Below are 57671 nucleotides of genomic sequence, written 5' to 3' on the forward strand. Positions count from 1 at the left end.
GCGGGAACAGCTGGATCGGACAGAGGCGTGCGTGCAGGCACAATGGGAACACTTTGGGCAGCAGCTTGCTTGCGTGGAAATGGACGCCTACTGGTTTGAAGGCATCGTGTTCACCGTCGATGAAGACAGTCTTGCCGCTTTGCATGGCCTTTATGAAGCGATCATGAAGCACCGATCCATGACGGCCTCCTGAGAAAAAGAAAAAACGTGACCGCTGAGAGGGGCGGTCACGTTCACTTTTGGCGTCTTTTAAAAGGTTCCAGGGAATATCGAGCCGATGTGCGGAGCAGGTTGACCCGAGTTGAGTGCGCGGACTTCAGCCGTGTTGGTTCCAGCGAAGTTAGGCTGGTAGACAGCGTTTACGCCGCCCGCCATCGGACTGGCGTACTGTTGCGTAGTGAACGGTTGAGCAGCGTATTGCGGTTGAGCAGCGTATTGCGGTTGAGCAGTGTGTTGCAGTTGAGCAGTGTATTGCGGTTGAGCCTGCATGCCGTAGGCGGTGCCTGCCATTGCAGGTGAAGGGTAGCCTGCATTCAGTTGACGCACTTCCTGCGGATTGGTACCGGCAAAGCCAGGAGAGAAGATGCTGCCAGTCATTCCCGTACTCATCCCCGCAGTCATGCCGCCGCTGTAACCGGTGTAGGTTCCGCTGTTGCGAGCACGAACCTCTTCCACATTGGTTCCGGCAAAACCTGGGGAGAAGACGGATTGTGCCGGAGCGCCATACGTTTGTACTTGATATGGAGCTGGAGTGTGCATACCAAAAACACTGCCCGCCGCCGCAGGAGAAGGATAGCTTGCATTCAGTTGACGCACTTCCTGTACGTTGGTTCCGGCAAAGCCAGGCTGGTAGATGGAGTTGAGGCCACCCATTCCGGCTGTAGCCTGCATGGGTGCACCGTATGTACCGGATCCTGCAGGGGCGAATCCGCCTTGGTTCAGAGCACGCACCTCTTGAACATTGGTTCCGGCAAAACCAGGCTGGAATACAGAGGACTGAGGACTCGTTACGGTAGCATAAGGTTGATACTGTTGTGATTGCATTAAATGTGTCATATTTGAACACCTCCTGATTTCATTTTTTACCATGACTTGGCGGTCAATTCATCCCGAAGAAAATAAGAGTATTCGTGCAAAAAAGAAAAAGCCCCTGTTCGGGGAGAGCACTGCAAAACGCTTCCGTTATATGGAAAACGGAGGCGATTCTTTGCTTCGCTTCGTTGCCAGCCCACTATGGGGCTTATCTGTCCGCTCCGAGACGATCCACGGGGCGGGGGCTCAACATCTGGGCTTCACAAGGTAGTGAGACTAACGCCCCCTAGTATCCCCGTGTCTACGTCTCTACGCTGGCAGGCTGGCAAAGGCGCTCCGCAAATGAATACCGCCCCCCATCCAAACCAAGAGAGTACTTTTGCAGTGCTCCCCTGTCCGTGGCTTAGCGCCAGCAGGTCGGAGCGGACCACAAGAAAGCGTGCCGGATTTTCACCCGACACGCTCTCCCTTCGAACACCCTCTTGACATTCAAACGACTGCCGAATCTCTGCCTTCATGAATTCGCGAAACGAATTGGGCGTATCGGATCAGATTGGACAGCGACGACCTCCGAATGGCAGGCTCGTCGAACTTCTCCGGTTTGGCATTCGCCTCAAAGAACCACAGCTCTCCGTCCCTGGTCAGGCCCAAGTCCATGGACATTTCGGCCAGGCTGTCAATTTCTTCGTTTAGCGTGCGGGCGATGGTCAGCGCGGTTCGTCTAATATTCTCCTCAATTGTGTACGCCTCTTCCTTGAACAGAGTTGTCAGCACTTTTGACAGGGATTGTATGGAGCCGCCGCGCGGAACGTGTGTGGTGATGCTCTGCGCCCCGGCGCGGCGGATGCCAATTCCGGTGACGCCCCATTCGCCCCTGCCGTTTTTCTGCACCAGCACGCGGACGTCAAACGGTCTTCCCCTGTAATAAGCCAACTGGATGCCTTGCTGGATGATGTATTTTTTCCTGTGAATCAATTGCCGGATGTATTTCCAGACGCCCTCCAGCGTGGAGAAGCGGCGGGTGATTACCTTTTGCTCATGTACCCGCTGCAAGCACCAGTAATGGTCTGTGTATTCCAGCCGCATAATGCCCTGGCCCGCTTTGCCGAGAACCGGTTTCAGATAGACGAAGGGATAAGTGGCACAAAACGCTCTCAGTCGTGCCAGGGTATCCAGTTTTCTGGTCTCCGGTAGATAGCTTGCCACTTCACGCCGTCCCTCCAACATGTAGAACAGCGACTGTTTATCAAAGAAATGGCGGTTAAACAGCGTCACATTTTTTAACCGGGCAATCCGATTAAGCGTTTCGTCCACTTCGGAACTGCTCTCCGCTTTTCGTGAGGGGACGCGATTGTAGACTACGTGCGGAAACGGCAAAACAGACTCGATCCATTCGTTCTGCTGGTCATCGTACAGGTAGCCGCGGACAATTTTCCCCTCCCAGTTGATTCCATCCGGGGTAAAGACGTAAACCAGGGCGCCCAGTTTTTTTCCGAAAAGGGAGATGTCCTTAAAGTTCTCTTTGTTTCCAAGAAATGACAATCCGTCACCGATGGTCAAGATGCCAAGGATGGGCCCGAGCTTCAGGTACTCGTTAACGAATCTCCAGTGAACCTTTGTGCGGATGCGTCCCGGCTGGATAGACGGCAATCCGCGAAACAGGCGCTTTTTCTTGGAAAAAGGACCCAGGCTGGCTATCAGCTGCTTGCGTGGGCGCAGCATTACCGAGGGCCGCGAAGCCTGAAAAAACCATCTGCCACTGGGAGTAATGGTGAGCCACCCGGAGCGGGGTTTCGGCATGGAAGTTCCTCCTTCCTTAGTAAAACGGTTATGCGAAGTTCGCCAGGTAGCAGCTGTAATCGACAATCAGCCCACGGGACTCATAATCTGCCTGCTTTAAGCGAGCGTGTTTGAAAATGGAGCGGCCTGGCTTGGAGTTGGCCTCAAACATCCACACGTGACCATGCGTGTCGATTCCCATATCCAGCCCCAGTTCTCCCAGATCGATACCTTTTGCCTGTTCAATCGCAGTCGCCAAACGAATGGCGGCTTGACCGATCCGTTCTTTCATGACGATTTTTTGTTTGCCAAACAGGTGGGCGAGAAGTTCGTCCCCGGGGATGACCGTTCCACCCGTGCGTACATGAGTGGTAACGCTGCCAGTGCCGGCCACTTTTGCCGCCATGCAGGAAACGACCCACTCGTTTTGCTGGTTTTTGTGCAAATGGACCCGAAAGTCAAACGGCCGATTATGGTACGTTGTCAGATCAATCCCCTGCTGGGCCAGGTAATTGCTTACCCTGCGCCCGCGGAAGATATGGTAGTAAAGCGAATCCAGCTTTTGAAAGTGACGCTTTACGTTTCCGCTGCCATTATGGTAGGAGACATCGAACCCCTTGCCCGGCGCGTGCACGATTTTTACGATGCCGTAACCCAGGCTGCCGTTTTTCGGCTTCAAATATACGATGCGGTACTTGCGCAGCAGATTGCGAACGGTCTTCAGAGAGGGTGACGTATAGGTTTCGGGGATGTGCTCGTTTACTTCGGGATTGGGGTAAAGAAGCTGATGGACACCCCATTTGTTGAAAAAGCCCTGATTAAACATAGGCAGATTGGAGTAGTTGGCCAGCCTGTGTTTGAATTCCTGCACGGTGTCATGCTTTTCCGCCGAGCGGGATGGAATGCGGTCGTAGATGACGTCAGGCAGGGCGGTCACCATCTTTCGCCACACGTAGCTGCCGTGTTTCGTGGGGCGAAGAAACCAGGCTTCCACCCGTTTTTCGCTCCAGTCGACGTCGCCGGGGGCGAAGATGAAGTAGAACACGCCTTTTCCTTCCTGGGCCTGCAGCAGGTTATGGAAAAAGGATGTACGCCCGCCGATGGGCTGTCTGTAATTGTTTCGCAAACCGGTGGTAACGATACCGATGGATGGGCCTATGCGAAGAGTCTCCCCTTCGCGTTTTAGCTGAATCAGACCGCCGTGGGGAATACTCAGTTGAGACTTGAGCAGACTGGTAATCTTCACGACGTTGCTGTCAGGATTTCGTCTGTCTTGATAGACAGTGGCAACGACTTCTCTTTTTCCCAGGGTGAGGGTGATTTTCTGACGGGAACGGAGCTGCAGTTTATTACAGAGATAGAGCGGCAAGACAATTCCGGCGACATGGGGATAAGAAAGGAAGCGGAGTCGCACTCTGATCGATTCCATGCTTAGTAACCTCCTACACGCTCATTCATGAGATAGTGGGCATAACGCAACGGCTGTGAAACAGCATTCAGGCGTGCTTTCGGGTCGTTGATTTGGGCGAAAACAGCACGGCCCGGGCGACTATTCACTTCAATGATCCAGACGTTGCCCGCCGTATCGATGCCGACGTCGATGCCCAACTCAACAAGTCGGCCGTGGTATTCTTCAAGAAAGGGGGGAAGCTCCAAAACCAGTTGTTGGAGCTGTTCCTCAATTTGCGCATTTACTTCCGGTCGGAATTGGCTCGACAAAAAGGTGGAGAGCGGAACGGCCTTGCCGCCGCCGTGCAAATTGGAGGTGATGCTTTTTTTGTCTCCGACGCGTACGGCCATTCCCGTCGTCTGCCACTCCCCGTGACCGTTTTTCTGCACAAGGATGCGCACGTCATAAGGAACCCCGTCTGGCGTGTGCAGGGAGAGATAGGGCTGTACGAGAAACTTGCGTCCGGCCGTAAAATGGGCGATGAATCTGTGCAGGCCTTCCGTCGTCTTTAGTTCGCGCTGAAACGGCTTGTTCTCCCTGTTTCTGCCCGTGATGACGTACTTGTTGCCCGCCTTTACGATGCGCACCACGTTGACCCCGTGGGTTCCCGCCATCGGCTTGATGATGGCAGCGCCGGTTTTTTTGATGGTGGCATGCAGATTTCTGTAGGAGAGAATCTGTGTGTCCGGCAGCCATCTGGCCAGAACTGGAGATTTGGAGAGGATTTGGTGCACCTGCCATTTTCCTGACAATCCATGCCCCAAAAACGTGATTCCAGGGTCATTTTGCAACTGCTCAATATATGGTTTATAGTGGCGGTAGGACGCACTGATAAAACAGCGGTCGTAGATGTAGGACGGAAGCGGGAAGGTTCCCCTGCGCCAGGCCCCGTTCCGGTACTCGAATCCGATTACGGTGCGGGTCTCGAAGTCTACGTCCCGGGGTGAAAAGACGAAGACGCGGATGCCGGCTCTGCGGCCGAACTGCGTCAGCTTTTTATAGTACCCTTTTTCCATGAAATGGGAGCCGTGGCACCGGGTGATGATGCCGAGGCTTCTGTTTTTTGCTGTCATACAAAGTCACCTGCGGCTTTTTTTCTTGGCTGGCTTGCCTTTTCTCTTGTTTTTGCCAATGATCCTGCTGTGCTTCGGTTTGGGTGTATAGGGATACCCGCTTACATGGGTCGCATAGTCATGCAGGCGGAGAACGGATGGGCGGATGCGTTTCAGTGGCGACTCCGTTCCGGCAGCCCCCGGGACGGTGTTGACCTGTTTGGAAGGCTTGCTGTTTACCTCCAGAAGCCAGATGCGTCCTTGTACGTCGACGCCCAGATCGATGCCCAATTCAGCGTATTGGCCGGCCAGCGACTGTTCCAACAGGTGGGATAACTTCAGGGCGACGCTTCGCAGTGTTTGGGCACTGGGGCGAATGCTGCTCATCCACGGACCGCACACGTTTAACGCCTGCACCGGGCTCATCATCGATCCTCCGCGGGCGATGTTGGAGACAATCCGGTTTTGCCCGACGCGGGCGACCATGGAGGTGACGGCCCATTCGCCCTGGCGGTTTTTTTGCACGAGCACGCGGAAATCGGCAGGCCGTTGCGAGATGCCGATCAAAGGCAAAGCCTGCTGCAGCAGATAGGAGGTGCTTTTGGTCCGCTTGTTCAGGAACTGGTGCAGGCTGCCCAAGCTGCCAAACAGCCTGGTGCCGGCGCCGGCATTGGTTACCAGATAGCCTTCCGCCGAGCGGCGAATCCGGTAAATTCCCCGTCCCATGCTGCCGTTTGTCGGCTTCACGTAAAGGGTTCGAAACTCGGAAAGCATCGATTGCAATTCATGAAGGCCGAGATAGCGTACGGTTTTGGGCAAATAGGATGCTGCCTGGGCTTCTTTTGCCAAAGCCGTGTGCACGTGCCACTTGTTTAGGAAACGTTCGTTAAAAAACGGGATCTGAAGGTCCTTGCACCGCTGGATCCATGCACCTACGTTATCGCTCTTTTCCGTCTGTCTGGAGGTGAGACGGTTGTAGATGCACTGAGGCAGCGGCAAAGTAACAAGTCTCCATGCGCCATTCCTCCTGACCAGGCCGCGCAGGGTACGCGTTTCCCAATTGACATCCTTTAGGCGAAAGGCACAAACGATTCCGCCGCGCTGTCGATAGGTATCGGCCACCTCGTTGTAAAACGCCGTGAGCAGGCCAAAAGGGCTGGAGGGGAACTGAGCGTTGTAGGACGAGACCAAAATGCCCAGATACGGGCCAAAAACAAGACACTGCTGGTTCGCTTGATAACGTACCAGCAGGGGATAACCCGTCGGCAGAAAGAGCGCCCGGGCCAGGGAAGGGCGGATGAAGGCGGGCCCGGTTCGTTCCATTCCGCTCACTCTTGCTTGGACCGTCTGGCTGCCAAATTGAACGGTGAGAGTGCACGGTGTGAGATTCAGCTTACGCATATGCTGCTGGGAGAGATACAGATCGATCTCCGCCTCGTTCGGCTCGACCGCTTGCACAATGGTTGGAACGTAAGACATGGCGATCCCCTTCCCACAGGCATAAAGTTAGTCTATTTTATGAGAAGGGATTTACTTTGGTTCCATGGCAAAAGAGGGGTTGTTTGAGAGATGAATCCGTGGTTACTGGTATTGTTAAACATGTCAATAGGCTCTGTCATCGGGGGTGTGACCAACGAATTGGCCATCCGCATGCTGTTCCGCCCTTATCAACCATGGCGTATTGGCGGTATTCGCGTGCCGTTTACCCCGGGGCTGATCCCGCGCAGACGGGATGAAATCGCCGGGCAAATGGGACGGCTGGTGGAAGAGCATCTGCTCACGACAGAGGGGATAAAACGGGCGCTGGCCCAGGGGGATCTGGAGCATACACTGCGACGCTGGCTGACCGGATACGCCCAGGAATGGATGAGCGACGAACGTACGCTTCGTCACCTCCTGTCGCAGATGGCACCGCAGCTGTTTGCGGATGACGGCACGTGGAGCGATGCGGTACGGGAGCCGATGAAGCGGCGTTGGCGGTCATTCGCAGGACGCCTGATCAGCCAGTATGAAGAGAAGCGGCTGCGGGAGGTCATCCCGGCTGCCGGATTGGACAAGCTGGAGGCAATGCTGGCTGCGTTTAGTCGTCAGTTGGTCGACCGGCTCCGGCAGTACCTTCATTCCGCAGAGGGGCAGCAGACGATTCAAAGCATGCTGCGCGGCTTGTTGGGGGGCGGAGGCGGCATGTTCAGCGGGCTTGTGGGAATGTTTTTGTCCGACGACAAGGTGATCGGCAAACTGCTCCCCTATGTGGACGAACTGCTGCAAAATCAGGAGCTTTCGAGCAAATTGCAACATGTTTTGCAACAGGAAGCGGACAGGCTGCTCGACAAGCAGGTGAAGGAGGTCATGGCGTGGATCGGCGAAGGGCAGCTGGAGGAGTGGTCCATGGTTCTGTTTGACAAGCTGGAGGAACAAACCTTGGCTGTAGTGGACATGCCGCTTGCCCGTCTGTTGGGCGGTTTTCGTCAGACGATCGAGTACGACCTGATTCCACGCCTCGCGGAATGGGCGGTACACACGCTTAAGCAAAACGTGGAGCGCGTTTTCCGTAACCTGTCCATTAAGGAGATCGTTGCACGCCAGGTGGAAAGCTTCCCGATTGAGCGAATCGAAGAGATGATCGTCGGCATCTCCGGCCGCGAGTTTCGGATGATTACGGTGCTTGGTTTTGTTCTCGGCGGGGTGATCGGGCTCGTGCAGGGACTGCTTTCGCTGTGGTTTTCAAAATGAAACGAAACTGTAATTTCGTTGTAATCTGCCTGTAATATTTCCGGGATAAGATAAAGGCACGATGAAAACCCCCTTAATGTTATATACTTCTGTTGGAGTAGCCGAAAAGCTACCCTTTTTTTTTGCCCATCCTTCGGGTATATTGGTCGAAGGAGGGGAAAGAAACGGATGAAACGCTTTTTACTGGTTTTCCTCCTCGCTGTGCTGGTTCGTTTCTACGCGGGAGAAGAATCGATCAGCTTTTTATGGTTTCTCATTCTTTACCTGCCAATGATCAACTGGACCGTTTACTGGATCTTCTTCAGTGTCCGGGTAGCGCTTAACCGTCTGCGCGGGATCGAGTGGATCAGCGTTCCGCAAATCCGGAAGATCTACGTGTGGTACCTGAACATTCCAGGCTCTCTTGTCCTGGCGGAAGTGGTCTACCAGGGCTTTTTGTACAATCAATGAACAGAGGGCGGACAGGACTATAGGGAAGGTGTGCAGTACGATGGCAACCAAACATGAACAAATTTTGCAATACATTGACCGCCTTCCGATCGGCACGAAGATTTCCGTGCGCCAAATCGCCAAGGATTTGGATGTGAGCGAGGGAACTGCCTATCGTGCGATCAAAGAGGCAGAGACACAAGGATACGTCAGTACCATTGAACGTGTCGGAACGGTGCGCATCGAGAAAAAGCAGAAGGAAAATATCGAGCGGCTCACTTTTGCGGAAGTGGTCAACATCGTGGACGGACACGTACTCGGCGGCAAAGAGGGGCTGCATAAAACCCTGAACAAATTTGTCATCGGCGCCATGCAGCTGGAGGCGATGATGCGCTACGTCGATGCGGGAAGCCTGTTGATTGTAGGGAACCGCTATCAGGCGCACAAACTGTCACTGCAGCAGGGAGCGGCGGTGCTGATCACCGGTGGTTTTGACACGAGCGAAGAGGTGAAGCAGCTCGCAGATGAGCTGGATCTGCCGATTATTTCCTCCAGCTATGACACGTTTACTGTCGCCTCTCTGATCAACCGGGCCATTTACGATCGCCTGATCAAAAAAGAGATCGTCATGGTGGAGGACATCCTCAAACCGCTGTCGGAGACCCCGATTCTGTTCACCTCCGATACGGTAAAAAAGTGGCACCACTACACCGAAGTGTATAACGACACGCGCTTCCCCGTCGTCGATGATCAGATGCGACTGGTCGGCATCGTAACCTCCAAGGACATCATCGGTCACGACGAGTCGGCCACCATCGACAAGGTGATGACGAAAAACCCGATCACCACTTCGCCGCGGGTCTCTGTCGCCTCGTCCGCCCACCTGATGGTGTGGGAAGGCATCGAACTCCTGCCTGTTGTGGACAATCACCGCAAACTAGTCGGCGTGTTAAGCCGGCAGGACGTACTCAAAGCATTGCAGTACACGCAAAAACAGCCGCAAATGGGAGAGACGTTCCCCAACCTGATCATGTCCCATTTCCGCGAAGACCGCCATTCTGACGAACTTACCTATTACGGGGACGTATCGCCCCAAATGACCAACCATCTCGGGACGATCGCCAGCGGGATCATGACCACGGTCATGGTAGAGACGGCATGCAACCTTCTGCGGCTGCATCGTCGGGGGGACATGGTTCCGGAGAACATCACCGTTTACTTTCTCAAGCCGGTGCAGATGGAAAGCAGCATCGAGGTAAAGCCGCGTCTGTTGGACATCAGCCGCCGTTTCGGAAAGGTAGAGGTATCCGTCTATCACGGCGAACAGCTGGTCGGACAGGCGATGGTGACGGCGCAAATCATTGATAGATAAAACAAGAAGGGCCGACGACAGTCGGCCTTTGTTCATTCTGTCATCTCCACGCGACAGAATTATTCAGCAATTCATTATAGAGAAAATGAAATCGAAATACGTCTAATTTAAAATATTTCGATTTATTATTGACGAATTAGTATAAATTAACTATATTTAAACTAAACAACTGGTATACCACACACCACATACCAGTGGATAGTAGAGCAAGGAGATTTATTATGGCTTTTTTTTCAAAAATTGAACAAGGGCAATCTTTGAAAGAAACAGTTTATGAAGAAATTAAAAATGCCATCATCAATCATTCGATTCCTCCTGGAGCTCCCTTATACGAAAGGTATTTAAGCGAGAGCCTGGGGGTTAGTCGGACCCCGGTTCGAGAAGCCATTCAGCTGTTGGAAAGGGAGGGCTGGGTTTACTCCGTTCCCAGAAAAGGGACTTTTGTATGCAACATATCCCTGCAGAATGCCGAAGAGGTTCTTCAGCTGCGTAAAGCTATCGAATCCTTGACGATGGAACTTCTCATCCCGATCATCACGGATGAGCAAATCGAGAAATTGGAGCAAATCTACGGATTGCAGTCTAGCAAAAAGGAAAACAACAAGGAATTCATCTCGATTGACAAGGATTTCCATCACGCTTTGGCTGAACTAAGCGGAAATCGCCGGCTTGTACAGCTTATGCAAACGCTGAGCGACCAAATGCGGTGGATCGGGATCCGGGCTGTCTTGCTTCCCGGCCGAACGGAACAAACCTTGCAGGAACACCTTGCCATTTTGGAAGGGTTGAAACGCCGTGATTTAGAACAAGCCAAGCAAGCTGTATTAGCACATATCGAGCACACAAGAAATGCCGTGATTACAAGTTTGCAATAGAGCAGGAGGATACCGGATGAGAGAGATGCACCTGATCATTGAAGAGCTCAACGGAAAAAGAGAAAAGACAGCAGAGGTCGAAAAAGTCCTGGTTGTAGGGTATGGCGGAAGAAATCTGGAGAAAGTCTTGGAACACATCCATGAATTGGAGGAGATCGGGGTTGCGCCGCCTCCAACCATCCCAACCATCTATCCCCAGGAGACATCCAGTTTAACGACGGAGAACTTCATCACGGTTCAAGGGAAGGAAACGTCCGGAGAAGCGGAATATGTCCTCTATCACGATGGAGAGGAATGGCTGGTCACCGTTGGAAGCGATCACACGGATCGTCTGTTGGAAACGCAGGATATCCAGAAATCCAAAGAGGCCTGTCCGAAGCCGCTGGCCACAACCTTTTGGCGCTTGAAAGATTTGGAAGATCATTGGGATGAATTGATTTTGCGTTCTTGGGTAAGCGATTTCAAAGGAAGAAGGCTGTATCAGGAACATAATTTGACGGCTTTGCTGCCCGTTTCCCAACTTCTTGACAAACTCGCGGAATTTGGGTATGACCAGCTTTCCAAGACCGTGATCTTCTCTGGAACCGTTCCTACGCTGGAGGGATTTGTTTATGGAGAGAAGTTTGAGCTTGAACTGGAGGACCCGGTGTTGAAGAGATCCATTACGTGCGAATATTCCGTTCGTGTAAAGGAGTGAGCATGAAGATGAAAGTGGCTTTGCTGCAAATGGACATCAAAATTGGCGAGCCGGATACGAATTTCGAGCATGCCGAGTCCCTCATGGAACAAGCCGTAATCAACAAGCCGGATATGATCATTCTTCCGGAAATGTGGAATACGGGCTACGCATTGGAAAAAGCAGGCGAAATCGCTGATGTGGATGGTGTGAGAGCCAGAAAGCTATTTTCCAGCTTTGCTGAAAAACACCAGGTTATGATCGTCGGTGGAAGCGTTCTCTATCGAGATTCCGCCACGGGGGATATTACCAACACCATGTTGGTCTTCAATGAAGAGGGAAAAGAGATTCTTCGCTACGATAAAATGCACCTCTTCCGCTTAATGGATGAAGATCAATATCTGAAAGCGGGAAATTCGTTCGGATTGTTCTCTTATCAGGGGACAACGTTTGGAACGATGATCTGCTATGATTTGAGATTCCCGCAGCTATCCAGAAAACTGGTGCGAGAAGGAGCCAAGGTCTTAATCAATACGGCCCAATGGCCTACTCCCCGGGTCGATCACTGGAGAACGCTTCTGCAGGCACGAGCCATCGAGAACCAGTCCTATGTAATCGCTGTCAACCGCTGTGGAGAAAGCAGAAACACGCCATTCCCGGGAAGCTCGATGGTCATCGATCCATGGGGGGAAGTCCTTCTTTCCGGTGATTCAGAAGAGCGAGTCTACCATGTGGAAATGGATTTGAATAAGGTTGATGAAATCCGCAGGAAGATTCCGGTGTTTGAAGACCAGCGATTGGATTTATATTAAATTTCTTCTTTAGATAAAATTCAAAAAAGATGAAGTGGAGGTCTTTCTTATGTTGAAGAAAAAAATGGTTATGGGCATGATGAGCACACTCCTGCTCGCAGGCACTCTTGTGGGATGCTCCAGCAGTAATGAAAAGGCTGGCGGGCAAAATCCGGCATCCGAGCCGAAAACGATCAAGTTGGCGCACACAGGATCAGAGACGCATCAATATCATATTGCTTCCGAGATTTTCAAAAAAGAACTGGAAGCGAAGAGTAACAACACGTTGAAAGTTGAAATTTTCCCCAACGCGAAATTAGGAAGCGAAAAGGATGCCGTCGAAGGCGTCATGAATGGCACGATCGATATGTCCGTATTGTCTGCTGACAGTTCCATGGCGAATGTCGTCCCTGAGATGAATGTATTCGGTATTCCTTTCTTGTTCGAAAATGAAGAGCACGTTTATAAAGTACTGGATGGCGAAATCGGGAAAGGATTGCTCAAGAAGGCTGATGAAAAAGGAATGAAAGGGTTAGGATTCTGGGAAATCGGCTTTCGAAATATGACTACGAAAGAAAAGGCGATCAATACCCCGCAAGATATGGCAGGCTTGAAAATGCGTGTGCAGCCTGCTCCCGTATGGCAAGAATTCATGAAATCTCTCGGTGCCAACCCAACTCCGGTTCCTTTCAATGAGCTTTACAGCGCTCTTGAACAAGGAGTGGTAGATGGCCAGGAAAATCCGATTGCAACCATCATGTCCATGAAATTCTATGAAGTTCAAAAGCAAGTCGCCTTGACCAAGCACACCTATTCTCCTGGCGCGGTAATCATGAGCAGCAAAATGTATGATTCCCTCTCCGATGAACAAAAGAAATGGGTAGAAGAAGCCGTACTGAAAGCGGCGCAGGAACAGCGTAAAGTGTTGGCTGAAAAAGAAGCGCAATCCATCGAAGAATTGAAGAAGAACGGCGTCAATATTACTGAACCGGATCGCAGCGCTTTCGCGGAAGTGACGAAGGATGTTTCCAAAGCGGTTGCGGATAAGGTTCCGGCAGAACTCATCGAACAGATCAAGTCTGCGAAGTAAAGAAGTGAATAAGGACTGCATGGTGCAGTCCTTCTTTTTATCGTGTAGGAAAGTTTAAGGGCTTCACCGTGTGAAAGCGCCCTGAAATAAACTTTCCGGAACGCATAAAAAGTTTCCTCTAACGAAGAACCAGCTTCTTCGAGAGGGCTTCAATCGAAGCTTTTTTTAATACGGAGGTGTCACAATTGAAAAATGTACGGAAGCATTGGCTGGAAATTTTAACAGGAGCCTCACTAGCCGTTGTCGTTCTATCAACCTTTGCACAGGTACTCTTACGGTTCGTATTCAAAGTTCCTGCCCCTTGGACCGAAGAAGTGACCCGAATTGCCTTTGCATACATGGTCTTTCTCGGTGCAGCCCTGGGAGCGAAACACAACCTTCATTTAAGTGTGGATATTTTAGGGAATGCTCCCGCTGCTCTCAGAAAGATTATTCTTTCAATTGGATACTTCTTAAGCGTGGTATTCATTGCGATCTTCTCCTATTACGGTTGGCAGCACTCGATCAATTCAAAAATGCAAACGACGCCGACCATGGAAATTTCCTTCTATTATATCTATTTGATCCTGCCATTCTCCGGTATCTTGATGGTCTTCTACTTGGTGAAGAACATGATTTCAGAGCTTCGAAACCAGGGGGTGGATAACAAATGATTGCTTTGGTTGGACTATTATTTGTTCTCTTTTTGCTGCGCATCCCCATCGCCTTTGGAATCGGGATCACCTCTCTGATCGGGTTGATCATGAGTGGAACGGACTTAATCGTCATTGCGCAAAAGTCCTTTTCCGGGATCGATTCGTTCTCCCTGGTTGCCATTCCTTTATTTGTACTTGCCGGAGAAATCATGACGGTCGGGGGGATTTCCAAACGCCTCGTTAACTTTGCCGCCTTGCTGGTCGGTCATTTGCCGGCAGGTCTGGGTATGGTAGCGATCTTGGCATGTACCTTTTTCTCTGCCATTTCAGGGTCAGCGATTGCCGATGCCGCAGCGATCGGGGGAATTCTCATTCCGGCGATGGTCGCTCAAGGTTACGACAGGCGTTTTGCTTCCACGCTTGTGGCTTCCGCCTCCACGGTGGGACCGATTATCCCTCCTTCGATTCCGTTGATTCTGTATGGGGTAATGGCCAGCGTATCCATCGGGGACCTGTTTTTGGCCGGTGTCGCACCAGGCATTCTCATGTCCGGAGCGTTAATGATTTACGCTTACTATTACGGCAAGAAACACAATATTAAAGGTCGAGAGAAAATGGCGTCCGGCAAGGAAATCCTGGTCGGTCTGAAAGATGCCTTCCTGGCTCTCTTGCTGCCGATCATCATTATCGGCGGATTTCGTACGGGAGTGTTTACCGCTACAGAATCAGGGGTAATTGCCGTGGCCTACGCTTTGATTATCGGAGCGGTCGTCTACAAAGAGCTGGATTTGAAAAAACTCCCGAAGGTTTTGCTGGATTCAGCCGTCAGTTCGGCAACGATCCTGTTTGTCATTGCAAATGCCACGTTATTTACCTGGCTGCTGTCTTACCACAGCATTCCGGAAAAGCTGGGCAGCCTGGTGTCCTCGATTTCTAGTGAAACGTGGGTTCTCCTGCTTGTGATCAATATCATTCTATTAATTGCGGGTACCTTTATTGACACCATCAGTGCCTTGACGATCTTTACCCCGCTGTTCCTCCCTGTTGTCACAGCAGCGGGAGTGGACCCGGTCCATTTTGGGATCATACTCGCCGTCAATTTAACCATCGGCATGATTACTCCGCCGCTTGGCGTATGTTTATTCGTCACTTCGTCCATCGCCAAAATCAACCTGGCAGAAATGGTCAAGCCCTTGATGCCGCAACTGCTGGCACTGCTCCTGATCCTGGCTCTGGTTACCTATTGGCCCGATGTAAGCTTATTCCTGCCGCAGCTGCTTGGTGGCAAATAGATGGGGACGAGGTTCATCACCATCGTTTCCTACGGGATCCTGGCAGCCATTATTGGATTGAATCCGGTGTTGCTGATCATCGGGGCATCCATGAATAAAGGGTTAACGATCGACCAGGTGATCTCCTGGACATTTGGTTGTTACGTATTTGCCGGCTTGATCGGGATTCTCCTGTCCTGGAAAACCAGACTGCCCATCTGCGGTTCTCAATCCGTTCCAGCTGCCGTCCTATTGGGGACGGCTCTTTCTCCTTTTACATGGGAACAAGCGGCCGGAAGCTATCTGGCAGCCGGATTGCTGATGCTGATCCTGGGAGTGACGGGTGCCTTTACCAAAGTGATTGACTACGTTCCCATTGAAATTGTGATGGCGATGTTTGCGGGAACGATGATGAAATTCTCGGTTGGCATTGTCAATTTGACACAGCAGCATGTGGTTGTCGGGTTGTCTTGTCTGGCAGGGTTTTTGCTGTTCCATGTTTTCCTGCGCAATATTCCCGCTCCGCTGGGTGGAATTCTCTTCGGGGGGATTGCAGCCTGGATGCAAGGCGATTTGCAAGGACTGCAAGCGGGAAGCCTGTGGATTCCAACTCCGATATTTCCTGAATTTTCATTTGCCGGTATCTTATCGCTCTCCATCCCGATGGTCGTGTTGATCCTGGGGACGGAAGGCGTTCAGGGAATCAGCGGCTTAAAGCTGGGCGGGTATGAACCGCCTGTCAACAAGATGGTTACGACTTCCGGGGTGGGGACGATTCTGTCAAGCTTGTTTGGAGGGCACAGCGCCAATACAGCCGGAATCATGACCACGGTGTGCGCCGATCCTGAGGTGGGACGGCTGGAGGATCGGTATCAGGCGGCAATCATCACGGGCGGAATCATGCTGCTTTTTGGCTTGTTCTCCGGATTTTTTATCCCCGTGATGACCACTGTCCCTCGCTATTTGATCGACTTGTTTACAGGGATCGCCCTTCTTCCGATCCTGATGCAATCTCTCACCATCTCATTCGGAACAGAAAAACACCAATTTTCCACTTTCGCCGCCTTTGCCGTCGCACTGTCCGGTGTAACGATTCTCGGAATCAGCGCCCCCTTATGGTCCATGCTCCTGGGGATCCTTCTGATGCTCTTGCTGGAGAAAAAACCGGATCGTCCTGAACGAGCCAGATGACAGTCAAACAGCCCGGGGCTTTTTACTCCGGGCCTGTCGTATTAAAACGGACCGCCATTGTTGTGCCAGTTTTGAAAGGACTGGTAAAAGTGAGCATCTTCCTGGTAATGCTTCACGGAATGTTCGTCCCGCTTTCGCAGGGTGACGGAACCGGTTAATGCCCAACCAGCGGCGACGATCGCAAGCACAATTCCTCCGAGGATGTACAGCATGAAGCTTCCCCCCTTTTCCGGATTGCGTTACCTATATTGTATGAATATTTCGATAAAAAGTTGCACTGCCATCATTGACATTCGGAACCCATTGATTTACTATCTGTTTTAATTCATATCTAATTAAATGATTATCGAATTTTTTGGAGGGTGATTCAGATGCAGCTAGACAAGCTGGTCACGTTTTACAAAGCCTTGGGCGATCCGACCCGCATCCGCATATTGGCGTTGCTGGCAAACGGTCCGCTGCACGGTCAGGCGCTGGCTGGAAAGCTGGGTGTGACACCGCCCACCATTACGCATCACATGGTAAAGCTGCGGGAAGCCGGGCTGGTGTATGAGCGCCGGGAGAAAAACACCATTACCTTTTACCTGCATGAGACCAATCTAAAGCGCAGCTCCGAAGCGATTTGGGGTGTAATCGAGAAAGCCAAAAAACAGCCGGGTGCCGCATCCGGCATGGAAAAGGAGCAGATGGACGTGAGCATGGAAGCGGAAAAAGCCCAGGTCATCAAGAACTTCTTTACGGTAGAGGGCAGGCTGAAGCAAATTCCGGCACAGCGGAAGAAAAAGCTGATCGTCTTCGAGCATCTGATGCGGGGGCTTCAGGCGGGGCGGAAATACACGGAGCAGGAAATCAATGAGTACATTCAAAAGTTTCATGAGGATTATGCGACGATTCGCCGCGAGTTTATCATGAACCACTTTATGTATCGGGAAAACGGTATTTACGAACAAAATCCGCGTGAGCTGTGGGCCAAGCCGGAGGAGTGCAAATGAAAAAGAAAAAGGACAACCGTCGGCATCGCACTCCGGTTGTCTGAAGCAATAGAATGTCACACGTTTGATTATAGCGCAAGAAAGTCTTTTTTATCCAGCACAAACGAATGGGAATAAAGGAAAATTCAAGATTCCCCTTTGGCAGCGGCCTGCCACTCTGCCCGATAGCGAAGGAAATTCCGTGTCCCCAGCACGAGGTTGACCAGTCCGACCAACAGGAGAATGGCTCCAACGACAATGCGTACGCTGGTTAACGGTTCAAACGTAAATTGATTGGCGCCGAACAGGGTGACAAGCACGCCCATCGCCATGTTCATTTTGCCCAATGTCATACGCGATTGCAGAGGATGCATCCCCCGCTGCCGGGCCGTGATGCTGTAATAGACGCTGGCTGTGATCGACGCCAGCATGCCGGTCATGTAAAAGGCAAACCACATGTGAATGACTCATCCTCTCTCAAATCCTGCTACCATCCTACAAAAGATTGTGAGGAAGGTCAAATCGGGTAACGAACACTTGTTCGATATCGTAATTATGATATAATTTGTTTGTACATTAGAATACGGCTCCTCAAGGGTGGTCGGCACATCCCCGGTAGAAAGGGGGTGATGCCATTGCAAAAAGAAATAGACCGCCCTTGAGCTGACAACTCGCGGTCCATTTCTCCCAACTGAGCCGACCCCCTATGGGGAACGACTATTGTGCAGGACCGGAGCGCTGCAACGCTTCGGTCTTTATAACGTATTCTAAAACGGTTATCTACATTCACTATATCCGTATCCAGGAAGCTTGTAAACCCCGAGGGGATCGGCTTCGAGATATACGTTATAATAGAATGTACATCTTTTATCGGGACAGCCAAAGAGGAGGAAGGTACGGTGACTACGACCTTTGTCCATTTACACGTACATACGGAATACAGCTTGCTGGACGGTGCGGCAAGAATCGAGCCTCTGGTGAAAAAGGCGGCAGAGCTGGGTATGCCCGCCCTGGCGATGACCGATCACGCCAATCTGTACGGAGCGATCCCTTTTTACAAGGCGTGCAAGGAAGCGGGCATCAAGCCGATCATCGGGATGGAAGCCTACGTCATCGAGGGCAATCTGCAGGATCGGGTCCGCAACGCACCGGTTCCCTTCCATCTCGTGTTGCTGGCGGCCAACCAACAGGGGTACCGCAATTTGTTGAAACTGTGCACCATTGCCAACACAGACGGTTTGTTTATTCTTCCGCGGTTGAACAAGGAGGTCCTCGCGAAACACAGCGAAGGTTTGATCGCCCTCAGTGCCTGCCGCAAGGGAGAAGTAGGGAAGCTTCTCCTGGACGGTGATTACGAGAGGGCGAAACAAGCCGCTCTCTGGTATCAGCAGACGTTTGGGCCGGGAAACTTCTACCTGGAGCTTCAGGATCACGGTTTGGAAATCGAGCGGCGTCTCAACCAGCGCCTGCTTCGGTTGAGCCAGGAGACGGGCATTCCGCTGGCGGCGACGAACAACGTCCATTACATTCATCGCGAGGATCATCAGATTCACGACATCCTATTGGCAATCGGGGAGGGAAAGACCGTCGGGGATGAAGAGCGGTTCCGCTATGAAACCGATCAGTACTATTTAAAAAGCGGAGAGGAAATGGCCAGCCTGTTTGCTTATGTCCCCGAAGCGCTCCACAACACAGGGAGAATTGCCGACAGGTGTGAGCTTGTGTTTGCTTTTGGCGAGCATATACTGCCCATGTTTCCGCTTCCCGATGGGCAAGACACCGTGGCATTTCTCAGAGAGCTGTGCGAGCAGGGATGCCGGGAGCGGTACGGGGAGTTGACTCCGATTGTCAGGGAACGGCTTGCGCACGAACTGGACATCATCACGCGCACCGGCTTTGCCGATTACTTCCTGATCGTCTGGGACTTCATGCGATACGCCCATGAGCACGGAATTCCCACGGGACCGGGGCGCGGTTCCGCCGCGGGAAGTCTGGTCGCATACGCCCTGAAGATCACCAACGTCGATCCGTTGAAATTCAACCTGCTGTTCGAGCGATTCCTCAATCCCGAGCGGGTCACCATGCCCGACATCGACATCGACTTTTCCGTGGAACGGCGGGACGAAGTAATCCGCTATGTGGCAGACAAGTATGGGCGGGATCGGGTGGCCCAAATCATTACCTTTGGAACGATGGCGGCGCGGGCTGCCGTTCGCGATGCAGGCCGGGCACTCGGCATGTCGCTCGGACTGGTGGATCGGGTGGCCAGAATGATTCCGCAGTCGCCCGGCATGACCATTGAAAAGGCGCTGCAGCAGAATCCCGATCTGGTCAGGCTATGTTCGGAAAACAAGCAGGCGGGACAATTGCTTGAAGCGGCGATCGGCATTGAGGGGCTGCCGCGCCACGCTTCCACGCATGCGGCCGGGGTCGTGATCTCCCGCGAACCGCTGACGGAATACGTCCCGCTGCAGACGGGCAGTGAAGGTCTTGCGCTCACCCAGTATCCGATGGACGTGCTGGAGGAAGTGGGGCTCTTGAAGATGGACTTTCTCGGTCTGCGAAACCTCACCATTATTCAGGAGGCGCTGCGCCATTTGGAGCAGCAGGGTATTGCCCTCGATCTGAATCGATTGCCGTCCCATGACGAAAAGACGTTCCGCATGCTGAGCAAAGGAGAGACCACCGGCATCTTTCAGCTGGAATCCGCCGGCATGCGCAGCGTCCTGCGCGAGCTGAAGCCGTCGAATCTTGACGATATCATCGCGGTGCTCGCCCTGTATCGACCGGGCCCGATGGAGATTATCCCGCAGTACATTCAGGCGAAGCACGGCGAGACCAAGGTTAGCTACGCCCACCCGGATCTGGAGCCGATCCTGAAGGAAACGCACGGTTTCATGATTTACCAGGAGCAGATCATGCAGATCTCGTCCAAACTGGCCGGCTTCAGTCTGGGAGAAGCGGATATCCTGCGGCGTGCCGTGGGCAAAAAAAAGCGGGAGCTCTTGGCCGAGCAGCGGGAGAAGTTCGTGGCCGGGTGCGTAAAGCAGGGGTATGGAGAGAAGCTGGGGCACGAAATCTACGACCTGATCGTTCGCTTCGCCGACTACGGATTCAACAAGGCCCATTCCGTCGCTTATGCAATCATCGCCTACCAGATGGCCTATCTGAAGGCGAACTACCCGCTCGCCTTTATGGCGGCGCTGCTGTCGCTTTCGATCGGCAGTCAGACTCGCATCGCCGAGTATACCGAGGAGGCGCGTCGCCTTCGTCTCACCGTGCTGCCGCCGGACGTAAACGAGAGCGAAGCCTTCTTTACCGTACAGGGCAACGCCATCCGCTTTGGCCTTGCCGCGGTGAAAAACGTGGGATACGGAGCGATCGAGTCGATCGTACGGGAGCGGGCACGACGTCCGTACAGGGATCTCTTTGACTTCTGCGACCGCGTCGACAGCCGGCTGGTCAACCGGAGGGTGGTGGAGTCGCTGATCATGTGCGGAGCGCTGGACTCGCTGCCGGGACACCGCACCCAGCTCCTGGTGCTGCTGGATGAAGCGATGGGCAAAGCCACATCCAGGCGCCAGGACCGGGATGCCGACCAGCTCAACCTGTTTGCGGCCGACGACGGGGGAGAGCCGATGCGACCACCCAGCGAATACCCTGACGTTCCGCCGTTTAGCCAGGTCCAGCAGCTGAAGGAGGAGCGGGAGCTGCTGGGGGTATACCTGTCCGGCCATCCGCTGGACCAGTACGCTTACCTTCTCAACCGGCCAGAGGTTCATTCCGTCTCCTCGCTCGTCGAGTGTCCCCAGGACCAGGTGGTGAAGATCGTCGGGATGATTACGGAGGAACGGCGCATCCAAACGAAAAAGGGAGATCCGATGGCGTTCGTCACCGTGGAAGACAAGACGGCGCAGGTAGAGGCCGTCGTGTTCCCGCAGGTGTTTGCCAAGTACGCTGATCTGGTGCAGAAGGAGCGGCTTGTCGTCATGGAAGGGCGTGTGGATTACCAGGAAGACACAGTCAAGCTGCTCGCCTCCCGCTTCTGGGACGCAGGACAGCTGCCGAAACCATCGACAGAACCGGTGCTGTTTATCAAAATATCCCCCGAACAAGAGCGGGATTCGACATTGCACCGTCTCCACCAATTGTTTGTCGAAAAAAGAGGAACGATTTCTGTGGTGCTGTATTACGAGAGCAAAAAGCAATCGATTCGCTTGCCGGACGCCACTCGAGTGGATGTGGACACATCGTTTTTGGAGCAAGCGCGAGCAATTGTGGGACGTGACAGCGTAATTCAAAAAGAAATGCCGATAAATTGGGGAGGATGAGGAATGTCCTCCTTTTTTCGTTGTTTTCAGCAGGTTTACAGGACAAACGGTTTTGTTATAATGAGAACATGATTAAAAAAAGTGGTCAGACCACTGGATTTGTTCGAGATAGATAGATGAAAAGTGAAATGGAGTGGTTGTGGTGTCCAAATTGAGAGAAGAAGCGCTCGAGCTTCACAAAAAGCATCAAGGGAAACTGGAAGCAGTGTCCAAAGTCCCTGTACGTAACGCGTACGATTTGAGCCTGGCCTACTCTCCGGGGGTCGCTGAGCCGTGCAAGGAGATTTTTGATGATCCGTCCAAAGTGTACGATTACACCATGAAAGGAAATCTGGTCGCTGTCGTCAGTGACGGTACCGCCGTTCTCGGATTGGGCAATATCGGACCGGAAGCGGCCATGCCGGTCATGGAGGGCAAGGCGCTGCTGTTTAAAGCATTCGCGGGTGTGGACGCTTTCCCCATCTGCCTGGATACCACAGATGTGGATAAAATTGTAGAAACGGTGAAACTGCTGGAGCCGACCTTTGGCGGCGTCAATCTCGAAGATATTGCTGCACCCGCTTGCTTTGAAGTGGAGGAGCGTCTGAAGCGCGAGGCCAACATCCCGATTTTTCACGACGACCAGCACGGAACCGCGATCGTGACGGCTGCCGGGCTGATCAACGCGCTGCGCGTGGTGAACAAGAAACTCGATGAGATTCGCGTGGTCGCAAACGGCGCCGGTGCGGCGGGAATCGCCATTATCAAGCTGCTGGTCGGCATGGGTGTCAAAGATGTGATCATGTGCGACACCAAAGGCATTGTCTACGAAGGCCGTCCTTACGGCATGAACCCAGTGAAGGAAGAGGTGGCCAAAATCACCAACCGCACCAAACTGCAAGGCGATTTGGCCGACGCGATGAAGGGGGCGGACGTGTTTGTCGGCGTCTCCGTAGCGGGGGCAGTCACCGTGGAAATGGTAAAGTCGATGAACCGCGATCCGATCATTTTTGCCATGGCCAACCCGATTCCGGAAATCATGCCGGAAGAGGCAAAAAGCGCCGGAGCAGCGGTAGTGGGAACAGGCCGTTCCGATTTCCCGAACCAGGTGAACAACGTGCTTGCCTTCCCGGGCATCTTCCGCGGTGCGCTTGACACACGTGCGACCACCATCAACGAAGCGATGAAGCTGGCGGCCGTTTACGCCATTGCCGATCTGGTCAGTCCAGAGGAGCTCTCTAGTGACAAGGTAATTCCGGCACCGTTTGATCCGCGCGTCGCTCCGCATGTAGCGGCAGCAGTGGCCAAGGCGGCCATGGAGAGCGGCGTAGCACGCATCACCGTGGACCCTGAAGCCGTCAAGGAAAAAACGATGAAGCTCTCTTCGATCACCTATCAGCAAGTGTAAGGAAACACAGGTGCACCGAATGTAAAGGAGGGTCCGTTGTGCTCGATTCTGCGCAAGAGAGGAAAGTGTACGAGGGCATTTTGCTGCAAATTCATGAAATCGTGCAGAACAACAACTTGCGCCCGGGCGACAAGCTTCCTTCCGAGCGCGAACTGTCCGAACAGCTGGGAGCCGGCCGTTCCTCTGTCCGCGAGGCTCTGCGCGCGCTGGAACTCCTCGGGCTGATCGAGACCCGCCGCGGGGAAGGCACCTTTTTGAAACATTATCGGCACAACCGCCTGATCGACATTCTTGGTTTTTTTATCCTGCGGGACTACAAAACAAAAAAAGACCTGATTGAGATGCGCAAGATATTGGAGCTGGATGCGGTAAGACTGGCCTGCAGGCGGGCGACGAGCAAGCATTTTGAAGAGATGGAACGAATATTGGCATCCGCCACGGAACGAGTGGAAAAAGGGGAAGTTCCCACGGAAGAAGACTATCTGTTCCACCGTGTCATCTGCAGGTCCAGCCGCAACTCCATTCTCCACCGCATATGGGCTCCGCTGGTCGAATACAGCGAAAGCGTGCGGAGCGAGTCGCTTTCGCGCGAAGGAAGAGCGCGGGCGGCATTGGACGAACACAGACAGATCATGGAAGCGATCCGTCAGGGAGACGAGGCGACCGCCGTGGAGCGGATGCGGGAGCATTTGGAAAACAGCAAGCTGTAACAAGGGAGAATCGTTCGTTCAGCCGGACTTCCTGCATGCGTTTGCGGCGACCGTTGACGCTGTGATATGATGAGCGGAAATGTCAGCCTCTATCGGAGTTAGTTAAGGAGGAAGCCAGCATGTGGACGGTCATCTACATCGCTCCCAGTGAAAAAATTGCGGAACGTATTCAGCAACGATTAACAGAAGAAGGATTCCTGGTAAAAGTTCGCGAGGCGAAGGTCTCCAAACAGTATGAAATCCTTGTACCTGAAAGTGAAGTTCACGAGGTGCAAGAGGTGCTCGGCTCCATCCTTCACTGAAGGGAAAAAGTGAGGTGTTACTGTGCTCAAGGATCTTTTCGGTAAAAAGCGTAAATTTGCCACACTCCCGGCGGAGACGTTAGGGCGCGTACCAGCTCCGACCATTGAGCCGAAAGAAGTCCCCGAAGGGCTTATGAATAAATGCACGCACTGCGGTACGATTCACTACTCCAAGGACCTGGAGAAAAACCTGCGCGTCTGTAAAGGCTGCGGATACCATTTCCCCATGTCGGCTCCGGAGCGCATTCAATCTCTCCTCGATGACGGAGCGTTGCGCGAAGAGTTTGATGCCGATTTGATTACGGCGAATCCGCTTGGCTTCCCCGGCTATCTGGAGAAGCTGGAGCAGGATAAGAAATCCACCAATCTCAACGAAGCGGTGATTACCGGCGAGGGGCTTCTGGGCGGAAACCGAATCGTGATCGGCGTGATGGATTCCCGCTTCCGCATGGCCAGCATGGGCTCGGTTGTCGGTGAAAAAATTACCCGGGCAATTGAGCGGGCTGTTGAACGAAAGCTGCCGTTTATCCTCTTCTCCGCCTCCGGGGGAGCTCGGATGCAGGAAGGCGTCCTCAGTTTGATGCAGATGGCGAAAACCAGCGCGGCTCTAGCCCGTCTGGATCGGGAGCGCCTCTTGTTCATCTCGGTACTGACCAACCCTACATACGGCGGCGTATCTGCCAGCTTTGCCTCTCTGGGCGACTACAACATTGCCGAGCCGGGAGCCATGATCGGCTTTGCCGGCCGGCGTGTAATAGAACAGACGATTCGTCAAGAGCTGCCAAAAGACTTTCAAACCGCAGAATTCTTGCTGGAACATGGACAACTCGACAAGGTTGTGCACCGGAAAGACATGCGGGCCACACTCTCCAAGCTGGTGGAGATGCATGTAATGGGGGAGGGAGTGTAAGGTATGGCAGGCGAGTTACCGTTTGAAAAACCATTGGTGGAACTTCAGGACAAGATCAAGGAGCTCCGCAGATTTACGGAAGAAAAAGGGATTGACTTCTCCGAAGAAGTGATGCGCCTGGAACAAAAAGCGAAGGACCTGGCGCAGCAGATATACGGCAACCTCACGCCCTGGCAGCGGGTCCAGCTCTCCCGTCACCCTGAGCGTCCGACCACACTGGACTATATTCAACACATTTTTTCTGATTTTATCGAGGTGCACGGCGATCGCTTGTTTCGTGACGATTTGGCGATCGTAGGCGGAATTGCCACCCTCGACGGTCAGCCGGTTACGGTGATCGGTCATCAAAAGGGAAAAGACACGAAAGACAACATCAGACGAAACTTCGGCATGGCGCATCCGGAAGGGTATCGGAAGGCCTTGCGTTTGATGCAGCAGGCGGATAAGTTTGGACGCCCGATTATCTGCTTTATCAATACCGCCGGTGCTTATCCGGGCAAAGCAGCCGAGGAGCGGGGGCAGAGCGAGGCGATTGCGCGCAATTTACGCGAGATGGCGACGTTTGGGGTTCCCATTCTTTGCGTCGTGATCGGGGAAGGCGGAAGCGGCGGTGCACTGGCGATTGGAATGGGCAACCGCGTGTACATGCTGGAGAATTCCTATTACTCCGTGATCGCTCCGGAAAGTGCAGCCGCTATTTTATGGAGAGATGCCAGCCTGGCGATGCGTGCAGCGGAGACGATGAAAATTACCGCTCCGGACCTGCTGGAGCTGGGCGTTATTGACGGCATTATTGACGAGCCGTTTGGCGGAGCTCATCGCGATGTCGTGCTGCAGGCCCAACTGGTCAAAGCGAAGCTGCTGGAAGGACTGGAACAGCTGCGGAAGTTGAACCGGGAAGAACTGATACAGGATCGTTACGAGAAATTTAAACAGATCGGTGAATACGCCTCCCTCTAGTCGGGGAGGTTTTCTTATTGGCCTTGCCCGGCGCAGCGCCAACGTAAGACAGGTGAGTTTTTTCGCTTTTTTCCGGTGCGAAAATCTGCTACAATCGTAATCGGAATTCATGATTTGTCAGATCTTTCAAACAGTATGGCAGAATAATCGAGAGAGTATAACAGATATGAACCAGTCACTATAACAGCATGTATCAAAACGGTTATGGTACATACTGTTTGCTTTTCAAAGACATGCTAAAAAATGAGAAAAACGACTCTGGCGAAAGAAAGAATGGAGAGGTGGGGGGACCATGCAGAAAATTGCTGTTTTGACCAGTGGAGGAGATTCGCCTGGCATGAATGCTGCCGTGCGGGCTGCCGTTCGTCGGGCCGCCTATCACGGCGTGCAAATGTACGGGGTTTACCATGGTTATACGGGTTTGATGGAAGGCGACATCAAGGAGATGACGCTCGGTTCCGTAGGTGACATCATCCACCGCGGTGGGACCATCCTCTACACGGCGAGAAGCGAGGAATTCAAGACGGAGGCGGGGCAGCAAAAAGCGGTGGAACAGCTGCACAAACACGGCATTGAGGGCTTGATCGTCATCGGCGGGGACGGCTCGTTTCGCGGGGCACAGAAGCTGACGGAGAAAGGCTTCCCGACGATCGGGGTGCCCGGCACGATCGACAACGACATTCCCTGCACCGATTTTACCATCGGGTTCGACACGGCTTTAAACACGATCGTGGAAGCGATCGATAAAATCCGGGACACGGCTACGTCCCATGAGCGTACATACATCATTGAAGTGATGGGACGGGATGCGGGCGACCTTGCCCTCTGGGCGGGTCTTGCTGCCGGGGCAGAGTCCATCATCATCCCGGAAGCGGAACAGGATATGGACGATATCGTGGAGCGTTTGCATGCCGGACACCGCCGCGGCAAAAAGCACTCGATCATCATCGTCGCGGAAGGGGTCGGCAGCGCCGCCACCTATGCCGAAGAAATCAAACGGCTGACCGGTTGGGAGACGCGTGTTACCGTTCTGGGACATATTCAGCGCGGCGGTTCACCGACGGCGTTCGATCGCATGCTGGCCAGCCGCATGGGAGCAGCGGCGGTTGACCTGCTGCTTGCCGGCAAAAAGGACCGCATGGTGGGCATACAGAATAACCAAATCGTCGACGTCGATTTCGACGAAGCCTTGGCTCAGAAGCACAAGCTCGATTTGTCCGTATATCAGCTTGCACGTACATTGTCGATCTAGACATTTTGTGTCAGGTACATTTTGGGGAGGGACTTATTTTGTTGCGGAAGGCAAAAATCGTATGTACCATTGGGCCGGCCAGCGAATCGGTGGAGACGCTGAAAAAGCTGATTGAAGCCGGCATGAACGTGGCTCGTTTGAATTTTTCCCACGGCTCTCATGATGAGCACGCGGCCAGAATCGCAAATATCCGGCAAGCCTGCCGGGAGACGGGAAGACAGGTAGCCATTCTGCTCGATACCAAGGGGCCGGAAATTCGCACCGGTACGCTTGCGTTTGACGCCGTAGATCTCATAGAGGGCAACATGATTACCCTGACGACGGAGGAGGTGCAGGGGACCGCAGAACGGGTGTCCATCACGTACGCCAGTTTGCCGCAGGACGTCCGTGTGGGCAACACCATCCTGATCGACGACGGACTGATCGGGCTTACCGTAGAAGCGATTGAAGGCAACGACATCGTCTGCCGGATAAAAAACGGCGGCACCTTGAAGAGCAAAAAAGGAGTCAACGTGCCGGGCGTGAAAATCAATTTGCCGGGGATTACGGAAAAGGACGCGCAGGACATCGAGTTCGGGATTATGCAGGAAGTGGATTTCATTGCTGCCTCATTCGTACGCAAGGCCTCTGACATCCTGGAAATTCGGCAGATTCTGGAGCGGCATGGGGCCCGCATTGACATCATTGCCAAAATCGAGAACGAGGAAGGCGTGGACAACGTCGACGAAATTCTCGCTGTCGCCGACGGACTGATGGTGGCCCGCGGTGATCTGGGTGTAGAGATTCCGGCGGAAGAAGTTCCGCTCGTCCAGAAAAAGCTGATCAAAAAGTGCAATGAATTGGGCAAACCGGTTATTACAGCGACGCAAATGCTTGATTCCATGCAGCGAAACCCCCGTCCGACCCGGGCCGAGGCAAGTGACGTAGCCAATGCCATTTTTGACGGTACGGATGCGATCATGCTCTCCGGGGAAACGGCTGCGGGCAAGTATCCGGTGGAATCGGTAGAGACGATGAACCGCATCGCCGTCAGAGCGGAGCAGGAGCTGAACTACCGCGAAATATTACAGGTCCATGCGCTGCAAAAGCAGGTGACGATTACGGATGCGATCAGTCAAGCCGTAGCCAATGCGGCGCTTGATCTGGACGCAACGGCCATTATTACGGCTACCGAAAGCGGTCACACGGCGCGGATGGTGTCCAAGTACCGGCCGAAGGCGCCGATCGTTGCTGTGACGCCGCACAAAGGCGTGATGCGCCGTCTCGCCTTGGTAAACGGTGTGTATCCCGTGCTGGGAGCGATCGCGCATACTACCGACGAGATGCTCGATCTCTCCGTACAGGAGTCGTTAAAAGCAGGCTATGTTCGCCATGGGGATCTGGTGATCATTACGGCTGGCGTGCCGGTACGCGAAGTAGGCACGACCAACCTGATGAAAATCCATGTGATCGGCGACATCATTGCCAAAGGACAGGGAATCGGGCGCAAAGTGGTCACCGGCAAGGTCGTGATCGCCCGCTCTACGGAAGAAGCGATGGCGAAGATGGAAGACGGAGCGATTCTCGTCACGATTGGCACGGATTCTGACATGATTCAGGCATTTGAACGCGCCGGAGCCGTCATTACGGAAGAGGGAGGCTTGACCTCTCACGCTGCGATCGTTGGACTCAATCTCAATGTTCCCGTCATCGTAGGGGTGCATCGCGCCACCGAGGTTCTGCAAGACGGCATCACCGTAACGGTCGATTCCGAACGGGGCCACATTTATACCGGACATGCCCGGGTGCTGTAAGCTGATAGATGATAGCAGGAAAAGGCGGAGGATGCCTCCGTCTTTTTTGTTGTCAATACTATATATGGTGTTGTCGAAAAATATTAAACACAATATGTTGAATAATTCGCTTGTGTTTTACAGGAAAAAAGAGTTAACTAGAGGTAGAGAGTGAAAGGAGGGAAACAGATGTTGCAACTCGCGACCCGAACTACTTTTTTACGCGATGAGTTTATGAATCAGTATCCTGATTTTCCGCCACATATGAATCCATTGGGGCAGTTCGTATACTATCGCACATACTCCCGTTATCTGCCTGAAAAAGGACGACGGGAAACCTGGAAAGAAACCTGCCGTCGCGCAGTAGATTTCAACATTAAGTTGGCTTACCAGCACATGGAGAAGATCGGTCTGAGACCGGATTTGGACGAATTGACGAAAGAAGCAGAAGGCCTGTTTGACAACATGTTTAACCTGCGTCAGTTTCTGTCCGGCCGGACGTTGTGGGTTGGCGGCGCAGAGAACGGCGTTGCGGACAAATATCCGCTGGCCAACTTTAACTGCTCCTTCCTCAACATTACTTCGTGGGACGATTTGGGCGATCTTTTCTACATGCTTCTCGTGGGCACAGGCGTGGGTTTCAAGTGCACCAAAGAAATGGCCAAAGGACTGTCACCGATCCGCACCAATGTGACACTTCTCTCGTCCGAATACAAGCCGTTGCCGAAGCATCAGCGCCTGGAGCGTTCCGAGCTGAAAGTACTGGAAAACGGATTCGCCAAAATCTATGTAGGGGACAGCAAAGAGGGCTGGGTTGAATCGCTGCGCCTCTATCTGCAGATCCTGACGCAAAAAGAGTACGAGCACATCCACACCGTGAAAATCTCCTACAACAGCGTGCGTCCCAAAGGAGAGAGACTGAAAACGTTCGGCGGCACCGCCAGCGGACATGAGCCTCTCCGCGAGATGTTCGAGGGAATCGACAAGGTGCTGAAAAACCAGATTGATCCGTATCTCGCGCCGATTGAGACGGACGCGAATGGGTACGGACGGGTTCGCCCGATTCACATCCTGGACATCGGAAACCTGATCGGGGCCAACGTCGTTGTTGGCGGGGTGCGCCGGACAGCGGAAATTTTTCTCTTTGACGCTGACGACTATGAGTGCATGCTTGCCAAATACGGCATTAATGGCTTTTGGTCGGATCAGCAACTGGCCCACCACAAAAAAGTGGGCGAGCTTCTGGGAGACCGGAAACCGGCCTGGTTCGACACGATCCAAAAAGTAGGGGACGGCCGATTCGGTCTGGATCACCGGCGCATGTCCAACAACTCGATTGCCTTTACGAAAAAGCCTTCCCGGGAATTCCTGCACTTGGTCTTTACCATGATGCAGCTGGAAGGGGAACCGGGCTTCATCAACCTGGAAGAAGCGAATCGCCGCCGCCCCAATGCGGAAGGGCTCAATCCCTGCGCGGAGATTCTCCTCGATTCCTATGGCGTTTGCAACTTGACGACGGTCAACCTCGTTCAGTTTGTAAAGACAAGTCCGGACGGCTCCAAGTACCTGGATGTGGACGGCCTTTTGGATGCGCAGCGGAAATCGGCACGCGCAGGCCTGCGCATGACACTGGTCACACTGGAGCTGCCTCACTGGGACGTGGTTCAGCAGCGCGACAGATTGCTGGGGACGTCTCTTACCGGCGTCAAGGACGCACTGGCCGCGCTCAATTACACGGAGGAGCAGGAAGTGGAGCTGCTTTCCCTGCTCGGCAAGACTGCCCGCGAGGAAGCGGACCGCTACGCGTACCAGCTGCGAGTGAACGCTCCGCTGCTCGTGACCACGGTGAAACCGGAGGGAACGCTCTCTCAAGTGGCAGGCGGCGTTTCCAGCGGGCTGCACTGGTCTCATTCGCCGTACTACATCCGCCGCATCCGCATCAATGCCGCCGACCCATTGGCAAAAGCGGTACAAGCTTTGGGCTGGACGGTTCATCCGGAGGTAGGTACCCCCGGCGATACCCACGAGGAGCGAATGGCCAATGCGCGAACGCTCGTGATCGACTTTCCGGTTGCTTCCGGCGCCAAGGAAACCAAGAACGAAGTCAACGCCAAACGTCAGTTTGAAACGTATTTCCGCTTCCAAAAAGAATACACGGAGCACAATTCCTCCAACACGATTACCGTTCGTCCCAACGAATGGGATGAGGTGGAGTCCATCGTCTACGAGGGATGGGACAATTTCGTCGGCGTCTCGTTCCTGCAATTGGACGGCGGAACCTATCAGCTGGCACCGTACGAAGCGTGCACCAAAGAGCAGTACGAAGCCCTGAAAGCCTCAATGAAGCCGTTTGATCCGGCGATCCTCCAGCAGTTTGAAAAAGGGGAGGACGCTGATTTGGAGACAGCTGATGCGTGCGAGGCGGGAGTGTGCCCGATACGATAAGAAAAAGGACGGAGCCATTTGTGCCCCGTCCTTTTTCGTTCGCTACAATCGTTCCAGCATGTGGCTGGGGTTCACCCGATACGCTTCATAGTAGACTGATCCTCCCTTGATTGCATCCAACGCACGCGTAAGAAAATGTGATCTCGTGAAGTAGGTTGCGGCATTGCCAGAATCCAACTTTACAAAGCGAACTTCTTTCGTCTCATCAGACGTAGTAAGCTGGCCGCTGATTGCCACTCCATAATAACCAATGGCAACAATGCCGCTGCTCACGTTGTGGTATACACCCGTCAGGCCGTGTAGTTCGACTTCAATTCCCGTCTCCTCTTTAATTTCCCTTTTTAGCGCCTCAGTCAGTGTCTCATTCGCTTCTACTTGTCCTCCCGGAAGCTCCCAGGTATCGGAACGATGATAGGTTTTTACAATCAACACTTCTCCGGCATGATTGGTGATATAGCCAAATACGGCTACGATATGTTTGGGGGGATGATACAAGCCTGTTGGTTCAAGAAAATCTTGTTTGCTCTCTACATACAGCTGTCCCATCTCCTTGCGCTTTTCTTGGGCAAGCCGATGAAGTTCGTCGTTTCGGACCGCTTCTTCAATCCTGATGTACTCGTCATAGCTGGTGTATTCCCATATGGCAATTACTTCGTTCTTCTCTTCCGTTACCCAGCGTCCCACCAGCCTGGCGCCGTGCTTCCGTTGGTTCGGAAGCAGGTAGGTATGAAAGAACCGATTAAACTCGTCAAACTTTTCTGGAATCAGCTTGTATACCTTTCTCCGATAGATCATGATTCTCCCCTCCAGTCGTACTTTCCAGATACGGTACATTTTTCTTTGCTATGATACAATGATTTCAGAGAAAGGAGCGATACCGTGAGCACACCAACGATTTATTCCACCCAGATCCGGGTCAGGTACAGCGAGACCGACCAGATGGGCGTCGTGTATCACGCCAACTACCTCAACTGGTTTGAGGTAGGGAGGACTGAGTTTTTCCGGCAAGCAGGCTTTCGCTACAGAGATTTGGAGAAAAAAGGCATCCTCCTTCCCGTGGCAGAGGCAAACGTCTCGTTCAAACAGCCTGCCTTGTACGATGACCTGGTGGACATTCGCACCTGGATCGCGGATATCACGCCGGTTCGCCTGACGTACGCCTATGAGGTGTACCGTGTGGCAGACGAACAACTGCTGGTTTTTGGAAGAACCATGCACGTGTTTACCAACGCAGCATTAAAACCGATCCGCTTGTCCCGGCTGGAGCCGGAAATATACGCCTGGCTGGAAGCCCAAAGTTCGACGCAGAATCGCCACGATGAGGGGAGTGAGTAGCGTGTTCCGCATTCTCGTGATCTTGTTTATCGTGATCCCCGCCGTTGAACTGTGGGGACTCATTTCGATCGGAAAAGTGATCGGCGGTTGGAATACCGTAGCTTTGGTGATCTTGAGCGGCTTGATTGGCGCCTGGCTGGCCAAACAGCAGGGGCTGCAGGTCCTTCGTCTGCTGCAGGTCCAGCTTTCCCGCGGCCAGATGCCGACCGACGCACTGATCGATGGCGCGCTGGTGCTGGTGGGCGCCGTACTGCTCTTGACGCCCGGGTTTATCACCGACCTGACCGGGTTTCTGATGCTGATTCCCTACACCCGGATGATCATCCGTCACTTCCTGAAAAAATGGCTCTGGTCGATGATTTCGTCCGGGCGTATCCAGATCTTTTTCCGGCGTTAGGCCTCCCTGCCCCTGATGTATTTCCAGACGTCCTCAAACACATTGGCCTTCACCAGGGCATTGATAATGACGAGTGTCACCGGACCGACAATCAATCCGAGGAAGCCGAACAGCTGAAGCCCCACAAACAGGGCTACCAGCGTCAGCAGCGGATCCAGACCCACGTTTTCCGCCACCACTTTCGGTTCCATGATCTGACGAAAGATGATGACGATGCCGTACAAAATGGACAAACCGATCACCAGGCTGTAGTTGCCCTTGAAAAACGAATAGATGATCCAGGGGATGAAAACCGTTCCGGTTCCCAGATACGGCAGCAGGTCAACCAGTCCGGTGATGAGGCCGATCGTCACGGCATACTCCACGCGAAGGATCAAAAGACCGACGATGACGATGGCAGCGGTCAGCGAGATCAACGTGAGCTGAGCCTTGACAAAGCCGAACAGGGCGTTTCGCAGGTCGATCAGAATGGTGTCCATTCGACTGTTGACACCCCGGGGCAGCACCCGGCGCAGACGAGTCTCCCAGAGGTAGAAGTCTTTGGAGATAAAGAATGCGCCCAAGAGGGAGATCACCAGTACCGTGGCCAGATTCGGCAGAGAGATGAGTATGTTTTTGATCCCTTCCAAAAAGCCGAGAACCAGATTTTGTCCCGCTTGTGTGATGCTTGTAATGCCTTTTCCCACCGTATCGTTGATTTTGTCCTGATAGTTGGAATCCAGTTGGGTATAGAAGAGCTCAATCTGATTGTACAGCCCCAGCAGGAAATCCTGAGAAATGGTTCGCTGCAGATAGCTGGCCAATTCTGCCATAAATACAGGCAATCTGGTTATCAATTCTCCGATTTCGATGACGGTTGAGGCAACGATCAACGTAACCAATCCCCCGGAAAAGGCGAGCAAGGCGATCAACGCGATGGTGACCGATAGCCAGCGCGGGATTTTTGACTTTTCGGAGAGATAGGTAACCGGCCGGTTGATCATGAGGGCGATGAGTAAGGAGATAAAAAATGGGTAAAGTAAAGGTGTTGCAAAGAGAAACAAGCGGTAGGCCAAATACAGGAGCAGACAGACCCAGATAAAACGGGCCACTCTCAACAAAACCGATACAATCTGGAACAGCCGTTCAACCCAGTTTTCCCTGTTCACATCGGCTCTCCTTTCTTTTTTTGCGAGTGATCGGGCAAGAAAAAAACTGATTTGTAACTATTATGCAGTATGGTAACGATACCTAGCAAGTTTCACCAGAAGAAATACCTTTTCACTGTATGCACTTTTTTTCATTCACAAATTCTCAATAATCTTTTATAATTGTTGTCGAAATATGGTTCCTTTCTTTTTATTGCCATCGCAAGGTGAAACCCCCTGGTTCCTTCCTCTTTCCTTTTGCTGAAGGGCGAATGTTTGTTCAGAACGCCTTTAATGGCACTCACTTTTTTTTGGAGGATGGTAGTAAAAAGAAAGACTGCCGCCACAATTTCATAGAGACTACGTGAAAAGGAGAGAGTTTCATGACTGCTACTCGCGGACTGGAAGGCGTTGTTGCCGCTCAATCGTCGATCTGTTCGATCGTGGACGGCGTTCTTTGCTACGGCGGAATCAACATCGATGAATTGGCTGAAAACGCTACCTTTGAAGAAGTGGTATACCTACTCTGGCATGGAGCGCTACCGAAGCGCGATCAGCTGGAAGCCCTGAAAAAACAACTGGGTGAAAACGCAGCAGTACCAAAAGAAGTAATCGACAGTATTCGAAGCTACCCGCAAGGCGTGCACCCGATGGCGGCTTTACGTACAGCTGTCTCTTCGTTAGCGCTCTACGATGCGGAGGCGCAAGACATGTCTCCGGAAGCAAACTACCGCAAATCGGTTCGTCTGATGGCGCAAACCCCTACGCTGGTGGCGGCTTTTGCCCGTATCCGCAAAGGTCTTGAGCCGGTTGCACCCAATCCGTCTTACAGCATTGCGAAGAACTTCCTGTACATGCTGACCGGTCAAGAGCCGACAGAAACGGCTGTAAAAGCGTTTGACGTTGCCTTGATCCTCCATGCTGACCATGAGTTCAACGCGTCCACCTTTGCTGCACGCGTAACGGTGGCAACCCTCACAGACATTTACTCCGGCATCGTCTCCGCCATCGGAACGCTGAAAGGACCTCTGCACGGCGGGGCGAATGAAGCGGTGGCATCCATGCTGCAGGAAATCGGCTCCATGGAAAATGTCGTGCCGTACATTCGCAAAAAGTTGGACAACAAGGAAAAAATCATGGGCTTTGGACACCGCGTATACAAAGACGGCGACCCGCGTGCCAAGTGGCTCCGTCAAATGTCCAAGGAACTGACTGCCCAAATCGGACGCCCTGAGCTGTATGAGATGTCCGTGAAAATCGAGGAAATGGTTACAGGTGAAAAAGGATTGAAGCCGAACGTCGACTTCTACTCCGCATCCGTTTACATCGCGCTGGGATTGGAAAGCGACCTGTTCACGCCGATCTTCGCGATCAGCCGGATGTCCGGTTGGACAGCGCACATTATGGAGCAGTACGAAAACAACCGTCTGATCCGTCCGCGCGCAGACTACATCGGACCCGTCAACCAACACTACGTGCCGATCGACCGACGTTAAACCTTCAGTATATCTGAACGGTTGAGAACTACCACGCCATGTGGTAGTTCTCGTACGTCTGGAAATATTACCTGAAAGTTTTTTCCAACTATTTTTCTGGAGGGATTCTTGTGTTCAAAACCTTGACGCAGCCTGCTGCCGGGCAAAAAATTACGGTTGATAACGGCAAATTGATTGTTCCAAACAATCCGATTATCCCTTTCATCGAGGGCGACGGGACCGGCCCTGACATCTGGAACGCTTCCGTTCGCGTGCTGGATGCGGCAGTCGAAAAGGCCTATAAAGGCGAGAAGAAAATCGCCTGGTTCGAAGTATACGCAGGGGAAAAAGCGTTCAACAAATTCGGTGAATGGCTCCCGGAAGATACGCTGACAGCAGTTCGCGAGTACCTGATCGCGATCAAAGGTCCTCTGACCACTCCGGTAGGCGGCGGCATCCGCTCCATCAACGTGGCGCTGCGCCAGGAGCTTGACCTGTACGCGTGTGTTCGTCCGGTTCAATATTTCGACGGTGTTCCTTCTCCGGTGAAACATCCTGAATTGACTGACATGGTCATTTTCCGCGAGAACACCGAGGACATCTACGCTGGCGTAGAGTGGGCGGAAGGCACTCCGGAAGTAAAGAAAGTAATCGAATTCCTGCAAAAAGAGATGGGCGTGAAAAAAATCCGCTTCCCTGAGACTTCCGGTATCGGTATCAAGCCGGTATCCAAGGAAGGTACGGAGCGCCTCGTCCGCGCGGCGATCAACTACGCAATCAACAACAAGCGCAAATCCGTCACGCTGGTGCACAAAGGCAACATCATGAAGTTTACGGAAGGCGCGTTCAAAAACTGGGGCTACGCCGTAGCCGAAGCAGAATTCGGCGACAAGGTGTTCACGTGGGCACAGTACGATCGCATCAAGGCTGAAGGCGGAGACGCTGACAAAGCGCAAAAAGAGGCTGAAGCTGCTGGCAAGATCATCGTGAAAGACGTGATCGCTGACGCGTTCCTGCAGCAAATCCTCACTCGTCCGGCTGAGTACGACGTCGTGGCTACACTGAACCTGAACGGCGACTACATTTCCGACGCGCTTGCTGCACAGGTAGGCGGTATCGGTATCGCGCCGGGAGCGAACATCAACTACCTGACGGGTCATGCGGTATTTGAAGCCACTCACGGTACAGCACCGAAATACGCAGGTCTTGACAAGGTGAACCCGTCTTCCGTGATCCTGTCCGGCGAAATGATGCTCCGTCACCTGGGCTGGAACGAAGCGGCTGACCTGATCATCAACTCCATGGAAAAAACCATCTCCGCGAAGACTGTCACCTACGACTTCGCCCGTCTGATGGAAGGGGCAACTGAGCTGAAGTGCTCTGAGTTTGCTGACGCATTGATCAAAAACATGTAAAATACGTCTGAACAAACCTACTTTACGGAGGGGACACAACAATGGCATTCCAACGCAAAAAAATCGCTGTAATCGGTAGTGGTTTCACAGGGGCGACAACAGCCTTCATCCTGGCGCAAAAAGAGCTGGGTGACGTCGTTCTCGTTGATATCCCGCAGCTGGAAAATCCGACAAAGGGCAAAGCACTTGACATGATGGAATCTTCTCCAGTGCTTGGCTTTGACTCCAACATCACCGGTACCGCCAACTACGCGGAAATCAAGGACGCGGATCTGGTGATTATCACGGCTGGGATCGCCCGCAAGCCTGGCATGTCCCGTGACGATCTGGTCAACACCAACGCAGGCATCATGCGTTCCGTGGCGGAGCAGGTGAAAACCTATGCGCCTAACTCCATCGTACTGGTGCTGTCCAACCCGGTTGACGCGATGACGTACACCTTCTTCAAAACATCCGGATTCCCGAAAGAGCGCGTCATCGGCCAATCCGGCGTACTCGATACCGCTCGATTCCGCACCTTCGTGGCAATGGAGCTGAATGTTTCCGTAGAAGACGTAACCGGCTTCGTATTGGGTGGTCACGGCGATGACATGGTACCGCTTGTGCGCTACTCCTACGCTGGCGGCATTCCGCTGGAAACCCTGATCCCGAAAGACCGTTTGGATGCCATTGTAGAGCGTACCCGCAAAGGCGGCGGCGAAATCGTAAACCTGCTCGGCAACGGTTCTGCCTACTACGCTCCGGCTGCGTCCCTGGTGCAGATGGCGGAAGCGATCCTGAAAGACAAGAAGCGTATCCTGCCTTCCATTGCGTACCTCGAAGGTGAATACGGCTACAATGATCTCTACCTCGGCGTACCGACTCTCTTGGGCGGCAACGGTATTGAGAAAGTGATTGAGCTGGAACTGACCGCCGAGGAGAAAGCGGCTCTCGACAAGTCTGCTGAATCCGTTCGCAACGTCATGAAAGTGCTGGCATAAGGAAAGACTGTGAAAAAGACGTCTCTTAAAAAAAGAGACGTCTTTTTCTCTTCTGCCCCCCTCCATCTTTACGAAAAAATAACTTGTCTTCATGATAGGCATTTGGCAGACTGAAGCTAGAACAGGCAAATATAAATGTTGAAAAAACAAGGACGTTGCGCCGTTACAGTAGGGGGAACAACAACGTGACAAAAATATTGGTAGTGGATGATGAAGCTTCCATTGCGAAGTTGTTGCAGTTTAACCTGGAAAAAGCGGGCTATGAAGTGGTAACAGCGTTTGACGGGAAACAGGCGCTGGATATGGCTCGTTTAGAGCAGCCTGATTTTATTATTCTCGACCTGATGCTGCCGAAGATGGACGGGATGGACGTTTGCAAAACGCTGCGTCAGGAGCGGAACAACACCCCGATCCTGATGCTTACCGCCAAGGACGACGAGCTGGACAAGATCCTCGGGTTGGAACTGGGGGCAGACGATTACTTGACCAAGCCGTTCAGTCCCCGTGAAGTGATTGCCCGCGTCAAAGCCATTCTGCGCCGTACGCAAACCGCATCGGAGGCTCCCGATCAGACGGAAGAGGTCGTGCTGCAGTTTGGTGAGATTCGCTTGTACCCGGAAAAGTATGAAGTGTACCGCGGCGAAGAAAAAGTGGAACTGACCCCGAAGGAGTTTGAGCTGTTGCATTATCTGGCCAGTCATCAGGGACGCGTGCTTACCCGCGATCAACTGTTGAATGCGGTCTGGAACTACGACTTTATTGGTGATTCGCGCATTGTTGATGTGCATGTCAGCCATCTTCGCGAAAAGCTGGAAGAAGACACGAAAAATCCCCGTTACATCAAAACCGTGCGGGGATTAGGTTACAAACTAGAGGGATAACAACGGGAGGCTTGAGAGGTGACGCGCTTTCGCATCAAACTAACCTTGACCATCCTCGGCCTCATTTCGCTTGTGCTGATCGTCATGGGGATCTACTTTGCCAAAGTACTGGAACGCTCCTACATGGAGGCGATGAACGAGCTGCTTGCCAGAGAATCGAGACTGGTGGCGCAGGCTGTCCGGCAGCCGGAGATGTTTCGTGACGCAGCAATCCTGGCGGAACGTGTCCAACAATTTGCCCCTTCGGAAGACGTGCGCCTCACCGTGATCGATTCACAGGGAACGGTCCTGTATGACAACAACTCTCACCCCGAGAATATGGAAAATCATGCGAACCGGCCCGAGTTTGTCGCCGCTCTTCGCGGAAAAACAGGCGCTTCCCGCCGTTTCAGTGAAACGCTGGGGTATGACATGATGTACGTAGCCGTACCCGTAATGCAGGGGGAGCAGGTCATCGGAGCGGTACGCTCGGCGATGTCCATGAAAGACATTACCGATACGATACACAGCATGTGGTTTAGCCTCTTGACCGGACTCCTCATTACCCTGGTGGTTGGATCGCTGGTGGTGTCGCGCATTTCGTTCAGCATTATCCGGCCGATTGAAGAGATCACTCGCGTCGCCCGCAACATCACGCAGCGGGAGTTCGAAAGCCGGGTAAAGATCAAAGCCAAGGACGAGATTGGTCAGCTGGCAGGTGCCATCAATTTCATGGCGTCCAGCCTGGAAAAGCAAATGTATGAGATTTCGGAAAACCAGCAGCGCCTCACCGGTGTTCTCACCAATATGACCAGCGGAGTGATATTCGTCACGGAAAACCGCCGTATCATGCTGGTCAATCCGGCAGTGGAAAAACTGCTCGGCACTCCCGGTCACGAACTGGTCGGCAAACTGCATATCGAGGCGGGGAAAAATTTTGGTCTCAGCCAGTACATCGACCGCTGCCTCGACACGGGAGAGAAGTTTCGTCAGGAGATTCACATCTACTATCCGCAGGAAAGGGTATTGGATGTGAACTTTGCTCCTTACATCAACTTCAAGGGGGAAGCAAAAGGCGTCGTTGTCGTCCTGCACGATATTACGGAGATTCGCCGTCTGGAGAAAATGCGCAGTGATTTTGTGGCCAATGTATCCCACGAGCTGCGTACACCCATTACCTCAATCAAGGGCTTTACCGAAACGCTGCTGGACGGAGCGATGCAGGATGAAGATACCTGCCGCAACTTTTTACAGATCATTTACGACGAGAGCGAACGGCTGTACCGGATGATCCGTGACATTCTCGACCTTTCCAAAATTGAGCAGAAACGGATCCCGCTGACGCTTAAGCGACTGAACGTACATGAACTGATCGAAGGCACGGTCGCGCTGGTGCAGGAGCAGCTTCAGCGCAAAAAGATCGCTTTCACGATGCCGGAAGGGCCACAAGTGTGGATGATCACGGACAGGGATTGCCTGCACCAGATCGTCCTGAACCTCGTCTCCAACGCGATCGCCTACACACCGGAGGGAGGCGCCGTCGAAATCAAGGTGGAAACAAACGGCAGCACCGTGTCCATTAAGGTGAGTGACACGGGAATCGGGATTCCGGAAAAAGACATCCCGCGCATCTTTGAACGATTCTATCGGGTGGACAAAGCCCGCAGCCGGGATTCAGGCGGCACCGGGCTGGGGCTCGCCATCGTGAAGCATTTGGTAGAAAACCTGAACGGACAGATTTCGGTAGAGAGCGCAGAGGGCAAGGGGACCACGTTTACCGTTACCCTTCCTGTAAAGCAGTAGAACCGCACATGCGAAGGCTCGCGATGCCTTCGCTGGTTTACAACCTCCCCTAAATCTTTACAAAAAGATAACAATGCCTTTAACTGCCGTACATAAATTCCTTGTACGATTATGCTGCAACCTATGGGGAGGGATTGTTACATGTCACGACATGTTTTTGAGGAACAGCTGGACGGCCTGCACCAAAAGCTGATGTCTATGGGAACGTTGGTAGAAGAAGCCATTCACAAGGCAATTAAAAGCCTGGTTGAGCGAGACGTGCAATTGGCCGATGAGGTCATTCAAAACGATACACTGATCAACGAATTGGAACATGAGATTGAAACGGGATGCTTTCGGCTGATCGCTCTGCAGCAGCCGGTAGGCAGCGACCTGAGACGATTGGGAACGATGCTGAAGCTGGTTACGGACCTGGAGCGAATGGGGGACCACGCCGTCTCGATCTCGAAGACGACACGCCGATTGATGGCCGAGCCGTACGTAAAGCCGCTCATCGACATTCCGATCATGGCGGATAACGTCAAAGAGATGGTGCGTGACTGCCTCAATGCCTACATCAACAAGGACAAGCAGGCGGCAGAAGAGATTGCGGTTCGCGACGATGTCGTCGACAAGCTGTTCTCCAAGATTTTCCGCGATTTGATTGATGTGATGACAAACAACAAACAGTCGATTTCCCAGGGGACACACCTGTTGTTGGTAGCCCAGTATCTGGAGCGAATCGCCGATCACGTCACCAATATCTGCGAGTGGATCATTTACATGAACACCGGGAAAATGACGGATTTGAACAACTAGGACAGAGAAACGAAACGGTTGAGAGGAAACAGGGAGTGTCGCATGAAACCATCCGGACTGCTCATACTAACCTTGGAGGAGGTGAGCAGCCGGATGTTTTTTTCCTGGATGGCGGGGTTATTGCTCCTGCTAAATCCAATCGACGTAGCCGATTTTTTGCAAATCGAATATAACGGTGAAATCATCGCGTACATGGATAGGGCTGGCTATACCATCCCGTTTGACGACATACCTTTGGTGGACGATGCAAAGCTGTATCTGTTTGCTCAACAACTGGAAGCACAGGTCTACCAGCCCCCTGTCAATGCCTCGTTTAACGACAAGGGGGAGATTGTACCGGAAACAAAGGGACGAACCCTGAACCACAACGCTTTTATTCAACAATTCTTCTCGTATTATTACAGCAACGGACCGATGCGGATCAATCAGATTTACCAGGACGTGTATCCGAAGGTGGATCGGGAGCTGCTGAAATATGTAAGCCAAAAGAGAATCGGTCAGTATGTCACGTTTTTCAATCCGAACAACAAAAACCGTTCCCACAATATTTCGCTCGCTGCCAAAGCGATCAACAACTATGTCGTGATGCCGGGAGAGATTTTTTCCTTTAACAAGGTGGTGGGCATGCGAACCAAGGCAAAAGGTTACCTGCAAGCGCCTGTGATCGTCAAGGGAGAGCTCTCTGAAGGGATCGGCGGAGGAATCTGCCAGGTGTCTTCCACCCTGTACAATGCGGTGGATCACGCCGGGCTGCACATAGTGAAACGATATTCACACAGCCGCCATGTCCCTTACGTCCCACCTGGCAGGGACGCGACGGTCAGCTGGTATGGACCCGACTTTGTATTTCAAAACAAGTACCCTTACCCGGTGTTGATTCGGGCCAGGTCGCAATCGGGACGGATGGCGGTCACCATCCACTCGTTTCCCGAGATTGAACACGAACCGCGCCACGTCCCCAGTGTCCGCAACCAATTGCCGGAGGAAACCCCTATCGGGAAGAACAGCATCGAGTAAGACAGGTGCTGTTTTTTTGTTAAAATATAGTTGCTATTCCAATGATGTGTGCTATATTATTTCGTATGGAAAAATTTCGTGCACGAAATAATGAATGAAAGGGGCTAAAAATGGAAAAACCGACGGTCATCCGTGACCTGTTGAAGCGATTGAACAAGACCATAAACGTGATCGCCACCAGAGAACTCGGAAAATTTGGCTTGACCATGCCGCAGCTGATGGTGATTCGGCAAATTGTGCATGAGCCGAAGACGATTGGTCAGATCAGCAAAGCGGTAGACCTATCCTACAGCACCATTTCCGGCATCATTGACCGTTTGGAGCGGGAGCAATTGGTCGTGCGAATGAGGGATGAGCACGACCGCCGCGTGGTATGGATACGGATTACGCCCAAGTTTAAAGAGGTTGTTGGTCAAGTGCCGATCTTTTCAGATGAGTACTACAACCGATTGTTTGAAGACTTTTCGGATCAGGAGTTGGACTCAATCATCCTTGTACTGAAGATGCTGACAAACAAGTTAGAAAAAGAAAGTTGAGGAGAAATCATGAAGCGAAAGAGCGTGCTTACGGCGATTCTTGCGGGAATGATCCTCGCGGGAGGAGGGGTTGGCTATTACTACTGGTATGAAGGAAGTCATTACGTCACGACGGAGGACGCTCGGGTGGCAGGAGATATCTACCGCATCATGCCGCGAATTGCAGGGAAGCTGATCGCCCTGCAAATTAAGGACGGCGATATGGTTGTTTCCGACCAAATTGTAGGTCAGCAGGACACGACCAATCTTCCCGGCAGCCTGCTGGAAAATGCGGTCCTGCGAGCTCCCATTTCCGGTACGGTAATGAAAACTCTGGCCAAAACAGGAGAAGTCGTTTCACCTGGTCAATCTGTCGCGATGGTGGTGGATGAAAGCAATCTGTATATTTCCGCAAATGTTGAAGAGACGGAGATTCAACGTCTGCAGGTGGGCCAACTGGTTGACATCAAGATCGACGCTTTCCCCGATTTGAAATTAACCGGCCATCTGGCGGAAATTGGCAGGGCGACCAATTCTACGTTTGCCTTGCTGCCCGCCATCAATACCAGCGGGAACTTTACCAAAGTGACACAGCGCATCCCGATTAAAGTGGCGATTGATTCCAGCGAGTCCGTTCACTTGTGGGCCGGAATGAATGCGGAAATCAAAGTTCATGTGAAGGGGATATAGGGGATGCGTAAACGGTTACTGTCACAAAAGATGATTGTCGTTCTTTCCACGGTTTCCCTTTTGGCAGCCGGCTGCATCAATCAGACCACTGCACCGGAAGGGAATGTCCCGGTCGTTAAGGCATGGAAGGTAACGTCCCATACCGGTTCGATCGCCAGCGGAAAAGTGCAGGCGGAAGAAGAGATTCAAGTGGTGTCCAAACTTCCTGGCAAGGTGTCGCAAGTAAGGGTCAAGGAAGGCTCGACCGTAAAAAAAGGGGACATCCTGATCGAGCTGGAGTCATCCGACTACCTCCAGCAGGTAAAGCAAGCGGAAGCGGCGATTACCGGCGCACAGGCGCGTCTGGCTGACGCACAGGCAGGGGCCCGCTCCCAAGAACTGCAGCGCTTATCCAGCGGAGTCGCACAGGCGCAAGCAGGTCTTCAGGTCGCCCAAAACAGCTACAATCGCATGAAAGCCCTGTATGACTCTGGAGCAATATCTCAGGCTGAACTGGAAAAAGCTTCATTGGAACTGGAAAAGGCGAAAACAGGTTTGGAACAGGCACAGGCACAACTGGATTTGGTGAAGGCAGGACCTACCTCCAACTCGGTAGCTGCCTTGCAGGCCGATGTCGAGCGGCTGCAATCGGGATTGGCACTCGCGAAAATGACGTATGAAAACACACTGATTCATGCGCCCATCAGCGGCATTGTCGCCCGCCGAAGCATTGATCCGGGTGAAATGGCACAGCCGGGTGTTCCGCTCTTGATACTGGTGAATATGGATTCGGTCAAAATTGAAGCAAGTGTACCTCAGGATCAGATTAATCAGATCAAGATGGGATCGACCGTCGTCGTAAAGGCTGCGGGTATGGGAAGCAAAATATGGACGGGTACGGTTGAATTTGTCAGCCCGGTGTCCGATCCGAACAGCAGCTCCTTTCCTATCAAAGTGAAGGTGAACAATCAGGACGGCTCACTCAAGGCAGGTATGCTGGCGGAGGTTTACTTGCAGGACGGCAACGACCATGAGTGGAAGCTCCCCGCCTCAGCGATTGTGAAAAAAGCGAACAAATCCTACCTTTATAAAATAGACCGCGATGTGGTTCATGAGGTGGAGGTAACCGTCGGTGAAATCGACCGTGATTGGGCAACCGTCACTGGCGGCGTGAATGATCAGGACAGCATCGTAATGAATCCGAGTGAGCAATTGAAGGAAGGCAGCAAAGTACTCGTAAACTAGAGGGGGATTGGCTGTGTGGATTACCCTCATCGCGATCATTTTGGGAACGTTTGTAGCGGTGTTGAATAATAGTTTGATCAATATTGCGCTGCCCACCCTGGTAAACGTGTTCGGCTCCACCACCCAGACAATCCAGTGGGTCTTGACCGGCTTCATGCTGGCAAGTGCGGTCGTCATTCCGATGAGTGGTGCGTTGGGCGACAAGTTCGGGTATAAAAAAGTGTACCTTACCACGCTGATCGCGTTTACGATCACGTCCGGTCTTTGCGGGTTGGCGTGGAGTGACAGCAGTTTGATCGCTTTCCGCATCGTTCAAGGTGTAAGCGGCGGAATGATAATGCCGATTGGGATGGCGATGATTTACATGATCATCCCCCGGGAAAAGATCGGGGTCGCCCTGGGCCTGTACGGGATTGCCGCGATGGTTGCACCGGCCGTCGGTCCTACTTTGAGCGGATACCTGATCGAATACTTCAGTTGGCGCATGTTGTTTTTCATGAACGTGCCTGTCGGAATCATAGCGGTATTTTTGTGCAGCATCCTCTTGAAGGAGACCCCGAAAAAGCCTGACATGACGTTTGACCTCTTGGGGGCGGTTCTCTCTGTCATCGCGTTTGGGACGCTATTACTGGCATTGAGCAAAGGCCAGGCGGAGGGATGGACGTCCCTGTATATCGTCAGTTTGTTTTTTATCGCTTTTTTCAGCATGGCGCTCTTCATTTGGGTGGAGTTGGGGAAGGAGCAGCCGCTCCTCGATTTACGCTTGTTTAAAATCCCGGTATTTACACTCAGTGTGTTTACGTCCAGCTTCGTCATGATAGGGATGATGGGCGGGGTATTTCTCATCCCGATTTTTTTGCAGAACATTCAAGGGATGACAGCAGTCGATACAGGGCTGCTCTTGATGCCGCAGTCGGTTGCCATGGCCTTGATGATGCCGGTGAGCGGCAAATTGTTTGACAAGTATGGCGTAGGACCCGTCGGCTTTATCGGCCTCACCATCATGGGGATTACGACGCTTGCACTGTATCGGTTGACGGCCGATACACCGCACCACTGGTTAGATACGGTGTTAACCTTGAGGGGACTCGGCATCGGACTATGCATGATGCCGCTCTCCACCGTGGGGATGAATGCCGTCCCGCGGGCAAGTGTCGGGAAAGCTTCTTCTCTTTCCAACGTCATCCGACAAGTGATGAGCTCGTTGGGTATTGCCATCTTGACAGGCATCATGACCCGCCAGCAAAACCTACATACAGCGGCCATTTCCGAAAGTGTGTCCATTATGTCTGATGCGGCCAATGACGTATTAAAGAGCTTATCCGGCGTGCTATCGTTGAACGGTGTGGACCAAGCTGCGGCTTTCGGAACGGCAAGCTATCTTCTGGCCGGACTGATTCAAAGAGAGGCTGCTGTCAGGGCCATCGCCGATACCCTGATGCTGTCGGCCCTGCCCGTTGTCGCGTCAATCCCGCTTGTTTACTTTTTGCGCAAGAAAAACGCAGGCGCCAAGCCGGAACAAGAACAAAAGACAGCAGCCTAGAGAAGCTGCTGTCTTTTTGTTATGATGAGAAATGTGATCATGAATCCTTGTTCAAAAAATTCATCTGGATTGGGAGAGATAAAATGACGCAACCACCAGGTCGACGAAAAAGCCTGCTTTTGTATATAAAAGGACTTTCCGTATGGGGAAAAATGGGTTGGGTCATCTTTCTTGGATACATCGTCGGCCGAATCGTATACTGGATCGTAACGGTGTTGAGAGGTTAATCACGCAAGCTTTTCTGGCGAGACAGTCACTGATTCATGCGGTTTGACTCCCTTGACGGGCTGATTGTACCGGAGAAAGAGATAAACCCCTGCCAGAATGATCAGACCGCCTATCCACTGTGGCATGGTAACCACTTCACCGAGGATGAAGTAGGCGAGAATGGCCGTTCCCACCGGTTCTCCGAGAATTCCCATGGAAATCGTCGCGGTGTTCAGCCACTTGATCACCCAGTTGAAAATGGAGTGTCCCAGCAGTGTGGGGAATAGGGCAAGACAGAAAAACCAGCCCCAATCGGAAAGCGGATACCCGGTCAGTTCGTAGCCAAGGACCAGATCGTAGGCAACCAGCAGCAGACTTGTCATGCTGTACACCACCAGTGTATAGGCAAACGAAGAGAGGTGTTGCCGGATATACTGTCCGATCAGCCAGTAGGCGGTAACGGTTACGGCTCCCAGCAGGGCAAGAATGTCCCCCCAAAGCGCCATGCCCCCGATCTGAAAATCGCTCCAACCGATGACAAAGCTGCCGATAATGGCAAGCAATCCGCCTGACAACGCCAGCGGACGCAGCTTTTCCCCAAACAAAACATACCCGCCGATAAAGGCGAACAGCGGCTGCAGCGTAACCAGAACGGTAGAGCTGGCCACTGACGTGTAGTTGAGCGATTCAAACCAGAGCAGGAAGTGGCTGGCCAAAAAAGCTCCGGACAGCGTGCTTAACAGCCACTGCTTTCGTGTCAACTGTCTGATTTCGGTCAGAACGCTGCGGTTCCACAACAAAAACGGCAGGGTCAGCAGGACGGAAAAGACCAGCCTGTAGGTAGCGATGACGGGCGCCGGAGCGGATGACAGCTTGACGAAAATGGCAGACGTGGACACAGCGACGACGCCGAGAAACAAGGCGAAGTAAGGCGGAATCAAGGGCTTTTCCATCGGGTTTTCCATGTGTGCACCTTCTTATGTTCAATCAGGATCAAGTCGCTTTTTATTTTAACCGCTCCTTGAAAAATTCACAATCATCACACAGTACGTTCCCGCTGGATATCCTCCCCCGGATGGTGGAAAACCTAACGTCATGATGAAGAAAATAACTGTGTTCGTTCTGTTTGCCATGACCGCCGTGTTTCCCGCGGCAGCGTCGGTTCCGCTTACGCCAGTGCAAATCCTCATCGACGTCGGACATGGAGGTGTGGATTCCGGGACGTCGTATCACGACCTGTTTGAGAAGGAAATCAACTTGCAGATAGCGAAGCGTCTCTACCGCCGGTTGTCGGAAGCTGGTTATCGGGTGATGCTCAATCGTGACCGCGATCAGGCGCTGAGCGATGATAATCAATGGCTGAACAATCCGTCCCGACACAAGCGCGATCTGGCCCAGCGCAAGCATCTGGCCAAGGAACTGTCGCCGCAGATGATGATCAGCCTGCACGTCAATTGGTCATCTGATCAACAAAGAAGGGGGCCCGTCATCCTTTATCAGGCCAACAACCAGAGTTTTCTTCTGGCCGACCTGCTGCAACACTCGCTCAATCAGGTATTTGGAACCCGGGACGAACCTGTGCAAGGAAGGTCCTACTACCTGTTGAAACACGAGTACTGCCCCACTGTCATCGTGGAAATGGGTTTCATCAGCAATACAAGAGATCGTGCGTTCCTTACCGGGCCGGCAGGACAGAAAAAAATCGCCCAGGCGATCGCAGACGCCGTGAGCGAATATTTGTTGATTGCGGGCGATCTCCAGCAGAATTCCAGCGAAGAAACCTTGTTGAATAAATTACGGCGTTTCTTCCATCAATAGCTTTGAGATGGTAACGAACCTTGCTTCCTTCTGAATCCGCGGAATATAGCGGCGCAGAACGGAGGCTGTTTTCTTTCCGGGGGGGCCTACACGGACTTCTTCACTGCGAAGATCAGTCGTGATTGCGCCCGGACCCAGCCAGGACCGCTTTCCTTTTACGGGCTCCATTGGCAGATCGACAAAGACCTCGTGGTGATTTCGGTGCGCTATTTCGGCGTCTCGTTTTGTGCTAGGAAGAAACGGCATCACGGCAACGGTCAAGGGTACGGGCATGTTCAGCATCTCTAGCGTTCCCGGCATGTTATTGCCAAAGTCGTCAATGACAAACGCCACCCGTTTTTTCAGTGCCTGCTCGTTTGCCGCTGTCAAGGTTGAGGCGCTCTGTACCGATAGGACGAGGGCCAAAAGGAAGGAGAAGACCGCTTTTGCTTTGCACATGGATATAACCCTCCGCAGGTTTTTCCCTAGTTTGTTCATGCGAGGGCATCCTTACGCAGAATCAGGCGAAACGCGGGCTTCTTTTTTGCCACGTTCGTCAGGGCTATGGTAAACTGAAAGTTAGCGAATTGTCATGAGAGGGGTCGGAGAGATTGAGTCATTTTGTGTTGATTGACGGAAACAGCATCGCCAATCGGGCATTTTACGCGCTGCCGCTGCTGTCCACGTCGGCTGGACTGCACACCAATGCAGTGCTGGGATTCACCACCATGCTCCTGAAGGTGCTGGAAGAAATGAAGCCGACCCATATATTGGTGGCGTTTGACGCAGGGAAAGTCGTCTTTCGCCACAGCGAGTTCACCGAGTACAAGGCAGGCCGTGCCAAAACACCGCCGGAGCTGTCCGAGCAGTTTCCGCTGATCCGCGAGCTGTTGGACGCTTTTTCCATCCGGCGCTATGAATTGGAAGGCTACGAAGCGGACGACATCATCGGAACGCTGACGCTGCACGCAGACCGGAACGGATGGAAGACGACAGTCATTACCGGTGACAAGGACATGCTGCAGCTTGTCTCTCGGCATGTGTCCGTCGCCCTGACGCGCAAGGGCGTAAGCGAAATGGAACTGTACACTCCGGAAGAAATCAAGCAAAAATACGGGCTGGCCCCGCATCAGATCATTGACCTGAAGGGTTTGATGGGAGATCCTTCCGACAACATTCCGGGCGTCCCCGGCGTGGGAGAGAAGACGGCTCTCAAGCTGCTGCATGAATACGGTTCGGTGGAAGAAGTTTTGCAGAACATTGACAAGGTATCGGGGAAAAAGCTGCAGGAAAACCTGCGGGAGAACGTGGAACAGGCCAAGCTGAGCAAATCGCTGGCCACCATCATGCGAGATGCGCCGGTGGATCTCGACGTGGATACGACGGGTTATCCGGGTTATGAAGCGGCCAAGGTGATCGAATTCTTCAAGAAAATGGAGTTCAAGTCGCTGTTGCCAAAGGTGAAGGCGACAGCCCCCAAAGACACCGACAAGCAGGAGGGCAGAGAGTCGGCTTCTTTCCGCTTCGAGGCAGTAGAGAGCGGGACGACCGTTTCGTACGCCGACAAGCTGACCTCACCGATGAGTCTGTACGTGGAAATGGACGGGGACAACTATCACCACGCCCCCATTCTTGGCTTCGGGTTGGCGGCGGAAAACGTATCGCTCTACGTACCCTATGAGGTAGCCAAAGACTGGAAGGAGTTCCGTCAGTGGCTTGCGGACGCGAGCAAGGAAAAGTGGGTCTTCGACGGCAAGCGGGACACGGTCAGCCTGGCCTGGCACGAGTTTGATCTAAACGGCGTTGGGTTCGACCTCTACCTTGCTTCCTATCTGCTCAATGCTGCGGAGAGCGACCCGACGGTTGACGCCGCAGTCAATCCGTACGCCCACATTCAGGTGCTGCCGGATGAGGAAGTGTACGGGAAAGGGGCAAAGCGTCTCGTGCCGGAAACGGCTGTGCTGAGTGAGCACGTGGCGAGAAAAGCGGCAGCGATCTGGCAGAGTGTGCCTGCCGTGCGGGACGAGCTGAAGAAAAACGGACTGGAAGAGCTGCTGGCTGATTTGGAAGCGCCGCTCAGCCTGGTCCTTGCCAAAATGGAAAAACAGGGGATCAAGGTAAACAGTGAACGCCTGCAGCAAATGGGCGAGGAGCTGGACCGTCAACTGCAGCAGCTGACCGACAAGATTTACGAGCTGGCAGGAACCTCGTTTAATATAAACTCGCCAAAGCAGTTGGGTGAGATTCTCTTTGACAAGCTGGACCTGCCTGTGATCAAAAAGACGAAAACCGGGCCGTCCACCAGCGCTGACGTACTGGAAAAGCTGGCGCCGTACCATCCCATTATTGAAACGATTTTGCATTACCGCCAGCTGGGCAAGCTGCGCTCTACCTACATCGAAGGATTGACAAAAGAGATTCACTCAAAAACGGGCAAGGTTCACACCCGTTTCAATCAGGCGAGCACGGCAACCGGCCGGCTGTCCAGCACGGAGCCAAACCTGCAGAACATCCCGATCCGCCTCGAGGAGGGACGCAAGATTCGCGAGGCGTTCATTCCTTCAGAGGAAGGCTGGTACATTCTCGCTGCCGACTACTCGCAGATTGAGCTGCGCATTTTGGCGCACATTTCAGGAGACCAAAACCTGATTGACGCATTCCGCAAAGGCATGGACATTCACACCCGCACGGCGATGGACGTATTTGGAGTGAAAGAGGAAGAGGTTACGTCCCTGATGCGACGGCAGGCAAAGGCGGTCAACTTTGGTATCGTTTACGGCATCAGCGACTACGGCTTGTCTCAAAACCTCAACATCACCCGGAAGGAAGCGGGCGATTTTATCGAACGTTACTTTGATGTCTTTTCCGGAGTGAAGCAATATATGGAGGACATCGTCAAACAGGCGAAGCAGGACGGCTATGTTACGACGCTGTTGAACCGCCGCCGCTACCTGCCCGATATTCGCAGCAGCAACTTCAACCTTCGTTCGTTTGCAGAGAGAACGGCGATGAACACGCCGATTCAGGGGACGGCCGCGGACATTATCAAGCTGGCGATGATCCGCATGCAGGAGCAGCTGGAGCGAAACGGCCTGCAAAGCCGAATGCTGCTGCAGGTTCATGACGAACTGGTCTTCGAGGTGCCGGAATCGGAACTGGAGAAGATGCAGCAGATTGTGCCGGACGTGATGGAACAAGCTTTGGCGCTTGACGTCCCGCTGAAAGTCGACGTCCACTACGGCCGGACCTGGTATGACGCGAAGTGACACTCTCCAGGCAACGAAGAGCACACAAACCGAGAGAGGAGGATGGATATGCCGGAATTGCCAGAGGTGGAAACGGTTGTCCGCACGCTGAGAAAGCTGGTGCTGGGGAAAACCATGGCGCGGGTGAGCGTCCTTTTGCCGCGGATTATCCGCCGCCCGGACGACGTGGAAGAGTTTAAGGCGCAGCTGGTCGGACAAACAATTCGCGACATAAAACGGCGAGCGAAGTTTATCCAATTTGTATTGGATCAGGACGTATTGATTTCCCACCTGAGGATGGAAGGGCGTTACGGCCTGTATCCGTCCGATGAGCCGGTAGAGAAACACACGCACGTGATTTTTCACTTTACCGACGGGACCGAACTGCGCTATCGTGATGTCCGCCAATTCGGCACGATGGACTTGTATCCGCTCGGGACGGAGACAAGCGAAGGACCGCTTGCCAAGTTGGGAGTGGAACCGCTTGACGAAAGTTTCACAGCCGGATTGTTGCGCAGCATGCTGAAAGGGCGCACGACCAAAATCAAACCGCTTTTGTTGAATCAGGAATTTATCGTCGGATTAGGGAATATTTATGTGGACGAATCCCTCTTTAAGGCAGGCATTCACCCCGAACGCCCGGCAGGCAAGCTGACCGCCAAGCAGGTAGGCAAGCTTCATGAGAGCATTGTGGCAACGCTGTCGGAGGCGGTGGAGCAGGGCGGCAGTTCCATTAAGTCGTATGTAAACGGTCAAGGCGAGATGGGCATGTTCCAACAATCGCTTCTCGTGTACGGTCGAAAGGGCGAACCTTGCGTCATCTGTGCTACAGAGATCGTACGCACGGTGGTCGGCGGCAGGGGAACGCACATCTGCCCGAAGTGTCAAAAGAAATAAGGATTGCTTCGTAAGAACGGGAGGGTGAATGGGAAGATGATCCTTGGTCTAACGGGAGGAATTGCAACGGGGAAAAGTACGGTCTCTGCCATGCTGCGGGAACGGGGCATTCCGGTAATCGACGCCGACTTGATCGCGCGCGAGGTGGTTGAACCCGGCAAGCCAGCCTATGAAGCGATTGTGAAGCATTTCGGCAGGGACATTCTCCTGCCAAACGGTGAGATTAACCGCAAGCAGTTGGGCGACATCGTGTTCTCGGATGAAGCGGAGCGGCAAAAGCTGAACGCCATCGTTCATCCTGAGGTGCGGCGGGTCATGAGGGAAGAGGCGGAACAGTTGGAGCGGAAGGGAGCCGATATTGTCTTTATGGACATCCCTCTGCTCTTTGAAAGCAAGCTCCAGCACATGGTGGACAAGATCGTGGTCGTCTACGCACCGGCATCGATGCAGCTTACCCGCATGATGGAACGGGATGAATTGGACGAAGAACAAGCACACAAACGGCTCAGAGCCCAGATGCCGATCGAGCAGAAAAAAGAACAGGCCGATTACGTCATCGACAATACGGGAACGCGGGAGGAAACGGAGCGACAAGTGGAGCAGCTGCTCACGGAACTAAAATCGGAGCAGACTCAATGACGAGACGGAAGAGAGCTGTTTTTCTGCTCGCCGTGTTGATGACGCTCTTTATGCTGATCAACACGCCGATCGTGTGGAAGTGGATGTATCCGATCAAGTATCAGGAAGAGATCATGGAAGCGTCCCGGCGCTTTCAGGTGGATCCTTACCTGGTACTCGCCATCATCCGCTCCGAAAGTGCGTTTCGCAGTGACCGCGTCTCCAAAAAAGGAGCCGTCGGCCTGATGCAGATCATGCCTGACACAGCAGCCTGGATTGTCAGTCAGGCCGATTTTCAGCCCTCGACCGCCAACTATCTTGTCGATCCCAAGATGAACATCCGCATCGGGACGTGGTATTTGTCGTTTTTGCTGACGAAATTCAACGGCAATTACGTAAAGGCCATCGCCGCTTACAACGCGGGCCCCGGAAAAGTAAACACATGGCTGATCCAGGACCAGTGGAACGGCACGCGGGAGCGAATCGAGGACATTCCGATCGGGGAAACGCGCCATTACTTGCAGCGAGTTCTTTACTACCACGACCGATACAAAAAAATCTACGACCATCAGCTGCGCTAAACCGCCTTCTCTTCGTTCAAAAGAGAGGGCGGTTTTTTGCTGGAAAATCGTCCAAATATTTATTTTTTAGTAAAACACATTGATAATTGTGTCATACTTATTATAATAAAGATAACAGATTAAGTGTAACTTAATTGCAGGAAGGGGATCCCTATATGACAATCAAAATCGGTATTAATGGTTTCGGACGAATCGGACGCATGGTTTTTCGTCGTGCTGTCCAAGACCCCAACATCGAAATCGTAGCGATTAACGCAAGCTATCCCCCTGAAACGCTGGCTCACCTTCTGAAATACGATACGATCCACGGACGTTTTCATCATAAAGTAGAAGTGCAAGACAACAAAATCATCGTAGACGGCAAGCCGACCCTTGTACTGTCCGACCGCAACCCGCTCAACCTGCCTTGGGGCGACCTCGGCGTGGAAATCGTCGTGGAAGCGACAGGTAAGTTCAAGGACCGCGAAGGCGCAGGCAAACATCTGCAAAGCGGCGCCAAGAAAGTCGTTATCACGGCTCCGGCGAAGGAAGAGGACGTAACGATCGTGATGGGCGTGAACGAGCAGGTGTACGACCACCAGCAGCACCATATTGTCTCCAATGCTTCCTGCACCACAAACTGCCTGGCACCGGTGGCAAAAGTGCTGCACGAGGCATTCGGCATCGAACAGGGCTTGATGACAACCATTCACTCCATCACCAACGATCAGGTGAACATCGACAACCCGCACAAGGATCTGCGCCGTGCCCGCGCTGCCGGCGAGTCGATCATACCGACGTCGACTGGCGCTGCCCGCGCTGTCGGTAAAGTTCTGCCTGAGCTGAACGGCAAGCTGAACGGCTTCGCCCTGCGTGTACCGACTCCGAACGTCTCTGTCGTCGACCTGGTCATCAACACCAGAAAGCCGGTTACCGTAGAGGAAGTAAACCGCGTGCTCCGCGAAGCAAGCGAAGGCAGTATGAAAGGCTACATTGAATTTTGCGACGAGCCGCTCGTTTCCAGCGACTTCAACGGCAACGACCATTCTGCCATCATCGACGGTCTTTCCACTCTGGTGATGGGACAAAACCAGGTGAAAGTGATTGCCTGGTATGACAATGAGTGGGGCTACTCCTGCCGCGTCGTTGACCTGGTGCGTCACGTCTCTGGGATGAACAATCCTTGCAAAGAAAAAGAAACCGCTGCGGCAGCGGCAAACTAATACGAAGACCCCTTTTGCGACCAACCAGCAGAGGGGGTTTTGTATTTGGTATTGCCTGCAGAAGAAGCAAAAAATGAACTGTGGGTGCCCGTCATCAAGAAAACATAGGCATTTGGCAGAAGAAAAACCAGTCTGCGACATGATGTTTCATGTCTTCGACTGGTTTCCTTGTTGTTTGCGAACAGGTCTTTCTACCGATCGGCCACTTCGTTTAACGTAAACAGCTCATCGTCTTCAAAACCGACAATAAACAGGTTCAGCTGCGTTTTCAAATCCACTTCAAACGGAAGCCGCACATCGTTGCCCCGGCCGTCCTTCAGGATCCGCACCATGGGGCGCTGGCAATACTCCGGGTCCACCCTGCAGACGACACCGGCTTCTCCCGTGTTCAGGACCACGGTGCTGCCCAGCGGAAACACGGCGATGTGCTTGCGGAAGGCGTCAACCAAATGATGCTCAAACAGATGTCCGCCGGAGCCAAGCAGGTATTCCAGCGCATCGTGCGGCATGAACCGCTTGCGCCAGGGGCGCGGAGACGTGAGAGAATCGTACACGTCACAGATCCCTACGATTTGCGCGTATTCGTGAATCTGCTTGCCTTTGAGTCCCTGCGGATAGCCGCTGCCGTCCAGCCGTTCGTGGTGCTGCAGGGCGACGTGGGCGGAAAGCAGGGAAAGGTCCCGCTGCTTGCGCAAGAGATTAAATCCGTTCATGGCGTGCTGCTTGGCGATCTCCTGCTCTTCCGCATTCCAGCGCTCCCTTTTTTCCAGGAGTGCTTGCGGCAGCTCCATTTTGCCGATGTCGTGCAGCATCGCGCCGATCCCTAATTCCATCAGCTGATTCCGGTTGTAGCCGAGCGACATGCCGATCGCCGTGGCCAAGATGGCCACGTTGACGGAGTGGTGGTAGAGAGAGGGAGAGTTTGTCGAAATGTTGGATAAATGAACAAGCATGTGCTGGTTGCTCATCAGGTCCTCGAGGATGGAACCGAATACCTGTTGAAACGGTAGTCCCATCTCTTTGACCGATATCTTCCGCGCCAGCTTGTTCGAGTTGGTGATCTGCTTGACTGTCTTTTCGATTGCCTCCACAGCCACTCTGCGTGTCTCGGGACGAATTAAATCTTCGACAACGATGTCTTGCGTGTGGGGATCGTCAATATATATAGAATCAACACCGGAACGAATCAATCCTTGAATCAGCCGTTCCGTCAGTGTCATGCCGCTGCCGAGGAGTACTTTTCCGTCTTCGGATAATATGGTTTTGCCCAGTTTCATCCCGGAGCGGGCCTGTCGAATGGAAAGCAGTCGCATAATTTCAATCCCTCCAGCTTCTACCATATCATTGTAGCGCATGGCCCAATCGCAAGAAATAGGTACAAGGATTGACTTGACTTCAGCGGTAAAATTGAGGGACACTGAATAAAAGTATTGTCAAAATTGGAGTTGATCCCTCAGATGCGCTGCCCGTTTTGTGAGTATAATGGGACTAGAGTCCTAGATTCGCGTCCTTTCAATAACAATAAATCGATTCGTCGCCGCCGTGAGTGCGAGGCATGCGAGCGCCGTTTTACCACGTTTGAGATGGTGGAAGAAACCCCGCTGTTGATCGTCAAAAAAGACGGAACACGGGAAGAATTCAGCCGGGAAAAGGTTCTCCGCGGACTGGTGCGCGCCTGTGAAAAGCGGCCGGTTTCCCTGGAGATCCTGGAGAATGTGGTGAATGAGATCGAAAAGGAACTGCGCAGCAGCGGCCAGTCGGAAATACCCAGCAAGGACGTAGGGGAAAAGGTGATGGAGCGGTTGTACTACGTGGACGAAGTGGCGTACGTGCGCTTCGCATCGGTCTACCGCCAGTTTAAGGACATCAACGTGTTCATGCGGGAGCTCGAGGAGCTGTTGGCCCAGGCTCGAAACAGCCCGAACAAGTTTCCGCACAACTGAGGAGGGCATTTCAGATGAAGAGCAGCGCGCTGATCCGGTGGTTCTTTTGTTTCATCCTGTTTACAACTGCCGCGGTTGCAGGCTGCACCAGCACGGATCCGGCGGCGACCAAACCGGTGCCGATCGATCCGCCCCAGCCTGCCGTTCAGCCGCAGTCGGCTTCTCCTCGAACCGGGGGAGAGCTGGTCATCGCTTCGCCTGGAACCCTGCCTGCCTTTGATCCGTATGGCGTGTCCAAGAAAAAGGCAGAATTGAATGACTTTGAGTGGCTCAGTTACCGCGGACTGCTTTCGTATGGGGACGACCAAACGATCATCCCCGAACTGGCGGCGGAATACCGGGTGGAGCTCCAAAACGGCAAACCTGTCGTGGTGCTGACGCTTCGCCAGGGAGCCGTCTGGTCGGACGGCAAACCCGTCACCGCAGACGACGTTCTCTTTACCTATGAAGAATACGCCCGCCCTCATTACTACGGCGTCTGGCGAAACCGGATGCATCTGGTTGACGGTATCTCCGCATTTCGCACGGGCAAGGCGCCCCGGCTCAGCGGATTGTCGGTCGATGCCAAACAGGGTGTCGTACGGAT

The 57671-nt window shown here is 53.0% G+C and carries 55 protein-coding genes (2 of these 55 cut by a window edge); 43 read left to right on the plus strand and 12 right to left on the minus strand.

From position 1 onward, the window contains the following. A protein-coding gene (locus tag ACE99V_RS01975) for a hypothetical protein (RefSeq protein WP_400489460.1) crosses the window boundary here: on the plus strand, nt 1-193 show its 3' end. It extends 341 nt beyond the left edge of the window; only the last 193 of its 534 coding nucleotides appear in the window; its start codon lies off the left edge, out of view; it ends in the stop codon at nt 191-193. A 56-nt stretch (nt 194-249) separates the two neighbouring features. Here the strand turns inward: ACE99V_RS01975 and ACE99V_RS01980 are convergent, their stop codons facing one another. From ACE99V_RS01980 to ACE99V_RS02000, 5 genes are all read right to left on the minus strand, one after another. After that, a complete protein-coding gene (locus ACE99V_RS01980) occupies nt 250-1056 on the minus strand; it encodes a hypothetical protein (protein ID WP_400489461.1) in 807 nt (268 codons plus the stop codon). Nucleotides 1057-1521: 465 nt separating this feature from the next. After that, nucleotides 1522-2832, minus strand: a complete 1311-nt coding sequence (locus ACE99V_RS01985; RefSeq protein ID WP_400489462.1) for a YheC/YheD family endospore coat-associated protein — start codon at nt 2830-2832, stop codon at nt 1522-1524. 28 nt (nt 2833-2860) lie between these two features. Beyond that, the gene (locus tag ACE99V_RS01990) at nt 2861-4240 is read right to left on the minus strand and encodes a YheC/YheD family endospore coat-associated protein (RefSeq protein WP_400489463.1); all 1380 of its coding nucleotides are present in this window, start codon (nt 4238-4240) and stop codon (nt 2861-2863) included. Between the two features lie 2 nt (nt 4241-4242). Further along, nucleotides 4243-5334 (minus strand): YheC/YheD family endospore coat-associated protein, encoded by a 1092-nt coding sequence (locus ACE99V_RS01995; RefSeq protein ID WP_400489464.1) that lies wholly within the window; start codon nt 5332-5334, stop codon nt 4243-4245. 6 nt (nt 5335-5340) lie between these two features. Then, nucleotides 5341-6792 (minus strand): YheC/YheD family endospore coat-associated protein, encoded by a 1452-nt coding sequence (locus tag ACE99V_RS02000; RefSeq protein WP_400489465.1) that lies wholly within the window; start codon nt 6790-6792, stop codon nt 5341-5343. 90 nt (nt 6793-6882) lie between these two features. On the opposite strand from ACE99V_RS02000, the gene ACE99V_RS02005 reads away from it, so the two are divergent. The 10 genes from ACE99V_RS02005 (at nt 6883) to ACE99V_RS02050 (ending at nt 16376) form a co-directional block, all read left to right on the plus strand. After that, on the plus strand, nt 6883-8046 hold the full coding sequence (locus ACE99V_RS02005) for a DUF445 domain-containing protein (RefSeq protein WP_400489466.1): 1164 nt from the start codon (nt 6883-6885) through the stop codon (nt 8044-8046). Nucleotides 8047-8214: 168 nt separating this feature from the next. After that, nucleotides 8215-8496 (plus strand): hypothetical protein, encoded by a 282-nt coding sequence (locus tag ACE99V_RS02010; RefSeq protein ID WP_400489467.1) that lies wholly within the window; start codon nt 8215-8217, stop codon nt 8494-8496. A gap of 40 nt (nt 8497-8536) precedes the next feature. After that, nucleotides 8537-9847 (plus strand): DRTGG domain-containing protein, encoded by a 1311-nt coding sequence (locus tag ACE99V_RS02015; protein WP_400489468.1) that lies wholly within the window; start codon nt 8537-8539, stop codon nt 9845-9847. A 221-nt stretch (nt 9848-10068) separates the two neighbouring features. Then, nucleotides 10069-10722 (plus strand): GntR family transcriptional regulator, encoded by a 654-nt coding sequence (locus tag ACE99V_RS02020; protein WP_400489469.1) that lies wholly within the window; start codon nt 10069-10071, stop codon nt 10720-10722. A 16-nt stretch (nt 10723-10738) separates the two neighbouring features. Next, nucleotides 10739-11419: a DUF2848 family protein gene (locus ACE99V_RS02025; RefSeq protein WP_400489470.1), complete on the plus strand. Its 681-nt coding sequence runs from the start codon at nt 10739-10741 to the stop codon at nt 11417-11419. Nucleotides 11420-11427: 8 nt separating this feature from the next. Then, the gene (locus tag ACE99V_RS02030; RefSeq protein WP_400489471.1) at nt 11428-12210 is read left to right on the plus strand and encodes a carbon-nitrogen family hydrolase; all 783 of its coding nucleotides are present in this window, start codon (nt 11428-11430) and stop codon (nt 12208-12210) included. A 49-nt stretch (nt 12211-12259) separates the two neighbouring features. Further along, entirely contained in the window at nt 12260-13279 is a 1020-nt protein-coding gene (locus ACE99V_RS02035) for a TRAP transporter substrate-binding protein (RefSeq protein ID WP_400489472.1), read from the plus strand. A gap of 185 nt (nt 13280-13464) precedes the next feature. Beyond that, complete coding sequence (locus ACE99V_RS02040) at nt 13465-13932, plus strand: TRAP transporter small permease (RefSeq protein WP_400489473.1); 468 nt, start codon at nt 13465-13467, stop codon at nt 13930-13932. After that, nucleotides 13929-15206 carry a TRAP transporter large permease gene (locus tag ACE99V_RS02045; RefSeq protein ID WP_400489474.1) on the plus strand — a complete coding sequence of 426 codons (1278 nt, stop codon included), beginning with the start codon at nt 13929-13931 and terminating at the stop codon, nt 15204-15206. The genes ACE99V_RS02040 and ACE99V_RS02045 overlap by 4 nt, the downstream gene beginning before the upstream one ends. Beyond that, nucleotides 15207-16376: a benzoate/H(+) symporter BenE family transporter gene (locus ACE99V_RS02050; protein WP_400489475.1), complete on the plus strand. Its 1170-nt coding sequence runs from the start codon at nt 15207-15209 to the stop codon at nt 16374-16376. 41 nt (nt 16377-16417) lie between these two features. Here the strand turns inward: ACE99V_RS02050 and ACE99V_RS02055 are convergent, their stop codons facing one another. Then, on the minus strand, nt 16418-16588 hold the full coding sequence (locus ACE99V_RS02055) for a hypothetical protein (protein ID WP_400489476.1): 171 nt from the start codon (nt 16586-16588) through the stop codon (nt 16418-16420). 159 nt (nt 16589-16747) lie between these two features. Here ACE99V_RS02055 and ACE99V_RS02060 point away from each other — a divergent pair, with 159 nt between their 5' ends. Next, on the plus strand, nt 16748-17368 hold the full coding sequence (locus ACE99V_RS02060; RefSeq protein WP_400489477.1) for a DUF2087 domain-containing protein: 621 nt from the start codon (nt 16748-16750) through the stop codon (nt 17366-17368). A gap of 125 nt (nt 17369-17493) precedes the next feature. Here the strand turns inward: ACE99V_RS02060 and ACE99V_RS02065 are convergent, their stop codons facing one another. After that, nucleotides 17494-17805 carry a YtpI family protein gene (locus tag ACE99V_RS02065; protein ID WP_400489478.1) on the minus strand — a complete coding sequence of 104 codons (312 nt, stop codon included), beginning with the start codon at nt 17803-17805 and terminating at the stop codon, nt 17494-17496. Nucleotides 17806-18246: 441 nt separating this feature from the next. Between ACE99V_RS02065 and ACE99V_RS02070 the strand changes: the two genes are divergently transcribed. From ACE99V_RS02070 to nrdJ, 9 genes are all read left to right on the plus strand, one after another. After that, entirely contained in the window at nt 18247-21678 is a 3432-nt protein-coding gene (locus ACE99V_RS02070; RefSeq protein ID WP_400489479.1) for a DNA polymerase III subunit alpha, read from the plus strand. 142 nt (nt 21679-21820) lie between these two features. Next, complete coding sequence (ystJ, locus tag ACE99V_RS02075) at nt 21821-23065, plus strand: NADP-dependent malic enzyme (protein ID WP_400489480.1); 1245 nt, start codon at nt 21821-21823, stop codon at nt 23063-23065. 38 nt (nt 23066-23103) lie between these two features. Continuing rightward, nucleotides 23104-23775: a FadR/GntR family transcriptional regulator gene (locus ACE99V_RS02080; protein WP_400489481.1), complete on the plus strand. Its 672-nt coding sequence runs from the start codon at nt 23104-23106 to the stop codon at nt 23773-23775. Between the two features lie 119 nt (nt 23776-23894). Next, nucleotides 23895-24077 carry a glutamate decarboxylase gene (locus tag ACE99V_RS02085; protein WP_400489482.1) on the plus strand — a complete coding sequence of 61 codons (183 nt, stop codon included), beginning with the start codon at nt 23895-23897 and terminating at the stop codon, nt 24075-24077. Between the two features lie 22 nt (nt 24078-24099). Then, the gene (gene accD, locus ACE99V_RS02090; protein WP_400489483.1) at nt 24100-24987 is read left to right on the plus strand and encodes an acetyl-CoA carboxylase, carboxyltransferase subunit beta; all 888 of its coding nucleotides are present in this window, start codon (nt 24100-24102) and stop codon (nt 24985-24987) included. 3 nt (nt 24988-24990) lie between these two features. Further along, nucleotides 24991-25947: an acetyl-CoA carboxylase carboxyl transferase subunit alpha gene (gene accA / locus ACE99V_RS02095; protein WP_400489484.1), complete on the plus strand. Its 957-nt coding sequence runs from the start codon at nt 24991-24993 to the stop codon at nt 25945-25947. A 292-nt stretch (nt 25948-26239) separates the two neighbouring features. Then, nucleotides 26240-27199 carry a 6-phosphofructokinase gene (gene pfkA, locus ACE99V_RS02100; RefSeq protein ID WP_400489485.1) on the plus strand — a complete coding sequence of 320 codons (960 nt, stop codon included), beginning with the start codon at nt 26240-26242 and terminating at the stop codon, nt 27197-27199. 38 nt (nt 27200-27237) lie between these two features. Continuing rightward, nucleotides 27238-28992, plus strand: a complete 1755-nt coding sequence (gene pyk, locus ACE99V_RS02105; RefSeq protein WP_400489486.1) for a pyruvate kinase — start codon at nt 27238-27240, stop codon at nt 28990-28992. A gap of 168 nt (nt 28993-29160) precedes the next feature. Further along, a complete protein-coding gene (gene nrdJ / locus ACE99V_RS02110) occupies nt 29161-31416 on the plus strand; it encodes a ribonucleoside-triphosphate reductase, adenosylcobalamin-dependent (RefSeq protein WP_400489487.1) in 2256 nt (751 codons plus the stop codon). A gap of 42 nt (nt 31417-31458) precedes the next feature. Here nrdJ and ACE99V_RS02115 read toward each other — a convergent pair whose 3' ends face one another. Then, nucleotides 31459-32211: an NUDIX domain-containing protein gene (locus ACE99V_RS02115; RefSeq protein ID WP_400489488.1), complete on the minus strand. Its 753-nt coding sequence runs from the start codon at nt 32209-32211 to the stop codon at nt 31459-31461. An 84-nt stretch (nt 32212-32295) separates the two neighbouring features. Here ACE99V_RS02115 and ACE99V_RS02120 point away from each other — a divergent pair, with 84 nt between their 5' ends. After that, nucleotides 32296-32751: an acyl-CoA thioesterase gene (locus tag ACE99V_RS02120; RefSeq protein ID WP_400489489.1), complete on the plus strand. Its 456-nt coding sequence runs from the start codon at nt 32296-32298 to the stop codon at nt 32749-32751. 1 nt (nt 32752) lies between these two features. Beyond that, entirely contained in the window at nt 32753-33148 is a 396-nt protein-coding gene (locus ACE99V_RS02125) for an FxsA family protein (RefSeq protein WP_400489490.1), read from the plus strand. On the opposite strand, the gene ytvI is transcribed toward ACE99V_RS02125, so the two are convergent. Then, the gene (ytvI, locus tag ACE99V_RS02130) at nt 33145-34296 is read right to left on the minus strand and encodes a sporulation integral membrane protein YtvI (RefSeq protein WP_400489491.1); all 1152 of its coding nucleotides are present in this window, start codon (nt 34294-34296) and stop codon (nt 33145-33147) included. The genes ACE99V_RS02125 and ytvI overlap by 4 nt on opposite strands. Before the next feature lie 362 nt (nt 34297-34658). Here ytvI and citZ point away from each other — a divergent pair, with 362 nt between their 5' ends. From citZ to ACE99V_RS02190, 12 genes are all read left to right on the plus strand, one after another. Beyond that, on the plus strand, nt 34659-35771 hold the full coding sequence (citZ, locus tag ACE99V_RS02135; protein WP_400489492.1) for a citrate synthase: 1113 nt from the start codon (nt 34659-34661) through the stop codon (nt 35769-35771). 110 nt (nt 35772-35881) lie between these two features. Next, nucleotides 35882-37165, plus strand: coding sequence for an NADP-dependent isocitrate dehydrogenase (gene icd, locus ACE99V_RS02140; RefSeq protein ID WP_400489493.1), 1284 nt, complete (start codon nt 35882-35884; stop codon nt 37163-37165). 41 nt (nt 37166-37206) lie between these two features. After that, entirely contained in the window at nt 37207-38145 is a 939-nt protein-coding gene (gene mdh, locus ACE99V_RS02145) for a malate dehydrogenase (RefSeq protein WP_400489494.1), read from the plus strand. Between the two features lie 185 nt (nt 38146-38330). Then, entirely contained in the window at nt 38331-39026 is a 696-nt protein-coding gene (locus tag ACE99V_RS02150; protein WP_400489495.1) for a winged helix-turn-helix domain-containing protein, read from the plus strand. 18 nt (nt 39027-39044) lie between these two features. Beyond that, entirely contained in the window at nt 39045-40808 is a 1764-nt protein-coding gene (gene pnpS, locus ACE99V_RS02155) for a two-component system histidine kinase PnpS (protein ID WP_400489496.1), read from the plus strand. 141 nt (nt 40809-40949) lie between these two features. Then, nucleotides 40950-41606 carry a phosphate signaling complex protein PhoU gene (gene phoU / locus ACE99V_RS02160; protein ID WP_400489497.1) on the plus strand — a complete coding sequence of 219 codons (657 nt, stop codon included), beginning with the start codon at nt 40950-40952 and terminating at the stop codon, nt 41604-41606. Between the two features lie 93 nt (nt 41607-41699). Beyond that, complete coding sequence (locus tag ACE99V_RS02165) at nt 41700-42623, plus strand: VanW family protein (protein ID WP_400489535.1); 924 nt, start codon at nt 41700-41702, stop codon at nt 42621-42623. A 110-nt stretch (nt 42624-42733) separates the two neighbouring features. After that, complete coding sequence (locus tag ACE99V_RS02170; protein ID WP_400489498.1) at nt 42734-43159, plus strand: MarR family winged helix-turn-helix transcriptional regulator; 426 nt, start codon at nt 42734-42736, stop codon at nt 43157-43159. Nucleotides 43160-43168: 9 nt separating this feature from the next. Further along, nucleotides 43169-43828: an HlyD family secretion protein gene (locus ACE99V_RS02175; RefSeq protein ID WP_400489499.1), complete on the plus strand. Its 660-nt coding sequence runs from the start codon at nt 43169-43171 to the stop codon at nt 43826-43828. 3 nt (nt 43829-43831) lie between these two features. Further along, nucleotides 43832-45052, plus strand: a complete 1221-nt coding sequence (locus tag ACE99V_RS02180) for an efflux RND transporter periplasmic adaptor subunit (protein ID WP_400489500.1) — start codon at nt 43832-43834, stop codon at nt 45050-45052. Nucleotides 45053-45065: 13 nt separating this feature from the next. Continuing rightward, nucleotides 45066-46595, plus strand: a complete 1530-nt coding sequence (locus ACE99V_RS02185; protein WP_400489501.1) for a DHA2 family efflux MFS transporter permease subunit — start codon at nt 45066-45068, stop codon at nt 46593-46595. A gap of 83 nt (nt 46596-46678) precedes the next feature. Beyond that, nucleotides 46679-46822, plus strand: coding sequence for a hypothetical protein (locus ACE99V_RS02190; RefSeq protein ID WP_400489502.1), 144 nt, complete (start codon nt 46679-46681; stop codon nt 46820-46822). Here the strand turns inward: ACE99V_RS02190 and ACE99V_RS02195 are convergent, their stop codons facing one another. After that, a complete protein-coding gene (locus ACE99V_RS02195) occupies nt 46823-47767 on the minus strand; it encodes a DMT family transporter (RefSeq protein WP_400489503.1) in 945 nt (314 codons plus the stop codon). 130 nt (nt 47768-47897) lie between these two features. Here ACE99V_RS02195 and ACE99V_RS02200 point away from each other — a divergent pair, with 130 nt between their 5' ends. Then, nucleotides 47898-48620, plus strand: a complete 723-nt coding sequence (locus tag ACE99V_RS02200; RefSeq protein WP_400489504.1) for an N-acetylmuramoyl-L-alanine amidase family protein — start codon at nt 47898-47900, stop codon at nt 48618-48620. Here ACE99V_RS02200 and ACE99V_RS02205 read toward each other — a convergent pair. Further along, nucleotides 48597-49058, minus strand: coding sequence for a divergent polysaccharide deacetylase family protein (locus ACE99V_RS02205; RefSeq protein ID WP_400489505.1), 462 nt, complete (start codon nt 49056-49058; stop codon nt 48597-48599). The two genes, ACE99V_RS02200 and ACE99V_RS02205, sit on opposite strands and share 24 nt — an antisense overlap. A 152-nt stretch (nt 49059-49210) precedes the next feature. Between ACE99V_RS02205 and polA the strand changes: the two genes are divergently transcribed. From polA to ACE99V_RS02230, 5 genes are all read left to right on the plus strand, one after another. Continuing rightward, nucleotides 49211-51865: a DNA polymerase I gene (gene polA / locus ACE99V_RS02210; protein ID WP_400489506.1), complete on the plus strand. Its 2655-nt coding sequence runs from the start codon at nt 49211-49213 to the stop codon at nt 51863-51865. Nucleotides 51866-51913: 48 nt separating this feature from the next. Then, entirely contained in the window at nt 51914-52741 is an 828-nt protein-coding gene (gene mutM, locus ACE99V_RS02215; protein ID WP_400489507.1) for a DNA-formamidopyrimidine glycosylase, read from the plus strand. A 36-nt stretch (nt 52742-52777) separates the two neighbouring features. After that, nucleotides 52778-53380, plus strand: coding sequence for a dephospho-CoA kinase (coaE, locus tag ACE99V_RS02220; RefSeq protein ID WP_400489508.1), 603 nt, complete (start codon nt 52778-52780; stop codon nt 53378-53380). After that, nucleotides 53377-53940, plus strand: a complete 564-nt coding sequence (locus ACE99V_RS02225; protein ID WP_400489509.1) for a lytic transglycosylase domain-containing protein — start codon at nt 53377-53379, stop codon at nt 53938-53940. The genes coaE and ACE99V_RS02225 overlap by 4 nt, the downstream gene beginning before the upstream one ends. A gap of 155 nt (nt 53941-54095) precedes the next feature. Further along, the gene (locus ACE99V_RS02230; RefSeq protein WP_400489510.1) at nt 54096-55142 is read left to right on the plus strand and encodes a glyceraldehyde-3-phosphate dehydrogenase; all 1047 of its coding nucleotides are present in this window, start codon (nt 54096-54098) and stop codon (nt 55140-55142) included. A 191-nt stretch (nt 55143-55333) separates the two neighbouring features. On the opposite strand, the gene ACE99V_RS02235 is transcribed toward ACE99V_RS02230, so the two are convergent. Then, a complete protein-coding gene (locus tag ACE99V_RS02235) occupies nt 55334-56455 on the minus strand; it encodes an HD-GYP domain-containing protein (RefSeq protein WP_400489511.1) in 1122 nt (373 codons plus the stop codon). Between the two features lie 144 nt (nt 56456-56599). Between ACE99V_RS02235 and nrdR the strand changes: the two genes are divergently transcribed. Both nrdR and ACE99V_RS02245 read left to right on the plus strand, forming a co-directional pair. Then, nucleotides 56600-57085, plus strand: a complete 486-nt coding sequence (gene nrdR / locus ACE99V_RS02240; RefSeq protein ID WP_400489512.1) for a transcriptional regulator NrdR — start codon at nt 56600-56602, stop codon at nt 57083-57085. Between the two features lie 14 nt (nt 57086-57099). Next, on the plus strand, nt 57100-57671 hold the beginning of the coding sequence (locus ACE99V_RS02245) for an ABC transporter substrate-binding protein (protein ID WP_400489513.1). It continues 1105 nt past the right edge of the window; 572 of the gene's 1677 nt are visible here — the first part of the coding sequence; its start codon is at nt 57100-57102; its stop codon lies beyond the right edge, outside the window.

It is taken from the genome of Brevibacillus soli (assembly GCF_044759095.2).
Lineage (GTDB): Bacteria > Bacillota > Bacilli > Brevibacillales > Brevibacillaceae > JBIYSM02.

Bases quoted from the DNA above. Each gene is read 5' to 3' on its own strand.
- ACE99V_RS01980 (WP_400489461.1), bottom strand. From the start codon at position 1,056: ATGACACATTTAATGCAATCACAACAGTATCAACCTTATGCTACCGTA.
- ACE99V_RS01985 (WP_400489462.1), bottom strand. From the start codon at position 2,832: ATGCCGAAACCCCGCTCCGGGTGGCTCACCATTACTCCCAGTGGCAGA.
- ACE99V_RS01990 (WP_400489463.1), bottom strand. From the start codon at position 4,240: ATGGAATCGATCAGAGTGCGACTCCGCTTCCTTTCTTATCCCCATGTC.
- ACE99V_RS01995 (WP_400489464.1), bottom strand. From the start codon at position 5,334: ATGACAGCAAAAAACAGAAGCCTCGGCATCATCACCCGGTGCCACGGC.
- ACE99V_RS02000 (WP_400489465.1), bottom strand. From the start codon at position 6,792: ATGTCTTACGTTCCAACCATTGTGCAAGCGGTCGAGCCGAACGAGGCG.
- ACE99V_RS02005 (WP_400489466.1), top strand. From the start codon at position 6,883: ATGAATCCGTGGTTACTGGTATTGTTAAACATGTCAATAGGCTCTGTC.
- ACE99V_RS02010 (WP_400489467.1), top strand. From the start codon at position 8,215: ATGAAACGCTTTTTACTGGTTTTCCTCCTCGCTGTGCTGGTTCGTTTC.
- ACE99V_RS02015 (WP_400489468.1), top strand. From the start codon at position 8,537: ATGGCAACCAAACATGAACAAATTTTGCAATACATTGACCGCCTTCCG.
- ACE99V_RS02020 (WP_400489469.1), top strand. From the start codon at position 10,069: ATGGCTTTTTTTTCAAAAATTGAACAAGGGCAATCTTTGAAAGAAACA.
- ACE99V_RS02025 (WP_400489470.1), top strand. From the start codon at position 10,739: ATGAGAGAGATGCACCTGATCATTGAAGAGCTCAACGGAAAAAGAGAA.
- ACE99V_RS02030 (WP_400489471.1), top strand. From the start codon at position 11,428: ATGAAAGTGGCTTTGCTGCAAATGGACATCAAAATTGGCGAGCCGGAT.
- ACE99V_RS02035 (WP_400489472.1), top strand. From the start codon at position 12,260: ATGTTGAAGAAAAAAATGGTTATGGGCATGATGAGCACACTCCTGCTC.
- ACE99V_RS02045 (WP_400489474.1), top strand. From the start codon at position 13,929: ATGATTGCTTTGGTTGGACTATTATTTGTTCTCTTTTTGCTGCGCATC.
- ACE99V_RS02050 (WP_400489475.1), top strand. From the start codon at position 15,207: ATGGGGACGAGGTTCATCACCATCGTTTCCTACGGGATCCTGGCAGCC.
- ACE99V_RS02055 (WP_400489476.1), bottom strand. From the start codon at position 16,588: ATGCTGTACATCCTCGGAGGAATTGTGCTTGCGATCGTCGCCGCTGGT.
- ACE99V_RS02060 (WP_400489477.1), top strand. From the start codon at position 16,748: ATGCAGCTAGACAAGCTGGTCACGTTTTACAAAGCCTTGGGCGATCCG.
- ACE99V_RS02065 (WP_400489478.1), bottom strand. From the start codon at position 17,805: ATGTGGTTTGCCTTTTACATGACCGGCATGCTGGCGTCGATCACAGCC.
- ACE99V_RS02085 (WP_400489482.1), top strand. From the start codon at position 23,895: ATGTGGACGGTCATCTACATCGCTCCCAGTGAAAAAATTGCGGAACGT.
- accA (WP_400489484.1), top strand. From the start codon at position 24,991: ATGGCAGGCGAGTTACCGTTTGAAAAACCATTGGTGGAACTTCAGGAC.
- pfkA (WP_400489485.1), top strand. From the start codon at position 26,240: ATGCAGAAAATTGCTGTTTTGACCAGTGGAGGAGATTCGCCTGGCATG.
- nrdJ (WP_400489487.1), top strand. From the start codon at position 29,161: ATGTTGCAACTCGCGACCCGAACTACTTTTTTACGCGATGAGTTTATG.
- ACE99V_RS02115 (WP_400489488.1), bottom strand. From the start codon at position 32,211: ATGATCTATCGGAGAAAGGTATACAAGCTGATTCCAGAAAAGTTTGAC.
- citZ (WP_400489492.1), top strand. From the start codon at position 34,659: ATGACTGCTACTCGCGGACTGGAAGGCGTTGTTGCCGCTCAATCGTCG.
- mdh (WP_400489494.1), top strand. From the start codon at position 37,207: ATGGCATTCCAACGCAAAAAAATCGCTGTAATCGGTAGTGGTTTCACA.
- phoU (WP_400489497.1), top strand. From the start codon at position 40,950: ATGTCACGACATGTTTTTGAGGAACAGCTGGACGGCCTGCACCAAAAG.
- ACE99V_RS02165 (WP_400489535.1), top strand. From the start codon at position 41,700: ATGTTTTTTTCCTGGATGGCGGGGTTATTGCTCCTGCTAAATCCAATC.
- ACE99V_RS02170 (WP_400489498.1), top strand. From the start codon at position 42,734: ATGGAAAAACCGACGGTCATCCGTGACCTGTTGAAGCGATTGAACAAG.
- ACE99V_RS02175 (WP_400489499.1), top strand. From the start codon at position 43,169: ATGAAGCGAAAGAGCGTGCTTACGGCGATTCTTGCGGGAATGATCCTC.
- ACE99V_RS02180 (WP_400489500.1), top strand. From the start codon at position 43,832: ATGCGTAAACGGTTACTGTCACAAAAGATGATTGTCGTTCTTTCCACG.
- ACE99V_RS02190 (WP_400489502.1), top strand. From the start codon at position 46,679: ATGACGCAACCACCAGGTCGACGAAAAAGCCTGCTTTTGTATATAAAA.
- ACE99V_RS02195 (WP_400489503.1), bottom strand. From the start codon at position 47,767: ATGGAAAACCCGATGGAAAAGCCCTTGATTCCGCCTTACTTCGCCTTG.
- ACE99V_RS02200 (WP_400489504.1), top strand. From the start codon at position 47,898: ATGATGAAGAAAATAACTGTGTTCGTTCTGTTTGCCATGACCGCCGTG.
- ACE99V_RS02205 (WP_400489505.1), bottom strand. From the start codon at position 49,058: ATGTGCAAAGCAAAAGCGGTCTTCTCCTTCCTTTTGGCCCTCGTCCTA.
- mutM (WP_400489507.1), top strand. From the start codon at position 51,914: ATGCCGGAATTGCCAGAGGTGGAAACGGTTGTCCGCACGCTGAGAAAG.
- coaE (WP_400489508.1), top strand. From the start codon at position 52,778: ATGATCCTTGGTCTAACGGGAGGAATTGCAACGGGGAAAAGTACGGTC.
- ACE99V_RS02225 (WP_400489509.1), top strand. From the start codon at position 53,377: ATGACGAGACGGAAGAGAGCTGTTTTTCTGCTCGCCGTGTTGATGACG.
- ACE99V_RS02230 (WP_400489510.1), top strand. From the start codon at position 54,096: ATGACAATCAAAATCGGTATTAATGGTTTCGGACGAATCGGACGCATG.
- ACE99V_RS02235 (WP_400489511.1), bottom strand. From the start codon at position 56,455: ATGCGACTGCTTTCCATTCGACAGGCCCGCTCCGGGATGAAACTGGGC.
- nrdR (WP_400489512.1), top strand. From the start codon at position 56,600: ATGCGCTGCCCGTTTTGTGAGTATAATGGGACTAGAGTCCTAGATTCG.